Consider the following 51,249-nt stretch of genomic DNA (forward strand, 5'->3'; position numbering starts at 1 on the left):
TGGGAAAGAAAGAACGTATTCTAATTTATGGAGATTATGACGTAGACGGTACTACCGCCGTGGCACTGGTCTACAAGTTTATTCAACAGTTCTATTCGAACCTTGACTATTACATACCCGACCGTTACAACGAGGGGTATGGCATTTCTAAAAAAGGAGTGGACTATGCCGCTGAAACCGGTGTGAGTCTGATTATCGTACTCGATTGCGGAATAAAGGCAGTAGAGGAAATCACGTATGCCAAAGAGAAAGGCATTGATTTTATCATCTGCGACCATCATGTGCCGGATGATATCCTGCCGCCTGCCGTAGCTATCCTGAACGCCAAACGCTTGGATAATACGTATCCGTACACGCACCTTTCGGGCTGCGGTGTCGGCTTCAAATTTATGCAGGCATTCGCTATCAGCAACGGTATCGAGTTTCATCATCTGATTCCGCTACTCGACATCGTGGCGGTAAGTATCGCATCGGACATCGTGCCGATTATGGGCGAAAACCGTATTCTTGCTTTTCATGGGCTGAAGCAGTTGAACAGCAATCCGAGTATCGGGATGAAAGCCATTATCGATGTATGCGGACTTTCCGAAAAAGAAATCACCGTCAGCGACATCGTGTTCAAAATCGGGCCGCGCATCAATGCGTCGGGACGTATCCAGAACGGAAAAGAAGCGGTGGACTTACTGACGGAAAAAGATTTCTCGGCTGCGCTTGAGAAAGCCGGACAAATCAATCAGTATAACGAGACACGGAAAGACCTCGACAAAAGCATGACGGAAGAGGCAAACAACATCGTCGCCAACCTGGACGGATTAGCCGACCGACGCTCTATCGTGCTTTATAATGAGGAATGGCACAAAGGGGTGATTGGCATCGTAGCTTCCCGCCTGACAGAAGTCTATTATCGTCCTGCCGTAGTACTGACCCGCACAGATGACATGGCAACAGGTTCCGCACGTTCTGTTTCCGGTTTCGATGTATATAAAGCGATTGAGCATTGCCGCGACTTGCTGGAAAATTTCGGCGGACATACCTATGCTGCCGGATTGTCCATGAAGGTGGAGAATGTGGATGCTTTCACCAAACGGTTTGAAGAGTACGTCTCACAGCATATCTTGCCGGAACAGACCAGTGCCGTCATTGATATTGATGCCGAGATTGACTTCAGGGATATTTCTCCCAAATTCTTCAATGATCTGAAAAAGTTCAATCCCTTCGGGCCCGACAACATAAAGCCCATTTTCTGTACACATCATGTCTATGATTATGGGACGAGTAAAGTGGTGGGACGCGACCAGGAACATATCAAACTGGAACTGGTTGACAATAAATCGAACAATGTGATGAACGGTATCGCATTCGGGCAAAGCTCGCACGTGCGTTATATCAAGACTAAACGTTCGTTCGACATCTGCTACACCATCGAAGAGAATACCCACAAACGTGGTGAAGTGCAACTTCAAATCGAGGATATAAGACCGATTGAATAAGTATCAGGAGATATTAAAACAATACTGGGGATATGACTCTTTCCGCGACTTGCAGGAAGAGATCATCACCAGTATCGGCGAAGGCAAAGACACGCTGGGACTGATGCCGACCGGTGGCGGCAAGTCCATCACATTTCAAGTTCCTGCCCTCGCCCAAGAAGGGCTCTGTCTCGTCATCACTCCCCTCATCGCTCTGATGAAGGACCAGGTGTATAATCTGCGCAAACGCGGCATCAAGGCTCTTGCCGTATACTCCGGCATGACACGGCAAGAGATTATCACCGCACTTGAGAACTGCATCTTCGGCAATTACAAATTCCTCTACATTTCTCCGGAACGTCTGGATACGGAAATTTTCCGTATCAAACTCCGCTCCATGAAAGTCTCCATGATTACAGTGGACGAAAGTCACTGTATCTCACAATGGGGATATGATTTCCGTCCCGCTTACCTGAAGATAGCGGAAATACGGGAACTTTTGCCAGGAGTTCCCGTACTGGCACTTACCGCCACCGCCACCCCGGAAGTAGTAAAAGACATCCAAGCCCGGCTGAATTTCCATGAGGGGAATGTTTTCCGCATGAGCTTTGAGCGGAAAAACCTGGCGTATATCGTCCGCAAGACAGATAATAAGACAAAAGAATTATTGCATATCTTACGAAGGATACCGGGCAGCGCCATTATTTATGTCCGCAACAGGCGACGGACCAAAGAAATCACCGAACTGCTGGTAAACGAAGATATTACCGCCGATTTCTATCATGCCGGACTTGACAATGCCGTAAAAGACCTGCGGCAAAAACGTTGGCAAAACGGAGAGGTCCGTGTAATGGTAGCCACAAATGCTTTCGGAATGGGAATTGACAAACCTGACGTCCGCATTGTGCTGCATCTCGATCTTCCAGATTCGCCCGAAGCCTATTTTCAGGAAGCCGGACGTGCGGGAAGAGACGGAGAAAAGGCTTATGCCGTAATCTTATATACCAAATCGGACAAGACGACCCTGCATAAGCGCATAGTGGATACCTTTCCCGACAAGGAATACATACTCAATGTCTACGAACATTTACAGTATTATTATCAGATGGCGATGGGGGACGGATTTCAATGTGTCCGCGAATTCAATATCGAAGAGTTCTGCCGGAAGTTCAAATACTTTCCGGTTCCGGTGGACAGTGCACTGAAAATCTTGACTCAAGCCGGTTATCTGGAATATACGGATGAGCAGGACAATGCTTCGCGTATCCTTTTCACGCTTCGCCGGGATGAGTTGTACAAGTTGCGCGAAATGGGGGCGGAAGCAGAAGCGCTGATACAGACCATTCTCCGTTCGTACACAGGAGTATTCACGGATTATGCGTATATCAGCGAAGCATCCCTGTCCATACGTACCGGACTGACACGCGAGCAAATCTACAACATACTGGTGACACTGACCAAACGCCGTATCGTGGATTACATTCCTCGCAAAAAGACACCTTATATTATATACACGCGCGAACGTCAGGAACTTCGTTTCGTACATATTCCGCCTTCTGTCTATGAAGAACGCAAAGTCCGCTATGAAGCGCGCATCAAGGCGATGGAAGAGTATGTCACTTCAGACAATGTATGCCGCAGTCGGATGCTACTCCGCTACTTCGGGGAGAAAAACGGATCTGACTGCGGACAGTGCGATGTCTGTCTCAGCCATCATGCAACAGATTCTCTATCCGAAGCATCTTTCGAGAAACTGAAACGGCAAATTACAGTACTGCTTATTCAGAATCCGCTATCTCCAGTAGAAATAGCCAATAAAATAACAGCGGAAAAAGAGGAAGTGGCGGAAGTTATCCGGCATTTATTGGAAGAAGGTGCATTGAAGATGCAGGATGGAATGATACATATTTCAAAATAAGTTATTACATTTGCAGATAAACTCAAAAACAACATATCATGCCGAACTTTTTTAAATCTTTCTTCTCCGGTAAGTCTGAAACTCCGGAAAGTGAAAAGCAAAAAAACGACCGGAAAAGATTCGAGATTTTCAAATACGACGGTTTGCGTGCGCAACGCATGGGACGTCCGGATTATGCCGTAAAATGTTTCACGGAAGCTCTTGCCATTGAGGAAGAGTTTGAAACGATGGGGTATCTCAGTCAACTCTACATCCAAATGGGCGACACCGCAAAAGCCCGCGAACTGTTGGAGAAAATGGCTGTCATGGAACCGCACATCACCCATACTTTCCTGACATTGGCGAATGTATGCTTTATCCAGGAAGATTATCAGGCTATGGAAGAGGCAGCCAATAAGGCGATTGCCATCGAAGAAGGAAATGCCGTAGCGCATTATCTGCTGGGAAAAGCCCGTCAGGGACAGAACGATGACCTGATGACTATCGCCCATCTCACGAAAGCCATCACGTTGAAAGATGATTTCATCGAAGCCCGCCTGATGCGTGCGGAAGCTCTGCTGAATATGAAACAGTATAACGAGATGATGGATGACATAGACGCCGTACTTGCACAAAACCCGGAAGAAGAAACTGCCATGCTCCTACGCGGAAAAGTGAAAGAAGCGAACGGACAGGCTGAAGAAGCGGAAGCGGACTACCAGCTCGTCACAGAAATAAACCCTTTCAACGAACAGGCATATCTTTACTTGGGGCAACTTTATATCAACCAAAAGAAACTGACGGAAGCCATCACCCTGTTTGATGAGGCTATCGAACTGAATCCGAATTTTGCGGAAGCCTACAAGGAGCGCGGACGCGCCAAATTGTTGAACGGGGATAAAGACGGCTCCGTGGAAGATATGAAGAAGTCTTTGGAATTGAATCCGAAAGACGAGGCCGAACTGAACGGAGAATTCAAGAACCTTGGGGCTAAACCGGAAGCGCTTCCTGGTATCTTCTAAGTGTCCTTTTTATATATTTTAGGCAAGAAAACAAAAAAAGTATCGCTTTTTGTTTGCGTTTAGCAGAAAAGTATTACTTTTGCCCCAGAATTAGAAACCAAAGCAAAAAAACAAAGACTCGTATGAGATCATTTACTTATGCATATTACTTCTTTTTTTACTTTTACTTTAGCAACAAAGTAGAGCGGGAGTTTGTATGTATCAAGTGACAGTGATGCTTAAGGACTGAATAGAGAAATCAATCATATGAATCCCGCTCCAATATGGACGCGGGATTTTTTTATATAATACATTTATAACAATGAAAAAAATAGCAATTCAAGGAACACTCGGCTCATATCACGATATCGCCGCACACAAGTACTTCGAGGGAGAAGAAATAGAGTTAATCTGTTGTGCCAGTTTCGAAGACGTGTTTACCTCGATACGTAAAGACAGTCAGGTTATCGGAATGCTAGCCATAGAGAATACGATTGCGGGCAGCCTGCTGCACAACAATGAGCTGCTGAGACAGAGCGGCACGCAGATTATCGGTGAATACAAACTGCGTATCTCGCACAGCTTCGTCTGCCTGCCCGATGAAAGTTGGGAAGATCTGACAGAAGTCAACTCCCACCCTATCGCCTTGATGCAGTGCCGTGATTTCCTGAACCAGCATCCGCAACTGAAAGTGGTGGAAGGTGAAGATACGGCACGCAGCGCAGAAGCTATCAAGAACGGGAATCTGAAAGGACACGCCGCAATCTGCTCCAAAGCGGCTGCCGAACGCTATGGAATGAAAGTCCTTCAAGAAGGCATCGAAACAAATAAGCATAACTTCACCCGTTTTCTGGTAGTTGCCGATCCCTGGCAAGTGGACGAGCTTCGCCAGCATCATGCCAACACAACCAACAAGGCAAGTATGGTATTCACTCTGCCACATACGGAAGGTAGTTTGTCACAAGTATTGTCTATCCTGTCTTTTTACAACATCAATCTGACCAAGATACAATCGTTGCCGATTATCGGACGTGAATGGGAATACCAGTTTTACGTAGACGTAGCTTTCAACGATTATCTGAGATATAAGCAATCCATTGCAGCAATCACTCCATTAACTAAAGAACTCAAAACATTAGGCGAATATGCAGAAGGAAAGTCAAATGTATAAAATCGCTCCTGCCGACAGACTGGCAAGTGTAAGCGAATACTACTTCTCCAAGAAACTGAAAGAAGTGGCACAGATGAATGCGGAAGGAAAAGATGTCATCAGCTTAGGCATCGGCAGCCCCGATATGCCGCCTTCCAAGAAAACCATCGAGACATTGTGCAACAATGCCCACGACCCGAACGGACACGGTTATCAACCGTACGTAGGTATCCCCGAACTTCGCAAAGGTTTTGCTGCCTGGTATCAACGGTGGTATGGAGTGGAACTGAATCCGAATACGGAAATACAACCACTGATTGGCTCGAAAGAAGGTATTCTTCATGTCACACTGGCTTTTGTCAATCCGGGCGAACAGGTATTGGTTCCGAATCCGGGATACCCTACTTATACTTCCTTGAGCAAGATACTCGGTGCGGAAGTCATCAATTATGATTTGAAAGAGGAAGACGGCTGGATGCCCGATTTCGAAGCGCTGGAGAAGATGGATTTAAGCCGCGTGAAGCTGATGTGGACGAACTATCCGAATATGCCGACAGGCGCAAACGCAACTCCCGAACTGTATGAACGACTCGTTGACTTTGCCCGCCGGAAGAATATTGTGATTGTGAATGACAATCCATACAGCTTTATACTGAACGAAAAACCTATCAGTATTCTGAGTGTGCCGGGAGCCAAAGAATGTTGCATCGAATTCAATTCCATGAGCAAGAGCCACAATATGCCGGGCTGGCGCATCGGAATGTTAGCTTCAAACCCTGAATTCGTACAATGGATACTGAAAGTAAAGAGTAACATCGACAGCGGAATGTTCCGTGCCATGCAACTGGCGGCTGCCACAGCTTTGGAAGCCGAAGCAGACTGGTATGAAGGCAACAACGAAAACTACCGGAACCGCCGCCACCTCGCTGGTGAGATTATGAAAACATTGGGATGCACCTACGATGAAAAGCAAGTAGGAATGTTCCTCTGGGGGAAAATTCCCGCATCTTGCAAGGATGTAGAGGAACTGACGGAAAAAGTGCTGCACGAAGCAAGAGTGTTCATCACTCCGGGATTTATTTTCGGCAGTAACGGAGCAAGATATATCCGTATCTCCCTCTGTTGCAAGGACTCAAAATTAGCGGAAGCACTGGAAAGAATCAAAAGTCTCTAGCCGCTTCCCACAACCAATAATCATTAGTATAAAAGTAAAAACAAATAAGAATATGGAACTCGAATCAATTTTATTACCGGGCATTGAAGCTAAAAGACCGATTGTTATTGCCGGCCCATGTAGTGCAGAGACTGAAGAACAAGTGATGGATACAGCCAAGCAATTGGCAGCTAAAGGGCAAAAGATATTCCGCGCAGGAATCTGGAAACCGCGTACCAAACCGGGTGGTTTCGAAGGAGTCGGCGTAGAGGGTCTTGCCTGGCTGAAAGAGGTAAAGAAAGAAACAGGTATGTATGTTTCTACCGAAGTGGCAACTGCCAAACACGTGTATGAATGCCTGAAAGCCGGAATTGATATTCTTTGGGTAGGTGCACGTACCACTGCCAATCCTTTCGCCGTACAGGAAATCGCTGACGCACTGAAAGGTGTCGATATACCTGTATTGGTCAAGAATCCCGTCAACCCTGACCTTGAACTATGGATCGGAGCTTTGGAACGTATCAACAACGCCGGTTTGAAACGTCTGGGTGCTATCCACCGCGGTTTCAGCAGCTACGATAAGAAGATTTACCGGAATCTTCCCCAATGGCATATTCCTATCGAACTGCGCCGCCGTATCCCTAATCTTCCTATTTTCTGCGACCCGAGCCATATCGGCGGCAAACGTGAACTGGTAGCCCCGCTTTGCCAGCAGGCAATGGACTTGAACTTCGACGGCCTGATTGTAGAAAGCCACTGCAACCCGGATTGTGCATGGAGCGATGCTTCGCAACAGGTTACTCCCGATGTACTCGACTATATCCTCAACCTGCTGGTTATCCGTACCGAGACTCAATCTACGGAAAGCCTTAGCTTATTGCGCAAACAGATTGACGAATGTGACGACAACATCATCCAGGAGCTTGCCAAGAGAATGCGTGTCGCCCGCGAAATCGGTACATTCAAGAAAGAGCACAACATCACTGTACTACAAGCCGGACGTTACAATGAAATTCTCGAAAAGCGCGGAATGCAGGGAGAACAATGCGGCATGGATGCAGAGTTTATGAAGAAAATCTTCGAGGCTATTCACGAAGAATCTGTTCGTCAACAGATGGAAATTATTAATAAGTGATTAACGGTTAGTGATTAATGATTAATTGGCTGCGCTATATTATAGTATATGTAAAATAGCAGGTTATCATCAGTCTATGACTTTAATCATTAATCACTAACTCCATTCGTTAATCACTAATCACTAACCATTAATCGTTAACAAACGTGAGAATATTAATCCTCGGAGCCGGAAAGATGGGCTCCTTCTTTACTGATATATTGAGTTTTCAACACGAGACGGCCGTGTATGACGTCAACCCGCACCAGTTGCGTTTTGTCTATAACACGTACCGTTTCACCACATTAGAGGAGATTAAGGAATTCGAACCGGAACTGGTTATCAATGCCGTTACAGTAAAGTACACGTTGGATGCTTTCCGCAAAGTATTGCCCGTACTGCCCAAAGACTGTATCATTAGTGACATTGCCTCTGTAAAAACAGGACTGAAGAAGTTTTATGAAGAAAGCGGCTTCCGTTATGTTTCCAGTCACCCGATGTTTGGTCCTACTTTCGCCAGTCTCAGCAACTTGAGCAGCGAGAATGCGATCATCATCAGTGAAGGCGACCATTTGGGAAAGATATTCTTCAAAGACCTCTATCAGACGTTGAGACTGAATATCTTCGAATATACGTTCGACGAACATGACGAGACAGTAGCCTACTCGCTCTCCATTCCGTTCGTTTCGACTTTCGTATTCGCAGCCGTAATGAAACATCAGGAAGCTCCGGGAACTACGTTCAAAAAACATATGGCTATCGCCAAAGGTCTGTTGAGCGAAGACGACTACCTGCTCCAGGAAATCCTGTTCAATCCACGTACTCCGGGACAAGTGACCAATATCCGTACCGAGCTGAAAAACCTTCTCGAAATCATCGAGAACAAGGATGCGGAAGGGATGAAAAAGTATCTGACGAAGATTCGGGAGAAGATTAAATAATCCGCCACCGATATAGGTAAGATTTAACCATCCCCTGCAAAAGTTCTTTGCAGGGGATTTTTTTATGTGTACCTTTGTATCCGCAAAAACGGATTCACAGGAGAAAAGAAGAATGATAGATCAAGGAACCATCGACCGGATATTGGACGCGGCACAGATTATGGATGTCGTTTCGGACTTTGTCACCCTGCGCAAGCGCGGTGTCAATTACGTCGGTCTGTGTCCATTCCATAGTGACAAGACACCTTCTTTTTACGTTTCTCCCGCCAAAGGGCTTTGCAAATGTTTTGCCTGCGGCAAGGGTGGAAACGCAGTGCACTTTATCATGGAGCACGAACAGATGTCTTATCCCGAAGCTCTGAAATACCTTGCCAAGAAATATAATATCGAAATCAAAGAACGGGAGCTGAGCGATGAAGAGAAGTTTGTGCAGAGCGAACGCGAAAGCCTGTTTATTGTTAATAATTTCGCACGCGACTACTTTCAGAACATACTGAAGAATCATGTAGACGGACGCAGTATCGGTATGGCCTACTTCCGTAACCGTGGGTTTCGGGATGATATCATTGAGAAATTCCAATTGGGATACTGTACCGATAGCCATGATGCTTTCGCCAATGAGGCATTGCAGAAAGGCTATAAGAAAGAATATTTAGTAAAGACCGGGCTTTGCTATGAAACAGACGACCATCGTTTACGGGATCGTTTTTGGGGACGTGTCATTTTCCCGGTGCATACTCTTTCCGGTAAAGTGGTGGCTTTTGGCGGACGTGTGCTTGCCAATGCTACTAAAGGTGTCAAAGTCAAATATGTCAACTCACCCGAATCAGAGATTTACCATAAGAGTAACGAATTATACGGTATCTATTTCGCCAAGCAGGCGATTGTGAAACAAGACCGATGTTTTCTGGTCGAGGGCTACACGGATGTTATTTCTATGCATCAGTCCGGTATAGAGAATGTGGTTGCTTCTTCGGGAACGGCTCTTACACCGGGACAAATCCGTATGATTCACCGCTTCACCAACAACATGACTGTGCTCTATGACGGTGATGCAGCAGGTATCAAGGCTTCTATCCGGGGGATTGATATGCTGCTTGAAGAGGGTATGAATATCAAAGTCTGTCTGCTGCCCGATGGTGACGACCCGGACTCTTTTGCCCGCAAACATAACTCTACGGAATTTCAAGCCTTCATATCAGAGCATGAGACGGATTTTATCCGCTTCAAAACCAACCTATTGTTGGAAGATGCCGGAAAAGATCCTATCAAACGGGCAGAGCTTATCGGTAACCTGGTACAAAGCATCTCCGTCATACCGGAGGCGATTGTACGCGACGTCTATATCAAAGAATGTGCCCAGTTACTGCATGTAGAAGATAAATTGCTGGTATCGGAAGTTGCCAAAAGACGGGAGACACAAGCGGAGAAGCGGGCCGAACAGACCGAACGGGATCGCCGGATTGCCGAAAGGACAGCTTCAATGGCTCAACAAGGCCAGCAAGGAGAAGCAGGCGGAAGTGCCCCCATGCCCAACGGCGATATCCCGTTACCACCGGGAGTTAGTGATGCCGGATATGCCGAAGCACCTTTTCCTCCACAAGAGGATAACTATGCTTCTTTCATTCCACAGGAAGGAAAGGAAGGACAGGAGTTCTATAAATTCGAGCGGCTGATACTGCAAGCGGTAGTCCGTCACGGTGAGAAAGTAATGTGCAACCTGACTGACGAAGAGGGGAATGAAATTCCGGTGACCGTCATAGAGTATGTAATCAATGATTTGAAGGAAGATGATTTGGCTTTCCATAATCCGCTGCACCGCCAAATGCTGTCGGAAGCTGCCGCACATATGCATGATTCGGGATTTGTTGCAGAACGCTATTTCCTGGCGCACCCCGACCCGACTATCAGCAAGCTGAGTGTGGACTTGATTAATGTCCGTTATCAGTTAAGTAAATACCATTCCAAGTCACAGAAGATTGTGACAGACGAAGAACGGCTCTACGAACTGGTTCCGATGCTGATGATTAACTTCAAATACGCAATCGTGACGGAAGAACTGAAGCATATGCTTTATGCATTGCAAGACCCGGCTCTTGCTCATGATAATGAGAAATGCGATTCGCTGATGCAGCGCTATAATGAACTGAGAACAGTACAAAACATTATGGCAAAACGATTAGGGGACCGTGTCGTCCTACGCTAATCTTATTCTGTCCAATTCGTTTTGCGGGAAGCAGTTCATACCCGCCCGTGCTGAATAAGATTCATAAACTCCTCGCGCGTCTTTGCCTGATTGAAAGCACCTGTAAAGTCGGAAGTAGTAGTAATGGAGTTCTGCTTTTCCACACCACGCATTTGCATACACATATGCTTTGCCTCCACTACAACCATCACGCCTAATGGATTCAGCGTTTCCTGAATACATTCCTTGATTTGCAGCGTCATACGTTCCTGCACTTGCAAGCGGTGAGAGAAAATATCGACTACACGGGCAATCTTGCTCAACCCGGTGATATAGCCGTTAGGTATATAAGCCACGTGCGCCTTTCCATAGAACGGCAGCATATGATGTTCGCAGAGAGAGAAGAAATCAATATCTTTCACAATCACCATCTGACTGTATTCTTCCTTGAATTTAGCCGAGCGGAGCACTTCGTGAGGATCCATATGATACCCCTTTGTCAGACTCAACATTGCTTTAGCCACGCGTTCGGGTGTTTTCAACAACCCTTCCCGTCCGGCATCTTCACCCAACAAAGTTATAATACTGTGATAATGACTTTTCAACTCCTCCAGATTCGGAGAGATTATTTCTTCTTTTCCTAACATGATAGATTTATAAAGGGATATTTATCTGGGCTCTTACAATAGAGACCTCTTTAAACACACCGGTAGCTTTCAACCGACGCATCATCGCGTCCGCTTCTTCAATGCTCCTGAAATCACCCACACGGCAAAGCCAACGGGGCGGAGTGAATGAAGTATATATCGGCAACTCCGGGAAATACTCTTTGATGCGTGAGGCTACCTGATAAGCATCATTCTTCGCCTGACGGGTATTGTTACCGGCATACGCCTGTATCCGGTATCCGGAAGTCTTTATTACCTTCTGTTCACCTGTCGCAGGACGTTCCACACCAATCAGCGCTTCAATACGGGGGTCTTGATGAATAGTCACTTTCCCCTGCCCCGGCACTGTACGTTCCAGGCTTTTGACAATGCCCTGTGCCTGTGCACAGACACCTGTCAAGACCAACAACAAAGTAAGTAAAGCAAGTTTTTTCATTCTATGAATTATATTTAGGCACGGATTACGCGGATTACACCGTTTCCTATTTCATACACTAAACCGTGTAATCCGTGAACTCCGTGCCTGAAATAAGTTTTAATTATGCGTTAAAAGCATCAATGATACCTTTGAAATCAGATACTTTCAGAGCAGCGCCACCAATCAGCCCACCGTCAACGTCCGGATTAGAGAACAGTTCCTTAGCGTTAGAAGGCTTGCAGCTACCACCATAAAGGATGGAAGTATTGTCAGCGATTTCCTTACCATACTTGTCAGCAACAATCGAACGGATGAAAGCGTGGATTTCCTGAGCTTGTTCAGGAGAAGCCGTTTTACCTGTACCGATGGCCCAAACCGGTTCGTAAGCCAATATAATCTTAGAGAAGTCTTCAGCAGACAGAGAGAACACAGATTCCATCTGAGCAGCCACAACTTCGTTCTGCTTGTCAGCTTCGCGTTCTTCCAATACCTCACCGATACAGAAAATCGGAGTCAGGCCGTTAGCCAAAGCCAATTTTACTTTTTCTTCGAGGATAGCAACTGTCTCACCGTAGTAAGCACGACGTTCAGAGTGACCCAGGATTACATATTTAGCACCGGTAGAAGCAACCATCTCAGCAGAAACTTCACCAGTATAAGCACCGGATGCCTTGTCAGCACAGTTTTCTGCACCTACACCAATCTTGGCAGCGTCTACCAGCGGAGTAACAGAAGCCAGATGGATAAACGGAGTACAGATGATTACATCACAGTTAGGCTTTTCGTTAGCCAATGCTTCGTTCAGTTCTTTTGCCAAAGCGATACCCTCTTGAAGGGTTTTGTTCATTTTCCAGTTTCCTGCAACAATGTTCTTTCTCATTTTGTTTTCTTTATTTAAAGGGTTAATAAATTTACTATTCTTTTATTTACGGTTTACTATTTTAGCCTATGGCTTCACCTCATTGGAGTTATCCATTGACATTGGATCGTTGTCTGCGACGGACTACCAAGACATCCACTCCCAATACCAGCAACAATGGAATAATGAACCACAAGAATACATATCCCACCGTGTGAGCGTCACTTTCCATCTTTTGTTGTCCTATCGGCAAATTTTCCAGTTTGTCGGTCAGCACATATTCATCCGGTATATCCTCATCACTCCATTTATTCAGAATCGTCCCGTTCTTTATCAACATCAATCCCGGATTGGAGCGGATCATCGTCTTCAATGTTATATCATCCATCTGACAGAAAGGATATTCCGCTCCGGTTTTATCCTTCCACAACTCTATCTGTTCCTCAGGCGAAGAAGTAAGGCAATAGAACTTATAGCCACGTTCCACCGAGTAATCGTATATTTCGTTAATCAAGTCGATGTTACTGTCATCCGCTTCTTCAATCCGATGAGCAACCAACAGGAATGTATATCCCATATCGGTCAATACATCATCCGTGATATCATCCCCCGTGCCCAGATCCATCATGGAGAAATCGTGGATAGCCGGTTCATATCCCTTCTCCTTGAGTACCGTACGTGTATCGACAAATGTCCATGTGCTATCCGGATAGTTATCCAGCGTAAATTCTTTCTTTTCTCCGTTCTTCTCCAAGATAAAGACACTCTCATATACGCTCGGTTTCGCCCCTTCGGGTATTGTCATTCCCTCAAGGATATTTTTCCCTGTCTTATAAGGACGAAAATCCAAAACAGGCAGACGGTCTAAACAATAAAACGACAAAGTAAACACAAAAAACAATGTGTACAGAGAAACCAACCATTCCATTTTCACACTGATAAAGCGGACCAGCATCGTTCTGTAACGGAATGCTGCGATTGCCGCAAGCAACAGTATGACATTCTTGCCGAAGGTTTCCCAATTCGTCAATATCCAGGCATCACCAAAACAACCGCAGTCTGAAACCGGATCGAAGATTGCAAGATACAGAGTCAGCGGTGTCATAAAAATCATCAGCATCAACGCCAATGAGGAGGCAAGCGTTCTCCGTGTACCAAAAAACAGGGAGATGCCGATAAAAAACTCAATGGCAGACAGCGTGATGCCGCCCAGCAAAGGGAAGAATGAAGGGAACCAGGAAGCCATGCCGAATGCAGCCAGATAATCCTGTATCTTATACTGGAACCCCAGCGGATCAACTGCCTTTACAAATCCGGAGAAGATGAACGAAGCCGCCAAAAGAAAACGACCGGTATTCGCCACCACTTCCTGAATGATATGTAGGTTCTTATCCTTCAAATTCTATCTTTATCAGTCCGAAGACAGAGTAATTTATCATATCCATATAATTGGCGTCAACTCCCTCGGAAACCAATGTATTGCCGGACAGGCTTTCAATCTGCTTGGTACGGTATATCTTCATCAAAATCAAGTCTGTGTAAGAGCTGACACGCATACTCCGCCAAGCCTCATCATAGTCATGATTCTTGGCAAGCATCAGTTCCAGGGTTTCTTTGGCATATTTATCATACAAAGCCATCGCTTCTTCATTGCTGATGTCGGCAGATTCGGCATATCCCAGCTCCAACTGGATAAGTCCGATAATACCGTAGTTGACAATGGCAATAAACTCAGCACGGATTCCCTCATCAATCAAGGTCACTCCTTTGGTTTCGATACTGCGAATCCGGTTGGCTTTGATAAAAATCTGGTCGGTTACCGAAGCCGGACGCAGGATACGCCACGCAGGCCCGTAATCGTGCAGCTTCTTGGAAAATAAGTCACGGCACAAAGCGATGACATGTTCAAATTGTTGCTTGGTATCTTTCATTTTCTTCCAAATAGTGCGCAAAGGTAACAATAATTAAGTAAAAACAGAAAGAGGGCACTCTAAATTATATTAAAGTGCCCTCTTCCAAAGCTATTGTATTACTGTTTTATAAGCAGGTGGGGTTATGAACAACGCAAAACCTGTCCGATACGCAAAGTCGTGGTCGGTTTGATACGGTTCAACTTACAAAGTGTGCTGACTGATACACCACGCAATTTGGCAATGCGGGATAAAGTATCGCCGCTCTTTACCTTATGATAACGAATAGCGCCATCGGCTACTTGAGTATCATGTGAACCTGCACGTTTCACGCCTTTTGTCCTCCGGAACGTATAAGTGTCGGCAACGATATCTTGTTTCGGGAAGTCGAACATATAAACAGGGTTGATTGCAATTCCCAAGAAACGAGTTTCAAAATGAAGATGAGATCCGGTAGAACGTCCGGTGTTACCACCCAGCCCGATCACTTCACCGGCTTTCACCAATTGATTTTCTTCAACCAATTGTTTGGACAAGTGCCCGTATACAGTTTCCAATCCATTATCATGACGGATAACGACATACTTTCCATACCCTCTGCGTTCATATTTCACGATACGCACTTTACCGTCGAATGCGGCAACAATAGTATCACCGATGTTCACTTTCAAATCAAGACCATTGTGCATTCTTCTCCAACGGGGACCGAAAGGCGAAGTAATTTTCGTGCTCGGAGTCGGCATATGGAAACCAGTCAGGTCGATAGTATAAGTTTCGGGGATAATAGCATTTCCGTAAGCGTGTACATACTGGTTATTCCAGTTAGGATAAAGACTTAGGGCGGGATATTCAGACTGTTCGGCGCGGATTTGCTTCTGCAATGCCAAAGAGTCTACAGATTTTAATTTCTTGTCTATCGGTGCCTGCCGTGCAATCAGGTCTTGCGAGAAAGAGCTCAGACTAACCATAGCCGCTACGGCCACCAATCCAGTTTTAATAATGCAATTGAAATTCATTCGTTCTTTGTCAATTCATTTAATATTCGTCGTTTGCATACAGGTAGTCAAAAGTAGCCTGTTTGTAATCGAATATTTCTTCCGGTTTAAAAAATCTCATTAATTCGACAGCCGCAGTCTCCGGTGAATCGGAAGCATGAACAATATTCTCTTGAAAGCTCATACTGTAATCCCCACGAATAGTTCCCGGGGCCGCCAGACGTCCGTTAGTCGGTCCCGCCAACGTACGGACTGTTTGAATAGCATCCACACCTTCAAAACAACAAACGATAACAGGAGCTGTCATCATGGAATCTTTCACACGTTGAAAGAATTCCCTGCCACTGAGGTGGGCATAATGTTCGCTTAGCAATTCATCTGTCAGTTGCATCATCTTCATGCCGGCCAACCTTAATCCTTTACGTTCGAAGCGATGAGTAATCTCACCAACCAGCCCCCGTTGAAGGGTACATGGTTTTAAAATGACCAGCGTTTTTTCAAGCATAATACTCGACTTTTCAAATGGTTAAACGATACATTTACTAAAAAAATTCCTTCAAAGATAGTATTTTCCTTTGAAACAGCAAGGAAGTTATTAACTATTTTTCAGACGATTAGCTCTGACAGCAAGAAAGATTCGCCCTCTAAACTCCTATGAATAGGGAGAATAGGGCAAAAATATGTTATGCAACACATTTACGCAAATAAACTGTATGTTTAACCGTTTTTCAACTAATAGCAGCCCAGTTAACATTCGTTTTCCGCAGGGATTTGAGTTGCCGCCACAGGATTTCATTCTCCGGATTCTGAGCTGTTGGGTCTTGTTCAACAATTCCTTCGGCTATGGAGCGGACATATTGAAGCAATTGTCCGTCACGGGTAATATCAGCTATCTTCAAATCGAAAGCGACACCGCTTTGCTGGGTTCCTTCAAGGTCGCCGGGACCGCGCAGCTTCAAGTCGGCTTCCGCTATTTCAAAGCCATCATTGGTACGCACCATGATTTCAAGCCGTTTGCGGGTATCCTCGGTCAGTTTATAATTAGTCACCAGGATACAATAAGACTGGTCGGCGCCACGCCCTACCCGACCACGCAACTGGTGCAACTGTGACAGTCCGAAACGTTCGGCATTTTCAATAATCATCACCGAAGCGTTGGGCACGTTCACTCCTACTTCGATTACTGTAGTGGCTACCATTATCTGTGCATTTCCCGAAATGAAAAGCTGCATCTGCTCGTCTTTCTCGGCAGATTTCATTTTGCCATGCACTTTGCAAACCGTACATTTGGGAAATTCTTCGAGAATATGCTGATAACCTTCTTCAAGGTTCTTCAAATCAATCTTTTCGCTCTCCTTTATTAAAGGATAAACGATATAGACCTGACGTCCCTCGTCGATTTGCTTCTGTACGAAACGGTACATACTTTCCCGGCGATTGTCAAACTGGTGGACGGTGGTTATCGGCTTCCGACCGGGGGGAAGTTCATCAATAACGGAGACATCCAAGTCACCATACAGGGTCATCGCCAAGGTACGGGGGATAGGTGTCGCAGTCATTACAAGTATATGCGGCGGTTGGTTATTCTTACTCCAAAGACGGGCACGTTGCGCTACTCCGAAGCGGTGTTGTTCGTCAATGACGACAAAGCCTAATGAGGAGAAGTTGACAGTATCCTCGATGACGGCATGAGTCCCTATCAGGATATGCACGTCACCGGTCAGCAGTCCGGCAAGGATGGCTTCTCTTTTTTTCCCTTTGATGGAACCGGTCAGTAGTTCGACACGTACATCCATTCCGAAAAGCAACTCCTTTATGGTTTCATAGTGCTGGTTTGCCAGGATTTCGGTAGGCGCCATCATACATGCCTGATACCCATTATCCAAGGCAAGCAGCATACTCATCAGGGCAACGAGCGTCTTTCCGCTACCGACATCCCCTTGTAAAAGACGGTTCATCTGCCGACCGCCGCCCACGTCGTTGCGGATTTCTTTCAACACACGTTTCTGCGCTCCGGTAAGTTGGAAAGGCAGGTTCTTTGCATAAAATGTATTGAATACGTCGCCTACTTTTTCAAAGATATAGCCACGGTATCTCCGTTGCCTGTCTTTGGCATATCGAAGGATATTGAGCTGTACATAAAACAGTTCTTCGAATTTAAGACGATACTGCGCCCTGCGAAGCAAGTCAGGATTCGTCGGGAAGTGTATATTCCGAAGAGCTTCCGTCAGCGGCATCAAGTGATGCTCTGCCAACAGTTTGGGAGAAAGCGTTTCGGGCAGAGGTTCCTGTATCTGCTGAATCACAGTCGCCATCATCTTCTCAATCGCGTGGGAATTGAGGAAGCTGCGTTTCATCTTCTCCGTTGTATTATAATAAGGTTGAAGACCTATGGAAGAAAGTTTCAGGTCGTCCGTCTTGTCTATGTCGGGATGGGCTACGTTGATACGGCCGTTGAAAACGGTCGGTTTGCCGAAGATGATGTATTCTTCGTGGAGTTTATATTTGCCTAAGATATACTTTATCCCTTGAAACCACACTAAATCCACAACTCCCGTTCCGTCTGAAAAGTGGGCGGTAAGACGTCGCTGCCGGCCTTCGCCGATAGTTTCGAAGCCGAGAATCTCTCCTTTCAGTTGGATATACGGCATATTGCCATCTATTTCGTGGATGTAATAGATGCGGCTCCGGTCAACGTATTTGTAAGGGAAGTAATAAATCAAGTCGTGCAAGGAGTAGATTTCCAACTCCTTGTTTAATACAGCAGCCTTCTGCGGCCCTACACCGGAGATAAATTTTATGTCGCGTGTGACTAAATCGAACATTTACAACAGAGCACTCCCCACTTTCAAGTCGAAAGGAGTTGTTATTTTTATATTTTCACGATTACCTTCTGCCAGATATACAGGCACACCCATTGCTTCCACTACCGAGGCGTCATCAGTAAAGAATGGGGTAAACTCTTGCTCATAAGCCTGTTTCAGCAATTCCACGTCAAAGACTTGAGGTGTCTGCACCAGTTTATAGTCATTGCGGCTGACCGTTTCACTACCGTCATTTGTCAAATGGCGCAGTGTCTCGACTACATCAACCACCGGAATCACGGCTTTCCGCTCTCCCGCCAAATCGTAACAACGTTGAATCACTTCTACCGAGACAAACGGACGGACACCATCATGCACTCCCACCAGTCCGGGTGCCTGCACCAACGCCAGACCATTCTTTACCGAATGAAAGCGTGTCCCGCCACCGTCGGCAATCAGATGTTCCACATCAAAGCCGTGCTCCTCACAGAGCTGCTTCCAAAAGTCCTGCTGTTCTTTGGGGAGCACTAATATTATCTGAAGTGTGGCATCATACTTCCGGAATACTTCCAGTGTATGCATCAACACAGGCTTACCGCCGACAGGAAGGAATTGTTTCGGAAGTTCACTCCCCATCCGCAAGCCCTTTCCACCGGCGACAATAATTACAGATTTCTTCATGGACAGGCAGCTTAGCGTTTTACACACATCGCTTCCACCAGTTCTTCTACTTTTTCTTTACCTGCCAACAGGTCAACGATAGTCAAAGCAAATTCCATGGCAGCGCCCGGCCCCATGCCCGTAATGATGTTTCCGTCACGGACAACGTGTTCACTGACACATTCCGCACCTTCCAGATATTGTTCGAAGCTGGGATAACAAGTCGCTTTCTTGCCTTTCAACAGTCCCAGCTTACCCAACACCATCGGCGCCGCGCAAATGGCTGCGATAGGTTTGCCTTTCTCAGCGAAGTTGAGGATTAACTTACGCAATCCTTCATGCTTGTCGAGCGTAGCAGCTCCCGGCATTCCGCCCGGTAAGAATAAAAGTTCAGCATCGAAGAAATCACAATTCTCAAAGTTGACGTCACAAAGGACAGACACGTCATGCGCACCGACTACAATTTCGTCCGGTGTGACGGATACGATTGCTACGTTCAGTCCGGCACGTCTCAGTGTGTCGATAGTGGTAAAGGCTTCAATTTCTTCAAAACCATCTGCAAAAAATGCGTACACAGTTCCCATAATGCTATCTATTTTTGGTTAATGATACTTCTATTTAAAATTAAAATAATAGGTGATTGTTCCCGTTTGGTTGGTCACCATTTCCACTGCTTCAAAACGAGCTTTCTTAGCCGCATCCAAAGCAGCTTTGCGCAAAGTCTGGTCAGAGGTATTCGTCAGAGAAAGGTTCACACTGGTCCCTACGACCAATCCTGCGGGGTTTACAGTGATATTCACTACAACGCGTCCTTCCTCCCGCACATTACATTCCGGCTTCGGCAAACGAGTGCCTGCACCTAAAGAACGTCCGCCAAGGTCAAATGTTCCCTCGCCACCTGTTCCTGTTTTGGCTCCGATAGAAGAATTACCTTCCTTGCTGCCTTCGGTTCCCGTGCCACCAGCTGATGTTCCTTTGTTTCCTTCCATCTGCGCTCCTTTGCCGAAAGCACCGGCAACTCTCTTTCGGGCAGCTTCTTCGGCAGCCTTACGTTCGCGTTCCGCCTTTTCTTCGGCGAGCCGTTTAGCTTCCGCAGCTTTCTCCGCTTCGGTTTTCTCAGGCTTTTTCACAGGTTCCTTCGGCTTGGCTACTTCTTTGGGCTTCACCGTTTCCTTTTTAGGTTCTTCCGTTTTCGGTTTCAAAGTGACTGTTTCTTCTTCGGTCTGCGTCAGTAAATCCTGTTCGGAAGGAAGTTCCGGTTCAGTCTCCGCAGGGGCTGCCGCATCCTCATCCAGCACGTCCACATCTACCAGCGAAGGATCGTCGAAACCGCGTGCCGACTCCACATCCCCCATCATCACAGGTATTCCACCCGCGTCCTCATCCGGCTGGGGGACAGTAAAGCTCACCAGAATCAAAAGAGCAACCACTGCCACATGCACCAAAAGTGCACCCAGCGCTCCTATATATTCACCCTTTTTTCTTCTGTCCATTATTCCTTATTTGTTTTCAGGCGGGCGCGTAGCCAGCACCATCTTAAAATGATTCTCGTTTGCGATGTTCAACACCCGCACTATCTCGCGGTAGGGTACTGATTCATCCGCATACAATGCCACATACATTTCAGGCTCCTTCTCCGCACAACTCTGCAAGAATGAAGTCAGGTCGTTCAATGCTACCTGTTGCTCCTTCTCATTGCCGAAAGCGGCATAGAAGTTCAAGTCCTTATCAATAACAACTCTTGTCAGCGGTTTTGCCGAAGTCTGCTGCTTGCCTTGAGGCAACAACACTTTTATGGCGTTGGGCGACACCACCGTAGAGGTTATCATAAAGAATATCAGCAACAGGAAGATGACGTCCGTCATGGAAGCCATACTGAAATTGGGCGATACTCTATTTCTTCTTTTTAATCCCACTTTGTTAGTGTTTAGTGGTTAGTGATTAATGATTAACGTTCTCGGTTACTTTTCCACTTTTAGGTGGGCTCGTTCAGTTTTCAGGTGGGCTCGTTCAGCAAGTCCATGAATTCCATTGTGCGGGATTCCATCTTGTTCACCACACGGTCTACCAGCATCACCAGGTAGTTGTAGGCGAACATGGCAATGATACCGACAATCAGACCGCCGACCGTGGTAATCATAGCTTCGTAGATACCGCCGGAAAGCAACGTGATATCAATATTTCCGCTTCCGGCGTTTGCCATTTCGTAGAATGCACGCACCATACCGGTCACCGTACCGAGGAATCCGAGCATCGGAGCACCACCGGAAATGGTCGCCATCACCGTCAAGCCTTTTTCCAGTTTCGCCACTTCGATATTGCCGACGTTCTCAATGGCAGCCTGCACATCGTTAATAGGACGTCCCAGACGGCTGATTCCCTTTTCTATCATACGTGCCGAAGGGGTGTTCATCGTGCGGCAATAGTTGATGGCAGCTTTGATTTCACCGCTGTGGATATAGTCTTTTATCCGTTCCATAAACATAGGGTCTTCTTTTCCCGCCTTACGGATCATATAGTTACGTTCAAAAAGGATATAGAAGCAAACTACGGACAACAGGCCCAGCACAATCATAATCCAGCCACCCTTGACAGCCATATCAAGCATATTCATTTCAGGAGCGTTCACCTCTGTCAGAACAGGATTGGCGGTAGCCAGCGAGTCGGCCATATTCACAGCCCCTTGGGCTAACAAAATCATTGCATTCATCAGCGTAGACAGTTTTTATATTCCTGAACGGTACGTTCCAGTCCCAAGTAAAGTGCATCGCTAATCAATGCATGCCCGATAGAGACTTCGTCCACCCAAGGAATGTTTTTATAAAAATAGTTCAAATTAACAAGACTCAAATCGTGTCCGGCATTCAGGCCGATACCTAGCTTGCGGGCAGTCTTGGCGGCTTCGATAAAAGGAGCGATGGCTGCTTCCGGATTCTTCGGATAGTCCGTTGCATACGGTTCCGTGTAAAGTTCCACACGGTCGGCACCTGCTTTTGCCGCATATTCTACCATTTCGGGGTCGGCGGCCACAAAGACGGAAGTACGGATACCCGCGCTGTTGAACAGGTCGAGGACTTCGGTCAGAAATTCCAGGTTTGCTTTTGTATCCCAACCGGAATTGGAAGTAATCTGTGAAGGGGCATCGGGCACTAAGGTCACCTGATGCGGCTTTACTTTCAGCACCAGGTCTATAAAGTCCGGTGACGGATAGCCTTCAATATTAAATTCAGTCCGCAACAAAGGACGCAAATCATATACATCCGAACGACGAATGTGGCGCTCGTCGGGACGAGGATGAACGGTAATACCGTCTGCTCCAAAAGATTCACAATCAAGCGCTACCTTTACTACATCGGGAACATTTCCCCCGCGAGCATTTCTCAGTGTAGCAATCTTGTTTATGTTTACACTTAATTTAGTCATAGTTCTACGTTATATTTGCCGCAAAAATACAAATATTATTATTAGTTGCCTAATAATACGAAACGCATTCTCGGTTCTTTTTTGGTTATTTAAAGTAGAAATCCAAGAAAAAATGCCAAATTTGCAACCGAAACCAATATACAGTTTATGAAATTTGCCATCTTCGGAAATACGTATCAGGCTAAAAAGTCCTCTCATGCCGCCAATCTGTTCCGGTTGCTGAAAAAGCAAGGAGCGGAAGTCTGTGTATGCAGGGAGTTCTACCAGTTCCTGATTTCAGAGCATATGGAAATCGAAGCCGACCAGTTATTTGACGGTGACGATTTTACGGCCGACATGGTAATCAGTATCGGCGGAGACGGAACTTTCCTGAAAGCTGCCCGCCGGGTAGGCAGAAAGGGAATCCCTATTCTTGGCATTAACACAGGGCGTCTGGGTTTTCTTGCTGATATTTCTCCCGAAGAGATGGAAGAGACATTCAACGAGATTCAAGCCAGAAGATACAGCGTTGAAGAACGGAGCGTACTTCAACTTATCTGCAACGGCACTCATCTGCAAACCTCTCCGTATGCTTTAAATGAGATTGCCGTACTTAAACGGGACAGTTCTTCTATGATTAGTATCCGTACTGCCATCAACGGGGCATTTTTGAATACTTATCAAGCCGACGGATTAGTGATTGCCACTCCAACCGGTTCGACTGCTTACTCTCTAAGCGTGGGCGGACCGATTATGGTTCCTCACTCCAACACTGTTGTCATTACTCCTGTAGCTCCGCATAGCCTCAACGTCCGTCCTATCGTCATACGTGATGATTGGGAAATCACGTTAGATGTGGAAAGCCGCAGCCATAACTTTCTGGTCGCCATTGATGGTAGCAGTGAAACGTGCAAGGAAACGACTCAGCTCACTATTCGCCGTGCCGACTATAGCGTGAAAGTAGTGAAACGCTTTAATCATATCTTTTTCGATACGCTTCGCAGTAAAATGATGTGGGGAGCGGATGGCAGAAGATAATCTATTGGTTTCATGGGATGAAACACTTTGCTTCACGGTGAGAAACTAAAGTTTCTGTTACTTGAAACTAGAGTTTCAAGCAAGTGAAACCAACCTGGAACTTGCTTCTAAAAAAGGGAAGACGTGTAGAAAAAGGTACTACTCTCCGATAGAACAACTTTTTTTAGTTTAATGTAAACGTTTGCGAACCTATCAGATTACCACCTTCGAAGACATCGACACGATAATCTCCGGCATATAGAAATTCTTCCACATCCCAAAATACATTGACGTTCTGTTCTTCTCCGTTGTATTCGATATACTTTTTAATAGAATAGGTCAGTGTACGATTCTCATAAGTAAAAGTATTGGATGCACTCTTAGTCAATGCATCGTTGTCCGGCTTGGTAATACGTATATAAATGGTACGCTCACCGTTTTCGGCAGTTATATTCTTTACGACAGTGAAGCTGATAGCCAACTTGACTACATCTTTCACCTTCTTCGCTACTTTACCGCGTTTGTTGCGTGGCTCTATACGAATATTGGTGGCATCAAGCTGAGCGGCTAATGTCACTTTCTTATCCAAATTCTTCTTTTCCTCGGCAAGATTGCTGATTTGTTGCGAAGCCTGATTGTATTTCTTTGTCACATCAGCGATGACCAGCTTCTGCTGTTCAGTCAGTCTGTTCAGTGAGTCAATCTGATTGATATACCCAATCATTACCTTACGCAGGGTAGCCAGTTCTTTCTTCAAACGACGGATTTCTGTTGCGTTCGAGCTTTTCACCGTGCGAAGTTCCTCCAGCAAACGCTGGGTTTTCAACTGCTCCTGTTCCAGCAATTGAGACAAAGAGTCGTTGGAGATTGTCGTCTTCAACTCATCATATTGTTGTGCAAAACGGGTGTATTCATTTTCCAAATCTTCCTTGTCCAACTGAAATTCCTGCACCAACTCACGGTTAGCTTGTTTTTCAGTAAACAATAAATAAGTGATACCAATAATTGCTATTACCAAAACAGCTACAGCTGCAATAAGAAGACTTTTTTTACTCATAGTTCCAGGGTGTTAATTGATAACCGCCGCAAAAGTAATCATTTCGTAACAGAGTATCATAGAATAAGGCATTTTCTTTAACTAAAATTATTACGGAAAAATTTCTTTAATTAGGATTATCGTTGTAATTTTGTCGCGCAAAATAGATGAAACAAATTATCAACTTTTTAAATATATAAGTATTATGTCAAAAGTAACCGTAGTAGGCGCAGGTAACGTAGGTGCTACATGTGCAAATGTACTTGCTTTCAATGAAGTAGCAGACGAAGTAGTAATGCTGGACGTTAAAGAAGGCGTATCAGAAGGTAAAGCAATGGATATGATGCAGACAGCCCAATTGTTGGGTTTCGACACTACTGTAGTAGGCTGCACGAACGACTATGCTCAGACTGCTGACTCTGACGTTGTTGTAATTACTTCAGGTATTCCTCGCAAGCCGGGTATGACTCGTGAAGAACTTATCGGTGTGAATGCCGGCATCGTTAAATCCGTAGCACAGAACATCTTGAAATATTCTCCTAACGCTATCCTTGTTGTAATTTCTAACCCGATGGATACAATGACTTACCTGTCATTGAAAGCTCTCGGCTTACCGAAAAACCGTATCATCGGTATGGGTGGCGCTTTGGATAGCTCTCGTTTCAAATATTTCTTGTCTCAGGCTTTGGGATGCAACGCCAACGAAGTAGAAGGTATGGTTATCGGCGGTCACGGTGATACTACAATGATTCCGTTGACTCGTTTCGCTACTTACAAAGGTCTGCCTGTAACTAACTTCCTGTCAGAAGAAAAACTGAACGAAGTTGCCGCTGCTACTATGGTAGGTGGTGCTACTCTGACTAAGTTGTTGGGCACTTCCGCATGGTATGCACCGGGTGCAGCAGGAGCATTTGTTGTTGAATCAATCATCCACAACCAGAAGAAGATGATTCCTTGCTCTGTATTCCTGGAAGGTGAATACGGTGAATCAGATCTTTGCATCGGTGTTCCTGTAATCCTTGGCAAGAACGGTATCGAAAAAATCGTTGAACTTGACCTGAACGCTGACGAAAAAGCAAAATTTGCTGCAAGCGCTGCTGCTGTTCACAAGACTAATGCCGCTCTGAAAGAAGTAGGTGCTCTTTAATAAAGCAAATCCCCTTACATTTATATATTAAGAAAGGCTGCTCTTCGATACTGAAGGGCAGCCTTCTTTCTTTTTCCCTCCTCCTCCCGTCTTGTTATATTTTTAAAAAAAGCTAATTCTTTTTGCGCTTTCATAGAAAGCACATACATTTGCATCGTTGTTTATGCAATTATTGTTTAAGCTAACAAGTATAAAAAACAGACTACTTCAATAAACAAATTACATAAGAACAGGGTTATTAAATAGAAGTATCACCTTATTAATATGCAAGATGCGATGAAAAAACTATTTCTCCTGACAATTCTGTTAAACCTGACTTTTATAGTAAAAGCGCAAACTTTACTGAGCCTGGATAGTTGCCGCGCATTAGCCCTTACCAACAATAAAGACCTGTTGATAAGCGATGAAAAGATAAATGCCGCCCATTACCAACGAAAAGCCGCATTTACCAACTACTTACCCAGCTTCTCGGCAACCGGAGCTTACATGAGAAATCAAAAAGAGTTTTCTTTATTGAACAATGACCAGAAAGCCGCGCTTTCGGGAGTGGGAAATAATCTGGCGCAGCCATTAGAGCAAGCTGCAGGAATTATAGCGAGCCTGCATCCGGAAATTGCATCCAAGATTCCCGAATTAGGCGCCAGTTTGATTTCTGCCCTGAACAATGCAGGAAATTCTTTAGTAGACGCGCTCCGCACGGATACAAGAAACGTGTATGCAGGTGCCATTACATTGACGCAGCCCTTATATATGGGTGGCAAAATCCGTGCCTACAACAAAATTACAAAGTATGCCGAGGAGTTAGCCCAGGAGCAACATCAAGGTGGCATGCAGGAAGTGATTATGAGTACCGACCAGGCTTACTGGCAGGTCATTTCGCTGGTAAACAAAAAGAAGCTGGCGGAAGGATATCTGAAACTCCTGCAACAACTGGACAGTGATGTGGAAAAGATGATTGCCGAAGGAGTAGCCACCAAAGCGGACGGTTTATCCGTACGGGTAAAAGTCAATGAGGCGGAAATGACTCTGACCAAAGTTGAGGACGGACTAAGCCTTGCCCGAATGTTGTTATGTCAACTATGCGGCATTGACCTCAGTTCTCCCATTACGTTAGCAGACGAAAATATGGAGGATATTCCATTACTTACGACAGACACTCATTTCGATATGTCCACCGCCTATGCGAACCGCCCGGAGATACGCAGCCTTGAACTGGCTACACAGATTTACAAGCAAAAAGTAAACGTAACCCGTGCCGAGCATCTTCCTTCCATCGCATTGATGGGGAATTACATGGTCACGAACCCTTCTGTCTTCAATAGTTTTGAGAACAAATTCAAGGGAATGTGGAACGTAGGTGTCATGGTGCAGATACCTATATGGCACTGGGGAGAAGGTATTTACAAAACCAAAGCAGCCAAAGCAGAAGCGCGCATCGCACAATACCAGCTTCAAGACGCCAGAGAAAAAATAGAGCTGCAAGTCAACCAGGCTGCATTCAAGGTAAATGAAGCGGGTAAAAAGCTGGTAATGTCTACCAAGAATATGGAAAAGGCGGAAGAAAACCTTCGTTACGCCACACTCGGATTCAAAGAGGGGGTTATTGCTACAAGCAACGTTCTTGAAGCACAAACAGCCTGGTTATCCGCTCAATCGGAAAAGATTGACGCTCAAATAGACGTGAAACTGACAGAAATCTATCTAAAAAAATCATTAGGAACTTTGAAATAATTTATACTCATATGGCAACTACAAAATCACAAAACAGTAATATGCTGCTTGCATTCCTTACTTTACTGGGAGTTATTGCAATCGTCGCAGTCGTTGGCTTCTTCATGCTTCGCAAAGGTCCCGAAATCATTCAGGGACAGGCGGAAGTTACCGAATATCGTGTTTCAAGCAAAGTGCCGGGACGCATATTGGAGTTTCGCGTAAAAGAAGGCCAACAAGTAAATGCCGGTGACACACTAGCTATTCTGGAAGCGCCGGACGTGGTGGCTAAAATGGAACAGGCACGCGCCGCCGAAGCCGCTGCACAAGCACAGAACGAGAAAGCCATCAAAGGGGCACGCCAGGAACAAATCCAAGCAGCTTATGAGATGTGGCAGAAAGCACAAGCCGGAGTCACCATCGCCGAGAAGTCATACAAAAGAGTGAAGAACCTGTATGAACAGGGAGTGATGCCTGCGCAAAAACTGGATGAGGTAACCGCACAACGTGATGCTGCCATCGCAACCGAGAAAGCAGCGAAAGCACAATACACCATGGCAAAGAACGGAGCCGAGCGTGAGGACAAAATGGCAGCGGAAGCTCTTGTGAACCGCGCCAAAGGAGCGGTTGCCGAAGTCGAATCTTACATCAAGGAAACATATCTTATTGCTCCGGCCGCCGGAGAGGTTTCCGAGATTTTCCCGAAAGTAGGCGAGTTGGTAGGCACAGGTGCCCCTATTATGAATATTGCCGAGCTCAATGATATGTGGGTCACATTCAATGTACGCGAAGATTTGCTTAAAAGTCTGACTATGGGAACCGAATTTGAAGCAGTCGTTCCTGCGCTGGACAATAAAGCAATCAAGCTCAAGGTATATTACATGAAAGACCTAGGTAGTTACGCAGCTTGGAAAGCCACTAAAACTACCGGTCAGTTTGACTTGAAAACCTTTGAAGTTAAAGCATCTCCGATGGAAAAGGTAGAGAATCTTCGCCCGGGTATGTCGGTCATCATCAATAAATAACCATGAAAGAGAGAAAAAAGAAATATATAGCATTGTGGCAGGTCATGCAAAGAGAGTGTCGGCGGTTGGTATCACGACCGCTTTATCTCTTCTGTATGGTTATCGCTCCACTTTTCTGCTATATCTTCTTCACTACTTTAATGGACACGGGATTGCCTAAGGATCTTCCTGCCGGTGTGGTGGATATGGATGATTCGTCCACATCCCGCAATATCGTGCGCAATCTGGATGCTTTTTCACAGACAGGTGTCGTCGCCCATTATAGTAACGTAACAGATGCACGTATTGCCGTTCAGGAAGGAAAAATCTACGGATTCTTTTATATTCCCAAAGGCTTGTCCGCGGAAGCACAAAGCCAGCGGCAACCTAAGATTTCTTTCTATACCAATTATTCGTACCTGATTGCAGGTTCCCTGCTTTTCAGAGATATGAAAATGATGGGAGAACTGACTGCCGGCTCTGCTGCGCGTACCGCCCTATATGCCAAAGGAGCAACTGAAGACCAGGCTATGGGATTTCTGCAACCTATCGTGATAGATACACATCCATTGAATAATCCGTGGCTGAACTACTCGGTATATCTGTGCAATACGCTGATACCGGGAGTACTTATGTTGCTCATATTCATGGTCACGGTTTACTCTATCGGTGTGGAAATCAAAGACCGCACCGCCCGTGAGTGGTTACGCATGAGTAATAATTCTATTTATATTGCTTTGGCAGGAAAGTTGCTTCCACACACGGTAGTCTTTTTCATTATGGGGATATTTTATAATGTATATCTGTACGGATTCCTGCACTTCCCTTGCAATAGCGGTATCCTTCCTATGATATTCGCAACGCTATGTCTTGTGCTGGCATCGCAATGTTGCGGCATCGTTATGATAGGAACTCTGCCCACCCTGCGGCTCGGACTGAGTTTCGCTTCACTATGGGGAGTTATATCGTTCTCCATTTCCGGTTTTTCTTTTCCGGTGATGGCTATGCATCCGGTCTTGCAGGCTTTAAGCAATCTGTTCCCGTTGCGCCATTATTTCCTGATTTATGTAGACCAGGCACTCAACGGATATAATATGGCTTACTCATGGAGCAACTATATGGCATTATTAATATTCATGATGCTTCCTTTCTTTGTGGTTCACCGCTTAAAAGAAGCATTGGTTTACTATAAATATATACCCTAAATGAAAGATATAAAATTAAAAGACAAGATAGCTCAAGGCATCAATGACCTGTTTTATATCTGGAAGCGGGAGTTTCAGACAACTTTCCGCGACCAGGGGGTACTGATATTCTTTATACTCGTCCCGTTGGGTTATCCATTGCTGTATAGCTTCATCTATGACAATGAAGTGGTGCGTGAAGTTCCCGCCGTTGTTGTAGACGATTCTCATTCCTCCCTGAGTCGTGAATATCTCCGGAAAGTAGACGCTACACCCGATATCCAAATCGTATCTTACTGCGCTGATATGGAGGAAGCCAAACAAATGTTGAAGAACAGAAACGCGTATGGCATCATCTATATTCCTTCTGACTTTAGCGATAACATCGCTAAAGGAAAACAGACGCAAGTCAGCATCTATTGCGACATGAGCGGATTGCTTTATTATAAATCCATGCTGATAGCCAATACTGCCGTCTCGCTGGATATGAACCAGGATATTAAAATAGCCCGTAGCGGCAATACGACCGACCGACAGGATGAAATAACCGCTTATCCGATAGAGTATGAGGAGATTTCGATATTCAATCCTACTGCCGGATTCGCCGCTTTTCTGATTCCTGCCGTACTGGTATTGATTATTCAACAAACATTATTGCTCGGTATCGGTCTTGCTGCCGGAACCGCCCGCGAGAATAACCGGTTCAAAGACCTTGTACCTATCAACCGGCATTATAACGGGACTTTACGGATCGTACTCGGAAAGGGATTGAGTTACTTCCTGGTTTATATATTGGTGGCTTTCTACGTACTATATATCGTGCCGCGCCTATTCAGCCTCAATCAAATCGGACAGCCCGGTTCATTGGTGTTATTCGTTGTTCCCTACTTGGCTGCTTGCATTTTCTTTGCAATGACAACTTCCATTGCCATCCGCAATCGGGAGACGTGTATGCTGATTTTTGTATTTACCTCCGTACCCTTATTATTTATCTCCGGCATTTCTTGGCCGGGAGCTGCCATTCCTCCGTTCTGGAAGTATGTATCTTACATCTTCCCGTCTACTTTCGGAATCAATGGCTTTGTAAAAATCAATAATATGGGAGCAACTTTGAGTGAAGTGGCTTTTGAATATAAAGCTTTGTGGTTGCAGGCAGGTGTTTATTTCCTTACGACTTGTTGGGTATATCGTTGGCAAATACTGATGAGCCGCAAACATGCGATAGAGAGGTATAAGGAGCTAAAAGAGAAAGAAAACTTATCCAAGCAGGTAAGTGATTGACAGATATAACACAAGAGAGAGAAACGAACGGTATATTCTTATTATTAAGGTATGCCGTTTTTTCTTTTTCGGAAAGTAAGGATAAAAAAATCCCCCGTCCAAAGAGAGTATAGGACGAGGGATTTTAAAAAGATATTATAAAGAGAGTATAATTCTATTAGAATTTATAACCTACGCCGATAGAGAAGTTCATGTTTTTCGGATTGCTTACACCATCAGTTTTAAAATCAATAACATTAGTAAATCCAAATTCTCCATCCAAACCTACAAAGAATTTTCCTATTTCATAAGCAACGCCTACTCCAACGCCACAATCAAATCTTTTTCCTCCAAATTGGTCATCACCATCACCGAAGAAGTCAGCTTTTTCACCACCCGCTTTTACCTTTCCAGCAACACCAAATGCAAAATACGGACCAGCTTTTACTACAATATTCTGATTATCAGCAACCGCAAATCTTGCAGCAGCCAAAACTGGGATTTCAAGATACATCGGGTTAAACTTTATAGTTTCACCATCTTCATCAAATTTACCACCTTTTTGAGTTAACATCAAAGAAGGTTGAATAGACCACATATCAGTAAACTGATATTCCATACCTACTCCCACATTGAAACCAATCTTCATGTCAGTGTCCATGTCACCAGTGTAGTTACTCATATTCATACCTACTTTGGCATTCCAAGAAATCTGAGAATAAGAAACGATAGAAACAAGTGCGAATAGCACAAAAATCAAACCTTTTTTCATATCATTATTTTTTTAGTTTGCTTCCCTCTTCCCTTCGGGCAGCATTGTTAATTAAATAGTTCCATTGTCTAGTGCGGGGAATTTTCCGAACTTTACCAGCGTATCGGAACACACTGTTCATATTTAACGTCTGTTTCGTGTCCGCAAATATATTTCATTTATTTTATATAAAAAAATCCTTGATAGTCTATTTTTTGCATAAATGTTATTAAACAGTGACTATTTAGGCAAAAATCATGCCCATCCATTCGTTTTTTATGCTTAACTATTTCCAGGACAGAAAGACAATCAATATATTCTTGCAAATATTATGCATTTGCATTTATTAACCCACTAACTATTGCTTAATTACGAAATCTTCGTAGCTTTGCGAAGTATTCGTAATTAAACAACATCTCCATGGAAAAGTTAACTATACAAGAAGAAGAAGTAATGATCTACATTTGGGAGTTACAAAGCTGTTTCGTAAAGGACATCGTAGCGAAGTACACGCAACCAGCTCCGCCGTACACCACAGTAGCATCCATCGTGAAGAATCTCGAACGGAAAGGATACGTCACACCAAAACGTGTGGGTAACACCTACCAATACACTCCCGCAATTCGCGAAAATGAGTATAAACGCCATTTTATGAGTGGTGTAGTCCGCAACTATTTTGAGAACTCTTACAAAGAAATGGTTTCTTTCTTTGCCAAAGACCAAAAGATTTCGACCGATGATCTCAAAGATATCATCGACCTGATTGAAAAAGGGAAAGAAGATTAATAGAAAACACTTATTACTATGACTCCGGAATTAGCCTATTTTCTAAAGATAAATGTAGCGATAGCATTATTCTACGCATTCTATCGGTTGTTTTTCTATAAAGACACCTTCTTCCATTGGCGTCGGGTAGCTTTATTATGTTTTTTTGCCATCTCCTTACTTTATCCTTTGTTGAACATTCAAGGATGGATAAAAGCCCACGAACCAATGGTAGCGATGGCAGATCTTTATGCTACAATCCTACTTCCGGAGCAAATTATAACCCCACCACAAGAACCTACGATAAACTGGCAGGAGTTAACCATACTCTTTATGAAAATCATCTATTGGAGTGGGGTATTATTTCTGGCAACACGCTTCCTTGTACAGTTAGGCAGTATCATACGATTGCACATCCAGTGTCCCCAAAGCACCATACAAGGAACACGCGTACATCTTTTAAAGAAAGAAAACGGTCCGTTCTCTTTCTTCCAATGGATATTCATTCATCCACAATCGCATACGGAATCCGAAATCAGCGAAATCATTACCCACGAAGAAACACACGCCCGCCAATATCATTCGGTAGATGTGTTAATCAGTGAGTTAATGTGTACGCTCTGTTGGTTCAATCCGTTTATCTGGCTGATGAAACGGGAAGTCAGAGGAAATCTCGAATACATGGCAGATCACCGGGTATTGGAGACGGGACATGATAGTAAATCATACCAGTACCATTTGTTGGGACTGGCACATCACAAGGCTGCAGCAAATTTATCAAATAGTTTCAATGTTTTACCACTCAAAAATCGTATTAAAATGATGAATAAACGAAGAACAAAAGAAATAGGGAGAACAAAATATCTGATGTTTCTCCCCTTGGCTGCCCTGTTGATGATTGTCAGCAACATCGAAATGGTGGCACGTACCACGGAGAAATTCGCCAAAGAAATGATGGGACAGGCAACGACGCAAGTCATCCCTGAACCTGAAATAGCGACTATTCCAGAACTTCCTGCAGAAGAGATTCAAAAGCCAACTCTTCCACAGGATAAGAAGATAAAAGAGACAATGGAAACTCACAGCAAGAGCGTACCGGATTCTGTTGTGTTTGAAGTTGTAGAAGAAATGCCTGATTTCCCCGGAGGAATGAAAGCATTGATGGAATACCTTTCACAGAACATCAAATATCCGGCCGAAGCCCACGCCAAAGGCATACAAGGACGTGTGATTGTATGTTTCGTAGTAAAAAAAGACGGAAGTATAGATAACATAAAAGTAGTTCGAAGTGTAGACCCCTATCTGGATAAGGAAGCTATACGTGTAATCACTGCCATGCCCAAATGGAAACCCGGCAAGCAAAGAGGAGAAACAGTAAATGTCAAATTCACAGTTCCTGTTGCCTTCAGGCTAACCGGCCCCGAACCAGCTAAAGCAGAAGAAATAAAACAATCAGATTTGGAAGAAGTCGTTGTAGTAGGGTACGGTTTAAAAGAGGATTCAAATCCCGATGCAGTAGGTGTAAAAGCAGGAGATACAGAACCAACTTTCAAAGTAGTAGAAACAATGCCGAAATTCCCTGGCGGAACAGCCGGGCTGATGAAGTATCTTGCCAGAAGTATCAAATATCCGACTATTGCGCAAAAGAATAAGGAGCAAGGCAGAGTCATCATAAAAATGGTTGTAGGAAAAGATGGCAGCTTGTCAGATATAAAAGTACTGCGTAGCGTTTCTCCTTCTTTGGATGCAGAAGCCATTCGTGTAGTGGGCAATATGCCAAAATGGGAACCGGGACAGCAACGCGGACAAGCAGTTGCCGTAGAATATACCCTTCCTATTGTATTCCGGCTACAGTAAATTAATTCCCCGGTACCGCGCCCTTTCCTCATCGGTGGGGAAAGGGGCGTTCCCCGGTGCCGCACACCCCCTTCCCCGGTGCCGAACATTTCTTTCATCGGTGCCGAGAAAAATACATCTTTTTCTGCTTCCGCAAGGATAGTTACAAAAATATCCTTATATTTGTTAGCAACAAAACACTATTCATATGAAAAGATTCGCATGGATTATCGGTTTGGTACTCTGCACTATTTGCACTGTACAAGCCAAAGACAGAGTTATCGAACGTCCTCCTTTTCTTGCCTGGAACTCCAACAGTATCGAAATTGATAAAATTGTCATGAGTGACACAGTGACCACTGTATATGTGAAAGCTTACTATCGGCCTAAATACTGGATAAAAATAGCAACCGGAAGTTTTCTGAAAGATAATAACGGGGCACTTTACCCCATCCGAAAGGGAGTCGGAATTACACTCGACAAAGAATTTTGGATGCCCGAATCAGGTGAAGCAGAGTTCCAGCTCCTATTTCCGCCTATACCGGAAAATGTAACCAGTCTGGATTTCTCTGAAGGAGACTTTGACGGAGCATACAAGATATGGGGAATACAACTCAATGAGAAAAATTTCCGTAAAGCCCCGTTACCCAAAGACGCGATAATCCATAAAATCAACAAGAAAGCCCAATTACCGACACCGGAACTCGCATATGCCAAAGCTACATTGAAGGGAAAAGTACTCGGTTTTAAAGCAGATATGCCGGCAACAGGCAAATTGCATCTGAATGACCCGGTGAGATGGTTGAACTTTGCCGAAGATGTGAAAGTAAATGAAGACGGCGCTTTTCAGGTTCAAACAGATGTGATTACGGTAACTCCGGCAACACTTGTTTTCCCGTTTGCCCAAATTCCTTGCCTTCTGGCTCCCGGCAAAGAAAACTCGATTATCATCAACACCGCCGAATGCACACGCCAACAATCACACTTGCAAAAAGACAGCAAGCCATATGGAAAAAAGGCTTATTACAGTGGCTATCTGGCAGAATTACAACAAGAATTGGCGGACAACTCCATTCAGACCAATTTAGTCAGCAATCCGAGAGAAACCGTGAACGAAGTAATCGGAAAAGACATTGACGGAATAAAAAACTATTTTGTAGAAAAACGACGTGACATTCATAAACAAATAGAAGAAGCTCCTCTCAGCCTTGCCGCAAAAGAAGTCCTGAAAGCCAATACGGATATAACCACAGGCATCGGACTCTTTATGGGCAAGGATATACTGATGCGTGCACATATCATCAGCCAGAAGCTGAACAAGGAGCAGGCAAATGAATACTACATGAATACCAAAATAGAATTTCCGGACAATTATTTCGATGTACTCAAAGAACTGGTCCTCAATTCACCGGCAGATTTATACGCACCGGAATATGCATACGGGATAGGTGTGTTCGCTTCCAGAAAAGATCTTTTGGAACAGCATCTAGGTACTAATCAAGGGGTTCTGTTTCAAATGGCAGAAGCATACAGATACTACCGTTCTATCGAAGATTTCACACCGCTAACCGCCGAACAAACAGCCGCACTTGAAGCATTGCCCTCACCTGCTTACAAAGATATGCTGACAGCACTCAATGGAAAATTGCTCAAGAAGATGGAACTGAACAAACTGAAAACCGGATACAAAATCAATGAAGTCGGTGAAGTAAACAACGAGGAACTCTTTTCCACCATTATTTCCAAATTCAAAGGACATGTATTGTTAGTGGATTTCTGGGCAACTTGGTGTGGGCCGTGCAGAATGGCCAACAAAGCCATGATTCCGATGAAAGAAGAATTGAAAGATAGGGATATTCTTTATTTATACATCGCGGGAGAAAATTCGCCTAAAGGAACTTGGGAAAATATGATACCCGATATTCACGGAGAGCATTTCCGCGTGACCAACGATCAATGGAGATATCTAATGGATAAGTTCAATATCCAAGGAGTACCGACTTATTTCGTAATAGACGCCGAAGGGAATACAACTTTCAAGCAAACGGGATTCCCGGGTACAGATACAATGAAAAAGCAATTGATGAAAGCTTTGCAAAAATAAGACTACCATTCAAGCGTCACAGGACAGTCTCTATCTATCATTCAGAACGAAACGAAGAATCTCCTTTTTTGTAGTTAAAACAGGAGATTCTTCGTTTTTAAAGTGATGCCATCTCTGAATGACAAAGGCAGCCTATTTCATTATCAATTATTTATGCATCTCCACAATCTGAGTCGGCGCCATCTCAACATTCCGGCGGTCTACCTGCCGAACGACGCTTGCAGCCAATGACAAGAAAGCACGTCCCGTAATCGTATTTTCATCCAATGCAACAGGCGTACCATTATCCCCGCCCTCACAAATGCTCTGCACGATAGGAATCTGTCCCAGTAAAGGAACATTCATCTCTTCGGCCAACTTCTTGGCTCCTTCTTTACCGAAAATATAATATTTATTTTCCGGAAGTTCGGCAGGAGTGAACCATGCCATATTCTCAACCAAACCGAGAATAGGTACATTCACCTTATCATTAGTGAACATATTGATTCCTTTACGGGCATCCGCCAAAGCCACAGCCTGCGGAGTGCTGACAACAATTGCTCCTGTCATCGCCAATGTCTGGACAACAGTCAGATGAATGTCACTGGTTCCGGGCGGAAGATCAATCAGAAAATAGTCTAATTCCCCCCAGGCTGCGTCACCTATCAATTGCTTCAGTGCATTGCTTGCCATTCCGCCACGCCATAAAGTAGCCTGATCCGGATCGACAAAGAAACCGATAGACAATAATTTCACTCCATACTTCTCTACCGGGACAATCATATCACGGCCATCTATACGCTCAGCATACGGACGCGCATCTTCCACCTGAAACATCTTCGGCATGGAAGGTCCGAAAATATCCGCGTCGAGCAGACCTACTTTATAACCTAACTTAGCCAAAGCAACCGCTAAATTCGCAGATACGGTAGACTTGCCTACCCCACCCTTACCCGAAGAGATACCAATGATATTCTTCACCTGCGGAAGCATCTTGCCAACTTCCGGCCGGGGAGCCTGCTTGCTTTCTGTCGCTATCGTAACCTGTACGTCAGGAGACACATATGTGTGAATAGCCGTTTCCGCAGCCTTCAACATTGATTTTATAAACGGATCAGTCGGTTTCTCAAAGATTAACGAAAAGCTGACAGCCATACCGTCAATACGGAGATTATCAGCGACCATCTCCGCTTCCACCAAATTCTTTCCCGAACCGGGATAACGCACCGTTGCCAATGCATCCAATATCAATTTAGGATAAAGAGTCATTTTATTTACTATTTGACGATTTACAATTTACTATTTAAATTCACCATCCAGGCGGCTGCCGGTTCATTTTACGGCGATTATTCCGGCAGGCTATTTACTGGTACTCAGCCCGCTACGCTTGCTACGATTATAGCTACGATAAGAATCAAGCTCTATTTCCACATCCGGTTCCTGCAATTCGCCTTCTTGCGGGAGCAGAAACTTGATATACTTGATATTTAAACCACGATCGAGCCATTGTTGTTCATAATAAGTCTTGATGCCAAGAATATCGTCCACCAAACCGGAGTGGTATAAATCTTCCGTCATAAACTCCACCGGAAGCTGATTGGCTTCTATCATGTATTTTGTATAAGTAAACATGAAGTTGCTGTCCGTCTTCAAGTGGATAATTCCGTTCGGTTGCAAGAATTTACGGTATCTTTCCATAAAATAGGTAGAAGTCAGCCGCTTCGTCGCTTTCTTCATCTGCGGGTCGGAGAAAGTAAGCCATATCTCACTAACCTCGCCCTCGGCAAAGAAACGTTCGATGATTTCGATATTTGTACGCAGGAAAGCCACATTCTTCATTCCTGCCTGCAATGACTCCGTTGCCCCCGTCCACATACGGGCACCTTTTATATCAACTGCTATAAAGTTCTTTTCGGGAAACATCTTACCCAGACCGACGGTATATTCACCACGTCCACAGCCCAGTTCGAGCACTATCGGATGGTCGTTCTTGAAAAACTCCTCATGCCATTTTCCCTTCATGTCAAAAGGCACATTATCTACCTCCGAATAAGGATACTCGAACACGTGCGGATAACTTGCCATATCGGCAAACTTTTCTAATTTATTCTTTCCCATATCAATACTGATTAGGTCGCAAAGGTACTGATTTTGACGTAACCGACAAAAAGAAATGGAGTACAGATTTCTCCATACCCCATTCTTCCATATAGCTGAATTTATTTGTCGATTAAATCTCAACTTTCACTTCACCTCCCTGCTGTGCTTTCAAATCTTCATAGAAGGCAGCATGAGAAACTTGCACATAAGGTTGCAAGAATAAGAACCCGATACCGAAAGTAAAGATACAAAGGATAGCCCAACCGATGAAGCTCAAGTCGAGCAAGAACAACTTCATCTTGTTGTTTTCCATCATAGCCATACTCTTTTCGATAGCTGCGTTATTTTTCATCTCCGGCTCTTCTTTCAGAATATAGTCCGTCATTGCATAAGAATAATACTTGATGATGCCCGGAACAACCAACAGCAATGACCACAAAGCTGTGTAAATGCCCTGGAGCAACTTAGTTACAAAAATACGGCTATAATCCTGGAAGCCTTCAAACAGCACTCCAAAATCAATATCCTTACCTTTGTACACACCAAACATCACAATCGCAATACCGTACGCAACCGGCAGTCCGACAAACAGTGAGCACAATCCGCCGATAAAGGGAATAGCGGAAAGTCCACCGGCAATAATTGAATAAATAAGCGCAGCAACTGCTGCCATAGGCCACTTACCTTGAAGTGCCTGACGTGCTTCAGCACGTAGTTCTGAATTCTCTTTTAACATAATAAATTTAATAATTAGATAAATGTGTGTTTATTATTGGACTCCGGTTACTCCACGATGGTTACCCAACCATGTGTATCCGGTTCGTCGCCGTACTGAATCCCGCGCAACTTGTTGTACAGTTTCGTACAGATGGGGCCCGGTTTGCCATCTTTAGAGATAACGTATGATTTTCCGTTTTCCAAATCATCAATGCGTTGAATCGGACTGATTACCGCGGCAGTTCCGCAAGCACCGGCTTCTTCAAACGTTTCCAGTTCTTCTTCCGGTATCGGACGGCGTTCTACCTTGATACCCATATCTTCCGCCAACTGCATCAAACTCTTGTTAGTGATGGAAGGCAGGATAGAAGATGATTTCGGAGTGATATACGTATTGTCTTTAATACCGAAGAAGTTGGCTGCGCCACATTCGTCGATATATTTCTTTTCTTTGGCATCGAGATAGAACTCACAGGAATATCCCAGGTCGTGTGCTTTCTTGTTGGCACGCAGGCTGGCTGCATAGTTACCGCCTACTTTATAAATACCAGTTCCATGAGGAGCAGCACGGTCGAACTCACGAATGATAACATACGGATTGGTAGAGAAACCACCCTTGAAGTACGGGCCTACCGGAGTCACGAATACCACAAACATATATTCATCTGACGGATGCACGCCTACCTGTGCGCTTGTTCCGATGAGCAAAGGGCGGATGTAAAGAGAAGCACCTGTCTCATAAGGCGGAATGAAACGTTCGTTCAGTTTCACAACTTTCAGAATAGCTTCCTTGAAACGTTCAGTCGGAAGTTCCGCCATCAGGATTCCCTGACAGGTAGATTGCAGGCGAGCCGCATTTTCTTCCAAACGGAAGATACGCACCTTACCGTCTTTCCCACGGAAAGCCTTCAATCCTTCGAATGCTTCCTGTCCGTAGTGCAGACACGTAGCTGCCATATGCAGATTCAGATGTTCGTCACTACTAACTTCCAATTCTCCCCATGCTCCGTTGCGGAAATTGATTCGTACATTGTAGTCTGTCTTCATATATCCGAATGACAGATTCGCCCAGTCTATTTCTTTCATTTTATACTGTATTAGTTTATTCTTTCTTAAACTTTAATTTGCAAAAATAACTTTTATTCTTCAGATTGCCGCTTTTCTCGCAATATTTTTTCGACTTCGCGGTCTGCTTTCGTCAGTTTTTCGGTACAGAAGGCAATTATTTCATTGGCTTCCTTGATTTTCTCACTCAAAACGTCAATATCCAGTTCATTATTGTCTATCTGACGGACAATCTTTTCGAGACGTTCCATCGCCTGAAGATATGTTTCCTTTTTTGCTGCCACGATGATTGATTATTATTAATAGTTAATGATGAATGTTTCTTTTACTTCTATCCGGATGTTTGCTATTCCACTACAGAACGGGCTTCTCCTTTCGAGAAACGGGTGACTAATTTGTCTCCCTGCTTCAGCGAGGATGCGTCCGTTACCGCTTTCCCGTCCTTTAGGGTGATACTGTATCCGCGGCTTAGCAATTTATCGGGAGAGGCATCCGCTATGCGCTGTTGCAGAAGTTCCAGTCGATGGTGTTGGCGGGCTAATAGCGCCTTCGTCACTTGCGACAAATCCTTTCCGGCTGACAGCAAAGCAAAACGGGCATCCGTGAGTATCCGATGCACAAGGTTTGGGATACGGGTCTGCAGTGTTTCCAGTCTCCGCCACTCCTGCTCAAGCATCGCATAGGCTCCTTGTTGGATACGGGCGGACAATTCTTCCAAGCGGTCGGCTATTTCCGTGACTCGGTGAATCAGGAGTTCGGCTGCCGCCGTAGGAGTTTTTACCCGGGTATGCGCCACAGAGTCAAGGACTGTATCGTCGCGTTCGTGACCGATTCCGGTAATGACAGGTAACGGAAATTGTGCACACGCAGCCGCCAGCAGATAAGTATCAAAACCGGATAAATCGGAAGTTGCCCCGCCACCACGGATGATAACGACCACATCGAATTCATTCATGCGGGCATTGATACGATCTAAAGCCGCCAATACGGATTCTTCAACTTGATTCCCCTGCATCAAAGCGGGAAAAAGCTCCGTATAGAAAAAGAACCCGCCCGGATTATGCTGCAACTGATGGCAGAAATCACCATATCCGGCAGCGGTAGCAGAGGAAATAACGGCAATACGTTGCGGCAGAACCGGCATTTCCAATTCTTTATTCAGTGTCAGTACACCTTCCTCTTCCAACTGCAACAGTATTTCCCGTCGGCGGCGGGCCATGTCTCCCAGTGTATAGGTAGGGTCAATATCAAGCACTGTCAGACTGTAGCCGTAAAGTTCGTGAAACTGAACCGTCACTTTTACCAGCACTTTGATGCCGGCAGTAAACATCTGTCCGGTAGTTTCCTCGAAATAGGGTTTCAGCAAACGGTAGATATTGTTCCAAATCATACCACGCGCCTTAGCGACAAGGTTGTTGCTGCGAGGATCTTTCTGCACAAATTCCAGATAACAATGTCCGGTCGTATTGGAACGGACATCGCTCAACTCTGCCTGTATCCAGTATTCATCTGGCAGACATTGCTCCAGACTGCGGCGGACAAGCGCATTCAGTTCTAAAAGAGAAAGGGAGGAATCCATAATGGTTAATGATTAATGATTAGCGATTAGTACAATAGTAACCAGTTGTTAATCACCAATCACTTCTCCGTTAACCGTAAAATACGCCTTCCACAAGTCAGGAATACCGTATCCATATATATTATCCGGAAAATCTGCCCTGTCACCCGACCGGCGAACCAGTTCTATCACTTCTTTTGCCGTCAGTTCCGGACAAGCCTGCCACAAACAGGCCACCATTCCGCACATAATCGGAGAAGAGAAGGAAGTTCCGTTAGCATGGCGAAGATTGCCGTCTGTCCCCATCACGTCCGAACCCAATCCTACGGCAACAACATCCGGCTTCACCCGTCCGTCCGACGTATTTCCTACGGAAGAGAACGGAGCCAGCTCTCCCCTTTTATTAATAGCGCCTACGGTTATCACGTTCTCCGCATCTCCCGGCGGGGTAATCTTCTTCCACGACCCCGCACCGGAATTTCCGGCACTGCAGACAACTACGATTCCTTTATCTGCAGCCCGTGCAGCTTCACGGGACATTAACGCATAATGTCCGTTCAAATCACGATAGCGATAATTCTTTGCCGGATCATCAAACGAATAATATCCGAGGGATGTATTTACCAAATCCACTCCTACACTATCGGCAAATTCGATTGCCGCCGCCCAATAATCCTGTTCCACCAGATTTTCCGAATATTCATCCTCACTACGCAGCAACCAATAGGAAGCTTCGGGAGCCGTACCAATCATCACATTCGGCTGATTCATTGCCATGCAGGAGAGAACAGACATACCGTGGCTGCTTTCCGCATAAATATCTGCTTCGGGATTTACAAAGTCACGCACACCAAGAATATTGATATTCTTCATTGCCTCTATCTTGTCTACATTATGGAATCCGGCATCAATTACGGCAATCGTCATTCCCTGTCCTTTGAAACCTGCATTATGAAGAAGGTTCGCACGGCTCATCCTTATTTGAGCAATCGCAGGTCCGTAAAGGCTATCGGAACGCAAAGGCTTGTTTATCAGCGAATCTCTCTCAAAACTCTTTTGAGTAATGCCTTTCCAAACCCTTTCCGTAGAACGCACAAAAGGTAGTTTTGCAATTTCATCAATCAACGTGCTGTCATTACAGGAGACGGTAACGAAGTTATCCCATTTTCCGGTAACAAGTACGTGAACACCTTTCTTCCGTATCGCATCTACGTATTTCCTGCATACTGGCAAGTCGGTGGAATCTATTGCCAATCCCTGTCTTTTTCTCCGTTCAATGGATTTCCCGGACAAGTATTTTTCCGGTTTCTGCAGAGAGTATTCCGTAGCTGCCTTATCTTTCAGGCTAATACGATATTTTAAGGTATCGCCCGGTGTGAATTGAGCAAAAACTCCCAGGCATATATTCAAAGCAAAAACCAATAACACAAATTTCCTCATAAGTTATCTTTATTTTAATCAATCAAAATCCTTCGTTCTCTAAAATCACCAACCCGATTCCCCGCTGCGAAGCAATAAAAGCTCCACCTAATACACGTCTTCCGTCATAGAACACAGCCGATTGTCCGGGAGCAATAGCCGAAGCCGTTTCAAGAAAACGCACCAACAGGCGTCCATCTTCCAATCGCTTCACCCGGCAAGGCAACGGACGGCTTCGATAACGAATCCTCACCGTCAAGTTCTCACACTGGAACAATTCTTGTTCATCCACAATCTTATCCTGTTCTATCAGCATATAGTCAGTTTGCAACTGTTCGGCATCACCGAGCATCACTGTATTTTTCTGCGGATTGATTTTCAATACATAAGCCGGTTTGCCCAACGCAATCTCCAATCCTTTCCGCTGACCGATCGTATAATAGGGCGCACCCTTATGTTGTCCCAGTTTCACACCTTCGGAATTGACAAACCATCCCGGACCTATCTCGGTGTCCAGTTCCGGACATTGCTCACGAAGAAAGTCGCGATAATCTCCTTTTATAAAACAGACTTCCATACTTTCTCCTTCTTTTGACTTGGCTTCGTAGCCTTTCTCTGCAAGGTATTCCCGAACCTTCACTTTCGTGTAATCCCCTAAAGGAAAGATACAGCGTCTCAGTATATCCTGTCCCAATCTCCAAAGGAAATAAGACTGGTCTTTCTTATCGTCATCTCCGGCTACTATATAAATATGTCCGTTCCGTTCTTCCAGCCGTGAATAATGTCCGGTAGCAATCCAGGCACACCCCAACTTATCCGCCCATTCCGTCAGAACACGAAACTTGAACAAAGGGTTGCACATTACACACGGATTCGGCGTACGTCCCTGTTTATATTCGTCTATGAAATTTTTTACGATAGTCTCTTTAAAAGGAATACGTTCATCCGCCACATAATGTTCGATTCCCATCCGTGCAGCCAGTTCCCTTGCATCTTGCGGCTCATCACCCCATACACGCATGGTTACTCCTACTATTTCGTATCCTTGTTCCTGCAGCATCAGACAAGTGGCGGTACTGTCAATGCCGCCACTCATTCCGACCAATACTCTTTTATTTCGTTCTTTCATCCGAATTTTATAAATTACGTGGATACAAATGTACGAGATTCTTCGGAGAAAATAAATTTATTGCAAACGAAACAGTATAGATATGGAATAATAACGGCTTGTACACCCCATTTCCTTATACAGTACATATAAATGCTTGGAGTTTCTTTTGTTGCCTCCTTATGTCCTTTACAGGCTCACAGAAGTGAGCTGTTTCATTTACATATGTAAACCTTTTTATCAACAAGTGACAGCTTATCCGTTCACAACTGTGAGCTCTTGACAAGCTTTAAGGAAAAACAGACAAACAATTAAACTAACACTTATGGGATGTGGGTATTTATCAGCCAACACACTATGAGGGTAACTTTTACCCTCATAGTCACCCTCAGGTTTGCCCTCATAGCTACAATACCGATGAATAAAGCGATTGAGGGAAATTATGAGGGTATGAGGGTAAAATCGACAAACTTTTTATTGTAGAGAGATTATTTCTCCACAATGATGCTTAATTGAAGTGATTTTATAAAAAAGCAGTTGCTTTTCCAAATAAAAATCCCTATATTTGAAATATAACAAAAGCGAGAACAATTATGGCTAACCCTAGATTACCGGGCATTTCCGAAAACGAGCAAGCCTTATTGTATGCCAAACTGAATGAATACAACCGAGGCAGAGCCTCTTTCAAAGAGGCGGGTGTTTACTTGGTGGTGACACCTCGACCGGGGAAACCCAACTATTCCCTTTGGCTCTATTCTCCCCTGCCCGAAAAACAATCGATTCTTTACATACATGACCTGTCGCCGGATATTAATGAGTCTCTCCGGGTGGCAAGTACCCTGTTTTATTACTCAAAGCGTTGCCTCATCCTTATGGATTATAACGAGAAGAGGATGCAGAGTAATGGTGATGACCTTATCTTCTTCGGGAAGTATCGAGGACATTTCCTGCATGAAATACTGAAAATAGATCCGACTTATTTAAGCTGGATAGCCTATAAGTTTATTCCGAAGATTCCAAAACAGGAACGCTTTGTCATTATAGCGCAGGCTTACCACTCCATACATTTGGACATCATGCAGAGAAAATCCAGAGAGAAACGTTCGTCAAGCCGGTATTTGGGAGAATTAGGGGAGAAACTTACAGACTTAAAATTGAAAGTGACCCGTGTGCGGCTGGAAGACGACCCGTATAAAACAAGGGTGAACGGCACTACCCCGCAGTTTTTTGTCAAGCAGGTGCTCACGCTGACGGATGCCAGCGGGAACTTGGTCGTTATGAGTATTCCGTCAAAAAATCCCAGTGCGGTATCAGGTACTTTATCCGGGATAGAGCATGAATACCGACTGGGAGAAATTATCTACGTCGCATCGGCGAAAGTGTCACGCCGGTACGAAAGCTATGGTTCTAAATATACGCGCCTTAGCCATGTGAAGTTCGCAAGCCTCAACGTTTAGTCCAATCGTCCTTGACAAAGCTTGCCGGATAAGAGACTTTATCCACAATGCCGTCTTTCTGACGAATCCAGGAAGTGAATGTGCGTGCACCTTCATCCAATACGATGATACGGGCACCGTTCGGCAAATGATTGTACACAGTGTTTCCACCGGTATAGCGCCCGTAAGCCAGAAGGATATTTTTCCACATGACCGCATAGTCATTATCATGGTCGTGTCCGACAAATACACCCATCACGTCTCCCGCCTCTTTCATGGCAGCAAACATTCCTGTATTTATTCTAGGTGCACAAGCTTCTTCCATACGTGTTCCGCGAAAAGCTGCATTTTCATCGCGAATGGCTTCGTGATATTCGGGCAGAGGAATATGGAAAAAGGCAAGAGCAGGCAACGGTTGTCCGCCATTCCGAGTTTTATAGGCAGCACTTTGCTGACGATACCAGTTTATTTGGTCGAACGTAAGCCAATTATACCCCTTCACATCTTTCAAAGGTGAATAAGAGTGAGAGTCCATACAATAAAGCAGGGCTGCATCCTTTTTAGAGTCGGAAGAAGATTTTACGGTCAATACATAATCCGGTGACAAAGCAGTTCCCCGGTCAGGCATTAAATTACCTGGAACGGTACGGATGATATCATATAGCTGTGACCGTGTCAATCCTTGTTCATCATCATGGTTACCAAAAGTCACAACAAAAGGAAGCTTGCGCTTGGATACCTGTTCCAAGACCTTCAACATACCGGAATCAGCAGGTGCCGCGTAAACAACATCTCCGGTAAAGACTACCAAATCCGGCCGTTCGGTGTCAAGTACTTGATTAATACGTTCCAATGCTACGTCAGAAGCCGGATTACCATACTTAAAGTGCACATCGGTAAATTGCACAATCTTGAATTTACCTTCTTTACTAAATTGCAGTTCACTCTTTTGAGCCATACAAAAAGTTGCAGCCAACAGTAAGATAAGTGTTAAGTGAAATTTCAAAAGTCGAATCATAATCATTTATTTTAGGGGGTTAATTATTCTTCTCAATCAGTACGGTGGCATAGGCTGAAATTCCTTCTTCGCGACCTGTAAATCCAAGTTTCTCGGTAGTGGTCGCTTTAATGGAAATATCATCCACATCAATTCCCATGACTGTTGCCATTATCTCCTGCATCAAAGGGATATGCGCTTTGAGCTTCGGACGCTCGGCACAGATGGTGGCGTCAATATTGCCGACCTTATATCCTTTAGTAGCAAGCAATTCTACTGTCTTTTTCAACAGAATCTTGCTGTCTATGTTTTTAAATTCTCCCGCTGTATCCGGAAAGTGATAGCCAATGTCACGCATATTTGCCGCTCCCAGCAAAGCGTCGCAAACGGCATGTAGCAATACGTCCGCGTCCGAATGTCCCAACAATCCTTTCGTATGTTCCAAAAGGATACCGCCGAGCCACAGTTCACGCCCTTCGACCAACTGATGTACGTCGAAGCCAAAACCTACTCTTATCTTCATAATTTGTCTAATAAATGAGTACTAGTGATTTGTGGTAATAGTTAATGATGAATGTTCGAAGGTCAATCAACGGATATGGAAATCCAGTAGTTTTTCTCCTTCCAGATAGCCTTGCAAGTGTTGTCCTATACTGACAGGACCTACACCGACAGGAGTACCCGTAAACAGCAAATCTCCGATTTTCAATGTTACAAACCGACTGACATAGGCTATAATATCATCTATTTTGAAAAGCATATCTGCCGTACAGCCTTGTTGTACTTCCTTGCCGTCAATCAGCAGGTTGAAATTCAGATTCTGAATATCCTTATAGCGGTCGACGGAAACAAAATCTCCGATAGCTGCAGATGAATCGAAACCTTTACACAACTCCCAAGGATTTCCCTGTTCGCGAAACTTTCGTTGAAGGTCACGGGCTGTAAAGTCAATACCCACTGTCACTGCGTCATAATACCGGTTCGCAAAACGGGGAGCGATATTCTTCCCCAATCGGTTGATTCGGACTACCAGTTCCGTTTCATAATGTATCTCGTTAGAAAAGTCGGGAATGAAAAACGGTTTGCCATCTTTAAGAATAGCAGAGTCCGGTTTCATAAAAATGACCGGTTCCGTATTGACTTGTGTATGTCCCAGTTCCTTGTTATGCTGGGCGTAGTTCATTCCTACTGCGATAATCTTCATTATTTCTCGTTAAAATTCAATCGGTTAAACATTACAGCCAGGTGGGCATATAGAGAAGTATTCTGTACGACAATATTCTCAGGCACGCGAATACGGAAAGGAGTAAAGTTCCATACTGCCTTTATGCCACCGTCTACCATCTTATTTGTAATCTCTTGAGCAATATTAATAGGCACTGTCAGCACACCGATATTCACGTCATATTCTTTCATCTTTACCTCAAAATCATCGGAATGGAAGATAGGAATTCCGTCCAAGTTCTTCCCTACCAGTTCCGGATTGACATCAAACGCCGCTACAATCTCCAATCCAAAATGCTGCAAACCAGAATCACGAAGCAAGGCTCCACCCAAGCTACCCACACCAAACAAGAAGGCTTTGTGCATATTGGTAAATCCAAGAAAGCTCTCCAGCACCTCAATCAGTGCGTCGATGTTGTAACCGACTCTCGTACGCCCCGAAATATTAACGTACGACAAATCCTTGGCGATTTGGGAAGCGTCAATATTTATTTCCTTAGAGATTTGTGTAGAAGAGACATATTGCTCTCCTTTTTCTTTCATTAGTTTTATATTAGACAGATACCAGGGAAGTCTGCGCAAGGTAGGCTCCGGCACTTTATCCGCCTCTTTTCGTATATAAGTGCTCATACTTCTTACAAAATTTGGTATTTTGCAAAAGTACATTATTTTTTGAGACTGACAACCGTATAATGGAAAACCTTAATAGAGATTAAACAAAACAATGAAAAGTGGTACAAATTTTGCTCTTTTCCATAAGTTTGATACTTTTGAGAAGAAATGAGAAGAAATAAAAATGACGAATATGAAAAAGAATGATTGGAAAGACAGACTGAACGTAGTGTATTCAACGAATCCTGACTTCGGTTATGAGATGAATGACGACGAAGAGCAGACCACCCTTGATAAAGGCAAACAAAACCTGCGGGTTTCCATCGATAAAAAGAACCGTGGCGGAAAAGTGGTAACATTAATTACCGGATTCGTCGGTACTGACAATGACCTGAAAGAACTCGGAAAGCTGCTGAAAAGCAAATGCGGAGTGGGCGGTTCGGCAAAGGATGGCGAAATCATCGTGCAGGGAGATTTCAAGACTAAGGTTATGGAGCTGCTTCTCAAAGAAGGATATACAAAAACAAAAGGTATAGGTGGTTAACTAATTCAAATGATATAAGATATGAGGAAAGGATTTTTATTTTGTGTAGCAGTATTATGCTCACTATTGTCGTTTGCACAGAATGACAAAGGGGATATTGTCAAAACCGGAGACAATATGCCTGCTTTCACGCTTAGTTCGGCAGTAAACGGAACAGTGGATTCCGCAGACCTGAAAGGAAAAGTTGTACTAATCAATATCTTCGCCACTTGGTGCGGTCCTTGCCAGAGCGAACTGGCGGAAGTTCAGAAAATCCTTTGGCCGAAGTATAAAGACAATAAGAATTTTCGTATGATAGTGATTGGACGTGAGCACACAGACGAAGAATTAACGGCATACAACAAACGTAAAGGGTTTACATTCCCTCTCTACCCGGATCCGAAACGGGAAGTCACGAATAAATTTGCCACTCAGTACATTCCCAGAAGTTACTTGATCGACAAAGAAGGGAAAGTGATATCCGCCACCGTCGGTTACCGGAAAGAGGAAATGGATAAGCTGATGAAGGAAATAGATAAAGCGCTGAAATAACAAAAAAAGAGGGCTCATCGCCCTCTTTTATATTTTCTTATTTCCAAGACTGATTTGATTATTCAGCTTTCAAAGTGAAACGCTTGAAGTCAACAATCTTCAGTTCAGGATCAGCAGCAGCCAACACTTCTCTTACAGTCTTCTTACCGTCCATGATATCTTCCTGGTTCAATAAGCAAACTTCTTTCAAGAACTTGCCCAGACGACCTTTCGCGATGTTCTGAATCATTTGTTCAGGCAGGTGTGCAGCCTTCTCAGCAGAAACAGTAGCAATGATTTCTTTTGCTTTCGCTACATCCTCAGCAGTAATCCAGCCTTTAGCCATGTTGCTTTCCATGTGTTCTTCGCTGTCCACATGAGCCGGGTTGATGTTAGCTTTCTTCAGAGCTGCTTCTACAGCCTTCTGTACCTGTTCTGCTTTTGTCTTCTCAATGGCAACTTCGATTTCTTTCTGTTTTACTTCTTCAGAAACGCCATCTTCATCAATGGCAATCGGGTTCATGGCAGCAATCTGCATAGCTACTTGTTTAGCCAACTGATCGTTAACTTCCTTGTTGAAAGCAACAATAGTGCAAAGACCATTTCTGTTCATGTGATTATAAACAGCAGTGCATACACCTTCTACAGTCATGTAACCATCCAGTTCCATTTTCTCACCTGTGATACCGCTACGGTCAGTCACTGCATCCTGTACAGTACCGTTACCCATCGGCAATGCTTTTACTTCATCCAAAGTAGCGCATTTGTTAGCCACAGCAAGGTCAAGAATATCCTGAGTCAGTTTCACGAAATCAGCATTCTGAGCAACAAAGTCAGTTTCACACTTCAAAGCAACGATAACGGCACGGTCACCGGTAGTTTTAGCCAAAACGCAACCTTCAGAAGCTTCACGTTCCGAACGCTTAGCAGCAACAGCTTGTCCTTTCTTACGGATAATCTCCATTGCCTTGTCGAAATCGCCTTCAGCTTCAGTCAACGCATTTTTGCAATCCATCATACCAGCTCCGGTCATTTTGCGCAGCTTGGTAATATCAGCCATACTTACAGCCATAATAATTTCCTTTATTTAAATGAATAATAATTTTCAAAACAAAAAATGTGCCAATCTGCCAATCAAGATGCAAGCATATAAGCATACTCTTGCACATCAGCAAATTGGCACATTTTATATATTAAGCCTCTTCGTCTTCCTTGATGAAAGCAGCAGCTTTAGCTGCGTTGATAGCTTCTTCGTCAGACTTGTCGAGTCTAGCTTTCACTGATTTCTTCTTGCCTTTGTTAGCAGGTGCTTCACCGGCAGCTTCCATGTCGATCTTTTCAGCTTTTCTTTCTTCCAAGCCTTCGATCATAGCAGCGCAACAAGCATCCAGGATAACTTCTACCGATTTAGTAGCGTCATCGTTAGCAGGAATTACGAAATCTACGTTTGAAGGATCAGAGTTGGTATCAACGATACCGAATACTGGAATACCCAAACGGTTAGCTTCGCGAACTGCGATATTTTCTTTCATTACGTCGA

The 51,249-nt window shown here is 44.5% G+C and carries 50 protein-coding genes; 20 read left to right on the top strand and 30 right to left on the bottom strand.

Annotation, left to right across the window (positions count from 1 at the left end; translation table 11 throughout):
• The 8 genes from recJ to dnaG all read left to right on the top strand — a co-directional run.
• Nucleotides 1-1,490, top strand: a 1,490-nt coding sequence (recJ, locus tag RDN93_RS10740; protein WP_308745522.1) for a single-stranded-DNA-specific exonuclease RecJ, incomplete at its 5' end; no start/stop codon positions are given.
• Entirely contained in the window at nt 1,483-3,387 is a 1,905-nt protein-coding gene (locus RDN93_RS10745; protein ID WP_308745523.1) for an ATP-dependent DNA helicase RecQ, read from the top strand. The genes recJ and RDN93_RS10745, both read left to right, overlap by 8 nt.
• Before the next feature lie 38 nt (nt 3,388-3,425).
• Nucleotides 3,426-4,388 carry a tetratricopeptide repeat protein gene (locus tag RDN93_RS10750; RefSeq protein WP_308745524.1) on the top strand — a complete coding sequence of 321 codons (963 nt, stop codon included), beginning with the start codon at nt 3,426-3,428 and terminating at the stop codon, nt 4,386-4,388.
• Nucleotides 4,389-4,689: 301 nt separating this feature from the next.
• Entirely contained in the window at nt 4,690-5,538 is an 849-nt protein-coding gene (locus tag RDN93_RS10755; RefSeq protein ID WP_308745525.1) for a prephenate dehydratase, read from the top strand.
• Entirely contained in the window at nt 5,513-6,691 is a 1,179-nt protein-coding gene (locus RDN93_RS10760; protein WP_308745526.1) for an aminotransferase class I/II-fold pyridoxal phosphate-dependent enzyme, read from the top strand. Before RDN93_RS10755 ends, RDN93_RS10760 begins: the two co-directional genes overlap by 26 nt.
• Nucleotides 6,692-6,743: 52 nt before the next feature.
• Nucleotides 6,744-7,805 (top strand): bifunctional 3-deoxy-7-phosphoheptulonate synthase/chorismate mutase type II, encoded by a 1,062-nt coding sequence (locus RDN93_RS10765; protein WP_308745527.1) that lies wholly within the window; start codon nt 6,744-6,746, stop codon nt 7,803-7,805.
• Nucleotides 7,806-7,951: 146 nt separating this feature from the next.
• On the top strand, nt 7,952-8,725 hold the full coding sequence (locus RDN93_RS10770; RefSeq protein WP_073347560.1) for a prephenate dehydrogenase/arogenate dehydrogenase family protein: 774 nt from the start codon (nt 7,952-7,954) through the stop codon (nt 8,723-8,725).
• Nucleotides 8,726-8,837: 112 nt separating this feature from the next.
• The gene (gene dnaG / locus RDN93_RS10775; protein WP_308745528.1) at nt 8,838-10,931 is read left to right on the top strand and encodes a DNA primase; all 2,094 of its coding nucleotides are present in this window, start codon (nt 8,838-8,840) and stop codon (nt 10,929-10,931) included.
• A 35-nt stretch (nt 10,932-10,966) separates the two neighbouring features.
• Here dnaG and folE read toward each other — a convergent pair whose 3' ends face one another.
• The 14 genes from folE to RDN93_RS10845 all read right to left on the bottom strand — a co-directional run bounded on the left by folE (nt 10,967) and on the right by RDN93_RS10845 (nt 22,647).
• Nucleotides 10,967-11,557, bottom strand: a complete 591-nt coding sequence (folE, locus tag RDN93_RS10780) for a GTP cyclohydrolase I FolE (protein WP_308745529.1) — start codon at nt 11,555-11,557, stop codon at nt 10,967-10,969.
• 7 nt (nt 11,558-11,564) lie between these two features.
• Nucleotides 11,565-12,014 (bottom strand): SPOR domain-containing protein, encoded by a 450-nt coding sequence (locus tag RDN93_RS10785; RefSeq protein WP_308745530.1) that lies wholly within the window; start codon nt 12,012-12,014, stop codon nt 11,565-11,567.
• Nucleotides 12,015-12,117: 103 nt separating this feature from the next.
• Nucleotides 12,118-12,876 (bottom strand): triose-phosphate isomerase, encoded by a 759-nt coding sequence (gene tpiA, locus RDN93_RS10790; protein ID WP_308745531.1) that lies wholly within the window; start codon nt 12,874-12,876, stop codon nt 12,118-12,120.
• An 88-nt stretch (nt 12,877-12,964) separates the two neighbouring features.
• Nucleotides 12,965-14,254, bottom strand: a complete 1,290-nt coding sequence (locus RDN93_RS10795; RefSeq protein ID WP_308745532.1) for a BT_3928 family protein — start codon at nt 14,252-14,254, stop codon at nt 12,965-12,967.
• Nucleotides 14,244-14,786, bottom strand: coding sequence for a DUF1599 domain-containing protein (locus RDN93_RS10800; protein ID WP_308745533.1), 543 nt, complete (start codon nt 14,784-14,786; stop codon nt 14,244-14,246). The genes RDN93_RS10795 and RDN93_RS10800 overlap by 11 nt, the downstream gene beginning before the upstream one ends.
• Nucleotides 14,787-14,908: 122 nt before the next feature.
• Nucleotides 14,909-15,781, bottom strand: a complete 873-nt coding sequence (locus RDN93_RS10805) for a M23 family metallopeptidase (protein WP_308745534.1) — start codon at nt 15,779-15,781, stop codon at nt 14,909-14,911.
• 19 nt (nt 15,782-15,800) lie between these two features.
• Nucleotides 15,801-16,265 carry a nucleoside-diphosphate kinase gene (ndk, locus tag RDN93_RS10810; protein WP_308745535.1) on the bottom strand — a complete coding sequence of 155 codons (465 nt, stop codon included), beginning with the start codon at nt 16,263-16,265 and terminating at the stop codon, nt 15,801-15,803.
• Nucleotides 16,266-16,488: 223 nt separating this feature from the next.
• Nucleotides 16,489-18,585, bottom strand: coding sequence for an ATP-dependent DNA helicase RecG (gene recG / locus RDN93_RS10815; RefSeq protein ID WP_308745536.1), 2,097 nt, complete (start codon nt 18,583-18,585; stop codon nt 16,489-16,491).
• Nucleotides 18,586-19,245: a 2-C-methyl-D-erythritol 4-phosphate cytidylyltransferase gene (locus tag RDN93_RS10820; protein WP_308745537.1), complete on the bottom strand. Its 660-nt coding sequence runs from the start codon at nt 19,243-19,245 to the stop codon at nt 18,586-18,588. It abuts the gene before it with no gap.
• Between the two features lie 11 nt (nt 19,246-19,256).
• Nucleotides 19,257-19,808 carry a DJ-1 family glyoxalase III gene (locus RDN93_RS10825; RefSeq protein ID WP_308745538.1) on the bottom strand — a complete coding sequence of 184 codons (552 nt, stop codon included), beginning with the start codon at nt 19,806-19,808 and terminating at the stop codon, nt 19,257-19,259.
• A 30-nt stretch (nt 19,809-19,838) separates the two neighbouring features.
• Nucleotides 19,839-20,717, bottom strand: coding sequence for a TonB family protein (locus RDN93_RS10830; protein WP_308745539.1), 879 nt, complete (start codon nt 20,715-20,717; stop codon nt 19,839-19,841).
• Between the two features lie 6 nt (nt 20,718-20,723).
• Nucleotides 20,724-21,140, bottom strand: coding sequence for a biopolymer transporter ExbD (locus tag RDN93_RS10835; RefSeq protein ID WP_308745540.1), 417 nt, complete (start codon nt 21,138-21,140; stop codon nt 20,724-20,726).
• A gap of 80 nt (nt 21,141-21,220) precedes the next feature.
• A complete protein-coding gene (locus RDN93_RS10840) occupies nt 21,221-21,934 on the bottom strand; it encodes a MotA/TolQ/ExbB proton channel family protein (RefSeq protein ID WP_308745541.1) in 714 nt (237 codons plus the stop codon).
• Entirely contained in the window at nt 21,934-22,647 is a 714-nt protein-coding gene (locus RDN93_RS10845) for a pyridoxine 5'-phosphate synthase (protein ID WP_308745542.1), read from the bottom strand. Before RDN93_RS10845 ends, RDN93_RS10840 begins: the two co-directional genes overlap by 1 nt.
• Before the next feature lie 147 nt (nt 22,648-22,794).
• Between RDN93_RS10845 and RDN93_RS10850 the strand changes: the two genes are divergently transcribed.
• Complete coding sequence (locus tag RDN93_RS10850; protein ID WP_308745543.1) at nt 22,795-23,664, top strand: NAD kinase; 870 nt, start codon at nt 22,795-22,797, stop codon at nt 23,662-23,664.
• Between the two features lie 163 nt (nt 23,665-23,827).
• Here the strand turns inward: RDN93_RS10850 and RDN93_RS10855 are convergent, their stop codons facing one another.
• Nucleotides 23,828-24,700, bottom strand: coding sequence for a hypothetical protein (locus RDN93_RS10855; RefSeq protein WP_308745544.1), 873 nt, complete (start codon nt 24,698-24,700; stop codon nt 23,828-23,830).
• Nucleotides 24,701-24,884: 184 nt separating this feature from the next.
• Between RDN93_RS10855 and mdh the strand changes: the two genes are divergently transcribed.
• The 5 genes from mdh to RDN93_RS10880 all read left to right on the top strand — a co-directional run bounded on the left by mdh (nt 24,885) and on the right by RDN93_RS10880 (nt 31,005).
• Nucleotides 24,885-25,826, top strand: coding sequence for a malate dehydrogenase (gene mdh / locus RDN93_RS10860; protein ID WP_308745545.1), 942 nt, complete (start codon nt 24,885-24,887; stop codon nt 25,824-25,826).
• A 276-nt stretch (nt 25,827-26,102) separates the two neighbouring features.
• Nucleotides 26,103-27,557 carry a TolC family protein gene (locus RDN93_RS10865; RefSeq protein WP_308745546.1) on the top strand — a complete coding sequence of 485 codons (1,455 nt, stop codon included), beginning with the start codon at nt 26,103-26,105 and terminating at the stop codon, nt 27,555-27,557.
• Between the two features lie 11 nt (nt 27,558-27,568).
• Nucleotides 27,569-28,561 carry an efflux RND transporter periplasmic adaptor subunit gene (locus RDN93_RS10870; protein WP_308745547.1) on the top strand — a complete coding sequence of 331 codons (993 nt, stop codon included), beginning with the start codon at nt 27,569-27,571 and terminating at the stop codon, nt 28,559-28,561.
• A gap of 2 nt (nt 28,562-28,563) precedes the next feature.
• Nucleotides 28,564-29,745 (top strand): ABC transporter permease, encoded by a 1,182-nt coding sequence (locus tag RDN93_RS10875; RefSeq protein ID WP_308745548.1) that lies wholly within the window; start codon nt 28,564-28,566, stop codon nt 29,743-29,745.
• Entirely contained in the window at nt 29,746-31,005 is a 1,260-nt protein-coding gene (locus tag RDN93_RS10880; RefSeq protein WP_308745549.1) for an ABC transporter permease, read from the top strand. It abuts the gene before it with no gap.
• A 157-nt stretch (nt 31,006-31,162) separates the two neighbouring features.
• Here the strand turns inward: RDN93_RS10880 and RDN93_RS10885 are convergent, their stop codons facing one another.
• The gene (locus RDN93_RS10885; protein WP_308745550.1) at nt 31,163-31,756 is read right to left on the bottom strand and encodes a porin family protein; all 594 of its coding nucleotides are present in this window, start codon (nt 31,754-31,756) and stop codon (nt 31,163-31,165) included.
• 399 nt (nt 31,757-32,155) lie between these two features.
• Between RDN93_RS10885 and RDN93_RS10890 the strand changes: the two genes are divergently transcribed.
• The 3 genes from RDN93_RS10890 to RDN93_RS10900 all read left to right on the top strand — a co-directional run bounded on the left by RDN93_RS10890 (nt 32,156) and on the right by RDN93_RS10900 (nt 36,440).
• The gene (locus RDN93_RS10890) at nt 32,156-32,521 is read left to right on the top strand and encodes a BlaI/MecI/CopY family transcriptional regulator (RefSeq protein WP_022136495.1); all 366 of its coding nucleotides are present in this window, start codon (nt 32,156-32,158) and stop codon (nt 32,519-32,521) included.
• Between the two features lie 18 nt (nt 32,522-32,539).
• Nucleotides 32,540-34,357, top strand: a complete 1,818-nt coding sequence (locus RDN93_RS10895) for a M56 family metallopeptidase (protein WP_308745551.1) — start codon at nt 32,540-32,542, stop codon at nt 34,355-34,357.
• Between the two features lie 187 nt (nt 34,358-34,544).
• A complete protein-coding gene (locus RDN93_RS10900) occupies nt 34,545-36,440 on the top strand; it encodes a TlpA disulfide reductase family protein (protein ID WP_308745552.1) in 1,896 nt (631 codons plus the stop codon).
• A gap of 147 nt (nt 36,441-36,587) precedes the next feature.
• Here RDN93_RS10900 and RDN93_RS10905 read toward each other — a convergent pair whose 3' ends face one another.
• From RDN93_RS10905 to mnmA, 8 genes are all read right to left on the bottom strand, one after another.
• Nucleotides 36,588-37,688 (bottom strand): Mrp/NBP35 family ATP-binding protein, encoded by a 1,101-nt coding sequence (locus tag RDN93_RS10905; protein WP_308745553.1) that lies wholly within the window; start codon nt 37,686-37,688, stop codon nt 36,588-36,590.
• Between the two features lie 90 nt (nt 37,689-37,778).
• Nucleotides 37,779-38,537: a tRNA (guanosine(46)-N7)-methyltransferase TrmB gene (gene trmB / locus RDN93_RS10910; RefSeq protein WP_308745554.1), complete on the bottom strand. Its 759-nt coding sequence runs from the start codon at nt 38,535-38,537 to the stop codon at nt 37,779-37,781.
• Between the two features lie 112 nt (nt 38,538-38,649).
• A complete protein-coding gene (locus RDN93_RS10915; protein ID WP_308745555.1) occupies nt 38,650-39,255 on the bottom strand; it encodes a DUF975 family protein in 606 nt (201 codons plus the stop codon).
• 47 nt (nt 39,256-39,302) lie between these two features.
• Nucleotides 39,303-40,334: a branched-chain amino acid aminotransferase gene (locus RDN93_RS10920; RefSeq protein ID WP_308745569.1), complete on the bottom strand. Its 1,032-nt coding sequence runs from the start codon at nt 40,332-40,334 to the stop codon at nt 39,303-39,305.
• A gap of 41 nt (nt 40,335-40,375) precedes the next feature.
• Nucleotides 40,376-40,585 (bottom strand): exodeoxyribonuclease VII small subunit, encoded by a 210-nt coding sequence (gene xseB, locus RDN93_RS10925; RefSeq protein ID WP_308745556.1) that lies wholly within the window; start codon nt 40,583-40,585, stop codon nt 40,376-40,378.
• A 62-nt stretch (nt 40,586-40,647) separates the two neighbouring features.
• The gene (gene xseA / locus RDN93_RS10930; protein ID WP_308745557.1) at nt 40,648-41,880 is read right to left on the bottom strand and encodes an exodeoxyribonuclease VII large subunit; all 1,233 of its coding nucleotides are present in this window, start codon (nt 41,878-41,880) and stop codon (nt 40,648-40,650) included.
• A 48-nt stretch (nt 41,881-41,928) separates the two neighbouring features.
• A complete protein-coding gene (locus RDN93_RS10935; protein WP_308745558.1) occupies nt 41,929-43,299 on the bottom strand; it encodes a S8 family serine peptidase in 1,371 nt (456 codons plus the stop codon).
• 22 nt (nt 43,300-43,321) lie between these two features.
• Entirely contained in the window at nt 43,322-44,407 is a 1,086-nt protein-coding gene (gene mnmA / locus RDN93_RS10940) for a tRNA 2-thiouridine(34) synthase MnmA (RefSeq protein ID WP_308745559.1), read from the bottom strand.
• Between the two features lie 572 nt (nt 44,408-44,979).
• Between mnmA and RDN93_RS10945 the strand changes: the two genes are divergently transcribed.
• Nucleotides 44,980-45,843 carry a hypothetical protein gene (locus RDN93_RS10945; protein WP_308745560.1) on the top strand — a complete coding sequence of 288 codons (864 nt, stop codon included), beginning with the start codon at nt 44,980-44,982 and terminating at the stop codon, nt 45,841-45,843.
• Here the strand turns inward: RDN93_RS10945 and RDN93_RS10950 are convergent.
• The 4 genes from RDN93_RS10950 to RDN93_RS10965 form a co-directional block, all read right to left on the bottom strand.
• A complete protein-coding gene (locus RDN93_RS10950) occupies nt 45,833-46,840 on the bottom strand; it encodes a metallophosphoesterase (RefSeq protein WP_308745561.1) in 1,008 nt (335 codons plus the stop codon). The genes RDN93_RS10945 and RDN93_RS10950 overlap by 11 nt on opposite strands.
• Nucleotides 46,841-46,859: 19 nt before the next feature.
• Nucleotides 46,860-47,342 carry a 2-C-methyl-D-erythritol 2,4-cyclodiphosphate synthase gene (ispF, locus tag RDN93_RS10955; protein WP_308745562.1) on the bottom strand — a complete coding sequence of 161 codons (483 nt, stop codon included), beginning with the start codon at nt 47,340-47,342 and terminating at the stop codon, nt 46,860-46,862.
• A 66-nt stretch (nt 47,343-47,408) separates the two neighbouring features.
• Nucleotides 47,409-48,023: a fumarylacetoacetate hydrolase family protein gene (locus RDN93_RS10960; RefSeq protein ID WP_308745563.1), complete on the bottom strand. Its 615-nt coding sequence runs from the start codon at nt 48,021-48,023 to the stop codon at nt 47,409-47,411.
• Complete coding sequence (locus RDN93_RS10965) at nt 48,023-48,673, bottom strand: redox-sensing transcriptional repressor Rex (RefSeq protein WP_308745564.1); 651 nt, start codon at nt 48,671-48,673, stop codon at nt 48,023-48,025. The genes RDN93_RS10960 and RDN93_RS10965 overlap by 1 nt, the downstream gene beginning before the upstream one ends.
• A 175-nt stretch (nt 48,674-48,848) precedes the next feature.
• Here RDN93_RS10965 and RDN93_RS10970 point away from each other — a divergent pair, with 175 nt between their 5' ends.
• Both RDN93_RS10970 and RDN93_RS10975 read left to right on the top strand, forming a co-directional pair.
• Nucleotides 48,849-49,199, top strand: a complete 351-nt coding sequence (locus RDN93_RS10970; RefSeq protein ID WP_308745565.1) for a translation initiation factor — start codon at nt 48,849-48,851, stop codon at nt 49,197-49,199.
• Nucleotides 49,200-49,220: 21 nt separating this feature from the next.
• A complete protein-coding gene (locus RDN93_RS10975) occupies nt 49,221-49,730 on the top strand; it encodes a TlpA disulfide reductase family protein (protein ID WP_308745566.1) in 510 nt (169 codons plus the stop codon).
• A 58-nt stretch (nt 49,731-49,788) separates the two neighbouring features.
• Here RDN93_RS10975 and tsf read toward each other — a convergent pair whose 3' ends face one another.
• Both tsf and RDN93_RS10985 read right to left on the bottom strand, forming a co-directional pair.
• Nucleotides 49,789-50,781 carry a translation elongation factor Ts gene (gene tsf / locus RDN93_RS10980; protein WP_308745567.1) on the bottom strand — a complete coding sequence of 331 codons (993 nt, stop codon included), beginning with the start codon at nt 50,779-50,781 and terminating at the stop codon, nt 49,789-49,791.
• Nucleotides 50,782-50,902: 121 nt separating this feature from the next.
• The coding region (locus RDN93_RS10985) for a 30S ribosomal protein S2 (RefSeq protein WP_308745568.1) at nt 50,903-51,249 on the bottom strand (347 nt) is incomplete at its 5' end.

This window comes from uncultured Bacteroides sp., assembly GCF_902491285.1.
GTDB lineage: Bacteria > Bacteroidota > Bacteroidia > Bacteroidales > Bacteroidaceae > Bacteroides.

What these genes read in the sequence shown, in the direction of transcription:
- RDN93_RS10750 (WP_308745524.1), top strand. Translation starts at nt 3,426, where the DNA reads ATGCCGAACTTTTTTAAATCTTTCTTCTCCGGTAAGTCTGAAACTCCG.
- RDN93_RS10755 (WP_308745525.1), top strand. Translation starts at nt 4,690, where the DNA reads ATGAAAAAAATAGCAATTCAAGGAACACTCGGCTCATATCACGATATC.
- RDN93_RS10760 (WP_308745526.1), top strand. Translation starts at nt 5,513, where the DNA reads ATGCAGAAGGAAAGTCAAATGTATAAAATCGCTCCTGCCGACAGACTG.
- RDN93_RS10765 (WP_308745527.1), top strand. Translation starts at nt 6,744, where the DNA reads ATGGAACTCGAATCAATTTTATTACCGGGCATTGAAGCTAAAAGACCG.
- dnaG (WP_308745528.1), top strand. Translation starts at nt 8,838, where the DNA reads ATGATAGATCAAGGAACCATCGACCGGATATTGGACGCGGCACAGATT.
- folE (WP_308745529.1), bottom strand. Translation starts at nt 11,557, where the DNA reads ATGTTAGGAAAAGAAGAAATAATCTCTCCGAATCTGGAGGAGTTGAAA.
- RDN93_RS10785 (WP_308745530.1), bottom strand. Translation starts at nt 12,014, where the DNA reads ATGAAAAAACTTGCTTTACTTACTTTGTTGTTGGTCTTGACAGGTGTC.
- tpiA (WP_308745531.1), bottom strand. Translation starts at nt 12,876, where the DNA reads ATGAGAAAGAACATTGTTGCAGGAAACTGGAAAATGAACAAAACCCTT.
- RDN93_RS10800 (WP_308745533.1), bottom strand. Translation starts at nt 14,786, where the DNA reads ATGAAAGATACCAAGCAACAATTTGAACATGTCATCGCTTTGTGCCGT.
- RDN93_RS10805 (WP_308745534.1), bottom strand. Translation starts at nt 15,781, where the DNA reads ATGAATTTCAATTGCATTATTAAAACTGGATTGGTGGCCGTAGCGGCT.
- ndk (WP_308745535.1), bottom strand. Translation starts at nt 16,265, where the DNA reads ATGCTTGAAAAAACGCTGGTCATTTTAAAACCATGTACCCTTCAACGG.
- recG (WP_308745536.1), bottom strand. Translation starts at nt 18,585, where the DNA reads ATGTTCGATTTAGTCACACGCGACATAAAATTTATCTCCGGTGTAGGG.
- RDN93_RS10820 (WP_308745537.1), bottom strand. Translation starts at nt 19,245, where the DNA reads ATGAAGAAATCTGTAATTATTGTCGCCGGTGGAAAGGGCTTGCGGATG.
- RDN93_RS10825 (WP_308745538.1), bottom strand. Translation starts at nt 19,808, where the DNA reads ATGGGAACTGTGTACGCATTTTTTGCAGATGGTTTTGAAGAAATTGAA.
- RDN93_RS10830 (WP_308745539.1), bottom strand. Translation starts at nt 20,717, where the DNA reads ATGGACAGAAGAAAAAAGGGTGAATATATAGGAGCGCTGGGTGCACTT.
- RDN93_RS10840 (WP_308745541.1), bottom strand. Translation starts at nt 21,934, where the DNA reads ATGAATGCAATGATTTTGTTAGCCCAAGGGGCTGTGAATATGGCCGAC.
- RDN93_RS10845 (WP_308745542.1), bottom strand. Translation starts at nt 22,647, where the DNA reads ATGACTAAATTAAGTGTAAACATAAACAAGATTGCTACACTGAGAAAT.
- RDN93_RS10850 (WP_308745543.1), top strand. Translation starts at nt 22,795, where the DNA reads ATGAAATTTGCCATCTTCGGAAATACGTATCAGGCTAAAAAGTCCTCT.
- RDN93_RS10855 (WP_308745544.1), bottom strand. Translation starts at nt 24,700, where the DNA reads ATGAGTAAAAAAAGTCTTCTTATTGCAGCTGTAGCTGTTTTGGTAATA.
- mdh (WP_308745545.1), top strand. Translation starts at nt 24,885, where the DNA reads ATGTCAAAAGTAACCGTAGTAGGCGCAGGTAACGTAGGTGCTACATGT.
- RDN93_RS10865 (WP_308745546.1), top strand. Translation starts at nt 26,103, where the DNA reads ATGAAAAAACTATTTCTCCTGACAATTCTGTTAAACCTGACTTTTATA.
- RDN93_RS10870 (WP_308745547.1), top strand. Translation starts at nt 27,569, where the DNA reads ATGGCAACTACAAAATCACAAAACAGTAATATGCTGCTTGCATTCCTT.
- RDN93_RS10875 (WP_308745548.1), top strand. Translation starts at nt 28,564, where the DNA reads ATGAAAGAGAGAAAAAAGAAATATATAGCATTGTGGCAGGTCATGCAA.
- RDN93_RS10880 (WP_308745549.1), top strand. Translation starts at nt 29,746, where the DNA reads ATGAAAGATATAAAATTAAAAGACAAGATAGCTCAAGGCATCAATGAC.
- RDN93_RS10885 (WP_308745550.1), bottom strand. Translation starts at nt 31,756, where the DNA reads ATGAAAAAAGGTTTGATTTTTGTGCTATTCGCACTTGTTTCTATCGTT.
- RDN93_RS10890 (WP_022136495.1), top strand. Translation starts at nt 32,156, where the DNA reads ATGGAAAAGTTAACTATACAAGAAGAAGAAGTAATGATCTACATTTGG.
- RDN93_RS10895 (WP_308745551.1), top strand. Translation starts at nt 32,540, where the DNA reads ATGACTCCGGAATTAGCCTATTTTCTAAAGATAAATGTAGCGATAGCA.
- RDN93_RS10900 (WP_308745552.1), top strand. Translation starts at nt 34,545, where the DNA reads ATGAAAAGATTCGCATGGATTATCGGTTTGGTACTCTGCACTATTTGC.
- RDN93_RS10905 (WP_308745553.1), bottom strand. Translation starts at nt 37,688, where the DNA reads ATGACTCTTTATCCTAAATTGATATTGGATGCATTGGCAACGGTGCGT.
- trmB (WP_308745554.1), bottom strand. Translation starts at nt 38,537, where the DNA reads ATGGGAAAGAATAAATTAGAAAAGTTTGCCGATATGGCAAGTTATCCG.
- RDN93_RS10915 (WP_308745555.1), bottom strand. Translation starts at nt 39,255, where the DNA reads ATGTTAAAAGAGAATTCAGAACTACGTGCTGAAGCACGTCAGGCACTT.
- xseA (WP_308745557.1), bottom strand. Translation starts at nt 41,880, where the DNA reads ATGGATTCCTCCCTTTCTCTTTTAGAACTGAATGCGCTTGTCCGCCGC.
- RDN93_RS10935 (WP_308745558.1), bottom strand. Translation starts at nt 43,299, where the DNA reads ATGAGGAAATTTGTGTTATTGGTTTTTGCTTTGAATATATGCCTGGGA.
- mnmA (WP_308745559.1), bottom strand. Translation starts at nt 44,407, where the DNA reads ATGAAAGAACGAAATAAAAGAGTATTGGTCGGAATGAGTGGCGGCATT.
- RDN93_RS10945 (WP_308745560.1), top strand. Translation starts at nt 44,980, where the DNA reads ATGGCTAACCCTAGATTACCGGGCATTTCCGAAAACGAGCAAGCCTTA.
- RDN93_RS10950 (WP_308745561.1), bottom strand. Translation starts at nt 46,840, where the DNA reads ATGATTCGACTTTTGAAATTTCACTTAACACTTATCTTACTGTTGGCT.
- ispF (WP_308745562.1), bottom strand. Translation starts at nt 47,342, where the DNA reads ATGAAGATAAGAGTAGGTTTTGGCTTCGACGTACATCAGTTGGTCGAA.
- RDN93_RS10960 (WP_308745563.1), bottom strand. Translation starts at nt 48,023, where the DNA reads ATGAAGATTATCGCAGTAGGAATGAACTACGCCCAGCATAACAAGGAA.
- RDN93_RS10965 (WP_308745564.1), bottom strand. Translation starts at nt 48,673, where the DNA reads ATGAGCACTTATATACGAAAAGAGGCGGATAAAGTGCCGGAGCCTACC.
- RDN93_RS10970 (WP_308745565.1), top strand. Translation starts at nt 48,849, where the DNA reads ATGAAAAAGAATGATTGGAAAGACAGACTGAACGTAGTGTATTCAACG.
- RDN93_RS10975 (WP_308745566.1), top strand. Translation starts at nt 49,221, where the DNA reads ATGAGGAAAGGATTTTTATTTTGTGTAGCAGTATTATGCTCACTATTG.
- tsf (WP_308745567.1), bottom strand. Translation starts at nt 50,781, where the DNA reads ATGGCTGTAAGTATGGCTGATATTACCAAGCTGCGCAAAATGACCGGA.